This is a genomic window from Acidovorax sp. Root219 (genome assembly GCF_001428665.1).
Lineage (GTDB): Bacteria > Pseudomonadota > Gammaproteobacteria > Burkholderiales > Burkholderiaceae_C > Acidovorax.
In genome coordinates this window covers 125098-170733 of sequence record NZ_LMIJ01000034.1, presented here as the reverse complement: position 1 = coordinate 170733, position 45636 = coordinate 125098, and the positions used below count along the sequence as shown (strand labels likewise).

Here is a 45636-nt window from a genome sequence, read left to right as displayed (position 1 = left end):
AGCGTCTTGGGCGCATGGCCCACGATGCGCTCGTCCACCAGGTGCAGCTCGGCATTCGTGCCGTGCCGGGCGAAGGAGCCGGCGTACCACACGCGGTCGCCGGGCTTGAACAGCGTGACCTCGGGGCCCACGGCCTTCACGATGCCGCTGGCGTCCCAGCCCAGCACCTTCCAGCGCTGGCCTTCGGCGGGGGCCGCGCTCTTGCGGATCTTGGTGTCCACGGGGTTCACGGAGATGGCTTGCACCTCCACCAACAAATCGCGGCCGGTGGCCACGGGGTCGGGCAAGGTGATGTCGACCAGCGCATCGGCATGGGTGATGGGCTGGGGGGTGGTGTATCCGACGGCTTTCATGGGGATGGCTCTTTCAACAAGGGGGATCAGTAGCGAAGATGAATGGCGGTGCCTCTGGGCCCGCTCTTACTTGCGGCACAGCCGTTCGTAGTACGACTGGATTTCCATCGCAATCCAGTCCTTCAAATCCCAGTCGGGGTGCTGCGCTTCCAGGATGGGCGTGAGCTCCTTCTGGATGGTGGCCAGGTCATTGCCTGCGGCGCAGCGGCGCGCCACTTCCTCGCGGGCCACGTCCATGTGGCGTGCCGACGCATCGAGGTCGGCGGCCGTGCCGATGCGGCCGTGCCCGGGGATCACGATCTTGGGGTTGGTGGCGGCCACCTTGCGAAAGATCTCGCGCCAGTTGAGCGGGTCGACGTCGGTGTCCGCTAGGTCCGGGAACCACGGCATGATGGGGAACGATTTGGTCTCCAGCAGGTCGCCCAGAATCACCACGCCCTGCTCGGGCACCGAGATCACCTGGTCGCCCAGCGTGTGCGCCGGCTGGTAGTAGTTGAGCTTGACCACGCGCCCGCCCAGGTCGATCTCGGCCTCGGTGTCGTACACCACATCGGGCATCACGAAGCGCACGTCCTTCATGGCCTGCGCCACGTCCAGCTTGTCCGAGAAGAGTTCGCGGAACGCGGGCCCCTTCTTGAGCAGCTCGTCGCGCTGCGCGCGGTTGTAGATGATGGTGGCCTGGCCCTTGAAGGCCTGCGCGCCAAAGCCATGCTCCGGGTGGAAGTGCGTCATGGTGAGGTACAGCTTCTTGTTGCCCGCCAGCTTTCTGGCGGTCTGCAGCACCAGTTGCGCGCTCTTGGTGCCCAGGCCTGTGTCCACCACCAGCGCCGCGTCGCGGCCGACGATGATGGTCACGTTGGGCACCAGAAAGACCTGCTGGCGGTCTTCGATCACGTGCACGCCGGGGCTCACCTCGGTGATGTTGGCCAGGTTCACCACCTTCTGCGCCGACACATCCTTGCCGGCGGCGAAAGCAGGCACGCTGACCAGCGCACAGGCCATCACGGCGGCGGCGCACAGCGCGACGGACTGGCGCAACACGATCTTGCGGGCGACCGGTGCAGGCCTTGGTGCAGGGTCCGCAAAGGCAGCGTGCGGCTGGCGGGAGTGGGGGATTCGCAGGGCATTCATGGTGGTCTTCGGTTCAGGGGGTGAAGGGGTGTGTCGAGAAGCGGTAGGTGAATTCTCAAGACCCGGTCACAATCTGTCCAACAGATAACCGATATAAATGATTATTTGATTTATGGATTTTCATGGCATCGACCTGAACCTGCTGGCCGCTTTCGACGCGCTGGCGAGCGAGCGCAACGTGACCCGCGCCGCCGTGCGCGTGGGCGTCAGCCAACCCGCGATGAGCGCCGCCCTGTCGCGCCTGCGCACGCTGTTCAACGACCCGCTGTTCCTGCGCAGCGCGCAGGGCTTGGTGCCCACGCCCAAGGCGCGCGAACTGGCCGGGCCGGTATCGCAGGCGCTGCAGCAGATCAAGGCCGCACTGCTGCCCAAGGAGCAGTTCGAGCCCGCCACCAGCGCCATGACCTTCACCCTGGGCCTGTCGGAATACCCGGCCTTCGTGCTGCTGCCCCTGCTCTCGCGGGCGCTGGAGCAACTGGGCCCCGGGCTGTCGCTGTCGGTGCACGCCATCGGCAGCCGCGACAGCGCGGTGGACCTGCTCGATGCCGGCACCATCGACGCGGCCATCGGCGTGCCGCCCACCCAGGCCGAGAACCGCATCCTCACCCGCTCCGTCATGCGCGACGAGTTCATCACCATCGTGCGCCGCGGCCACCCGGCGGTGAAGGACGGGATGAACATGCAGGTATTTCTGGCGCTGCGCCATGTGCTGGTGTCGCCCGAGGGCGACCGCCACGGCCTGGTCGACCAGGCACTGGCCTACCTGGGCCAGCGCCGCACGCTGGGCCTGGCGCTGCCGCAGATGTTTGCCGCCCCCAGCATGGTGGCGCAGACCGACATGGTGGCCACGGTGATGGGCCGCGTGGCGCGCCATTCGCCGCACTGGCGCAAGCTGGCGTCGTTCACGCCTCCCGTCACGCTGCCGGTGATTGGCTACGACCTCATGTGGCACCGGCGCAATGACGCGCACCCGGCGCAGCAGTGGCTCAGGGACCAGGTGGCGGCGCTGGCAGCGGCGCTGTAGCATGCGCCCCTGCCCACCAAGGACCTCTGTCGCGATGACGAAGATGCTGATGAAGATTTTCCAACCTGCGGTGCTTGCCGCATGCGCGCTCCTGGTGGCTGGGACTGCTTGCGCCCAGGCCGGCCCCCTGGCGCTGCATGACCTGCCCGTCGGCAAACCCCTGCGCGCCGTGCCGGAGTGTGCAAGGACTCAGGCGCAGGGCACATGGACCTATGCGGGGCGCTACCGCAACGAATGCATCGAGTGGCTGGTGCCCGGCCGCCAGCCCCCGGCCGAGCGCAGCGAGATACACCGCATCTACCTGCCATCGCCCCCTGCCCTGTCCAAAGGCAGCTACGTCAACCTGGAGGTGGGCAACGACGGCACGCTGATGCAAACCGTCGTGATGACCCGAGGGCTAGCAACCCAAGCGCAGGACCTGGCATCCCTGATCACCCTCTACGGCCGCCCTGCGGTCAACCGGGTGGTGACCGTCAAGGACGATGACACCGGCAAGACCATCGCGCCCATCCACGCGGAGTGGACGTTGAAGGACGGCTCCATGGTCATCTTCTGGGGCAAGACGGCGGACATCGAGACCGGGGGCGTGGGCATCTACTCCCCTGCCAGCACCCGGGAGATCCTTGAGGAAAGAAAGCGCGACGCATTGAAGGAAGCGGCCAGCAAGTAGCGCCCATCGCCCGCGCGAGGCACGCTGCCGCTCATCCAGAAGCCTCCTTTTCCAATCTTGGGTGATGGGAAACATGGTTCACCTGGCTTGCCGTTTGGGATGATCGAAACGCAATCCAGAGTTACATCACCAGGGCAGCGCCTTGCCCATGTGCGTAAAACTCCCCGAAGGGCCAGAGTCGTCGAGCAAGGCCATTGCCACGCTGGTCTTTGCGCCGGCCTCGGCATCGATTTCACCGTTGCCACCGTTCATGTCGGTCATCACATAGCCCGGGTGCACAGCGTTCACCTTGAGCGGGGTTCCCCTCAGTTCGTGGGCCAGATGCACGGTCCACGCGTTGACAACGCTCTTGGAGGCGTTGTAGGCCGGCAGTTTGAAATCGTAGATGGGCGAAGCAGGGTCTGTGTGCAGGCCGAACGAAGCGAGCTGGCTGGAGAGATTGACGATGCGACCCGCGGCTGCGGCCTTGAGCAGCGGCAAGAAGGCCTGGGTCACCTCCACCAGGGCGAACACATTGGTGTCGAAGGTCTCGCGCCACACCTGCAGCGACTGCTCGGAAGGCTTGCGGTCCATTGCGTCGAGCAGCACGCCCGCGTTGTTGACCAGGATGTCCAGGCGGCCGTAGGTGCTTTGCACATGCGCGGCGGCGTAAGCGATGCTGGCCGGGACGGTGACATCCAGCGCCAGGGGCTCAACGCTCAGGCCTTCGGACTGAAGGGCCTGCGCAGCCTTGGTCGCAGTGGCAATGCTGCGGCCGGCAAGCAGCACATGCACACCGGCCTGGGCGAGCTGGCGGGTGGTGGCAAGTCCTATGCCGCGGGTGGCGCCGGTGACGAGGGCAATTTTGGGCTGGTTGGTCATGGTGATGTCCGGTCAAGGTGGGAGAACAAATCGAGAGCCCGGCTCATTTGCGGCGTGTGTAGCTGTAGCTGATGCCCCGCCACTTCACCGGCGCAGATCCAGCCAGCGTGAAGTACTGGTCCTTCACTTCGTGGTCCGCATCCTGGCGTGTGATCACCTGCTCCATGCGCCAAAACTGGCCAATGGCGATGTCCCCAATGATATTGGGCGAGGCAAAGGGCAGAAAGCTCATGAAAATGCGCTGTTCAGGATCGGGGTCGATGCTGTAGGCCACCATCATTCCGTCCGGCACGCGGCCGTCCATGGACATGTATTGCCAGCGTCCTTCCTGCTTGTTGAAGGTCAGGAAGTCGGCGCGGGTAAAGGCTGCACCGGGTGCGCCGGGCACCGTGCGCAACACCTCTTCCAGCATCGGCCCGATCATGCGGCGCTCGGCCACCAGGCCCGTCTGCACAGTGGGCGTGGCGCCGGGCTTTTCCCAATTGGTGATGGTCACGTCCCAGGTTCCCGCGCGCTGAACGAGGGCCTTGGCTTCGGGGCCGAATTCGTTGAGCTTGTCCATCACGGACTGTGCATCGGCGGCGTTGGCCGGCACTGCGAAAAGGGTGGACGACAGCGCCAGCACAGCGGCGATGGCGGGGAGTACGCGGTGGGGTTTCGATGGCATCTTTGTTCCTTGGGTCGGCGTCGACATCGACACCGATGGAACAAAGTGTATTGACCGATGGATGAATGATAATCACCAGACAGAGCATCGATCTCACAACCAGGAGTGGTGAATGGACCGCCTTGCCAGCATGGCTACCTTTGTCAAGGTCGTCGACCTGGGCTCCTTCGCAGCAGCGGCGATGGCGCTGAAAATGTCGCCGCAGATGGTCGCCAAACACGTTGCCTACCTCGAAGCGCGCCTGGCCACGCGCCTGCTCAACCGCACCACCCGACGCCAGAGCCTGACCGAGATCGGCAAGACCTACTACGAGCGCTGCAAGGTGGTGCTGGCAGAGGTGGACTGGGCAGACGCCGCAGGCGACAACGCGACCGGCAGGCCGCGCGGGCGCTTGCGTGTCAACGCCCCGCTTTCGTTCGGTACCCACACCCTGGTGCCGCTGGTCGCGCGCTACCTGCGCCAGCATCCGGAGGTCGAAATCGAATTGGTGCTCAGCGACCGCTATGTCGACCTGATCGAGGAAGGCTTCGAGGCCGTCTTTCGCATCGGGCGGCTGGCCGATTCGTCGCTGACTGCGCGTGCGCTGCGCCCCTTTCGCTCGCTGGCATGCGCATCGCCTGCGTACCTGCAACAACGCGGAACCCCGCGCGACCCGGCAGACCTGCTTGCGCACGTATGCCTGGGCTATGTCGGCACGCGGCCCGGGTCGACCGACTGGCGGTTCATGCGAGACGGGCGCACATTCGACGTACCGGTGCGCGGCCCCCTGCAGGTGAACAACGCCGCCGCCTTGCTCTCAGGTGCGCTGGAGGGGTTTGGCATCGCCTTCATCGCAGAAGATCTGGCACGGGCTTCCATTGCCTCGGGCGCGCTCGTGCGCGTCTTGCCCGACTTCGAGACCCCGTCACGCCCGATGCACCTGCTGTTCCATGCCGACAGGCGGCTGACCAGCAAACTTCGCAGCTTCGTAGATGCGGTCACGCGGGAAATCGGACTCGATGATCCCCCGAATTCAAAATGAGCGCGGTGCGGTGACCCGTCCCCGCAGCCTCATGCCCGGTGCGCGATGCCAGCGCCCGCAGCGCGCTCGATCTGCGCTTGCAGCGGGGCCAGAAAGCCATCCATGGTCTGGGCCTGCAGATCGACGGCCTTGGCACCGCCGCCCGCCACCACGGTCACGTCCTCGATGCCGATGACGCCGAGGATGAGCCGCAGATACTGCGTGGCGATGTCGCGATCGCGAATGGGCGATCCCTCGGTGTAGACGCCGCCCGAGGCCATTAGCAGGGTTGCCTTCTTGCCTTTGACCAGGCCCTGGCCGTCCAGGCCGAGCGTCGCGCCCTTGCGCACGATATGGTCCACCCAGGCCTTGAGCGACGCGGGGACGTTGTAGTTGTAGACCGGGGTCGAGATGACCAGGTGCCCGGCCGCGAGCACCTCGGCGACCATCTCGTCCGACAGCCGCAGTTCGTCCCGCATCGCCTGCGTTTGGTTCGCGGGCGGCGTGAAGTAGGCATGCAGCCAGGGCGCCGTGACGAACGGGGGCGCGCCATCGGCATCGGCCAAGTCGCGGTGCACGACATGGCCACCCGGATGGGCGGTGCGCCAGGCCGCAAGAAAGCGCTGGGTCATCTGGCGCGAGACGGATTGGGCGCCGCGCGGGCTGGTCTCTACAACGAGGAGTCGGGTCATGCGAGTTTCTTTCCTTCTTTCGGGGTGGCTGGTGGGCCCGGTGGGTGCGCCGGACGAGGCCGCCAGTGGCGTCGTGAAGAGACTTTAGGCGCCACCTTGCTTCTGCGGAAGCGATGAAAATGTGATACTTTCCATCTGCTTTATAGATGGATATGGGAGATGGACGGATGATTGGTAGCCTCACCCTTGACCAGCTGCGCGTGCTGGTGGCCATTGCCGACACGGGCAGTTTTTCGGCCGCCGGGCGCAGGCTCAGGCGTGTGCAGTCGGCGGTGAGCCAGGCGGTCGCCAACCTGGAGCAGGTGCAGGGCGTGGTGCTGTTCGACCGCCAAGGCCATCGCCCCCAACTGACCGAGGTGGGCCGTGTGCTGGTAGACCAGGCCCGGCTCGTGCTGGCCAGTGCCTCACGCTTCGAGGCGGTGGCGGCCAGCACGCGGGCGGGGGTGGAGCCGCAGTTGGCCATCGCCATCGACCCGCTGGTGCCCACCGCCCCGCTGATCGACAGCCTGCGCGCGCTGAGCCAGGCCTTCCCCGACCTGCCGGTGCACTTTTCGACCGAAGGGCTGGGCGGGTCGCTGCGGCGGCTGCGCAGCGACTCGGCGGCCATGGCGCTGTGCCTGCTGCTGCCGGGCGTGCCCGAGGACATTGCCGCCTACCCGTTGCTGCGCACCCCCATGCGCGCGGTGGCCGCGCCGGGCCATCCGCTGGCCGCGCTGGGCCGCCCGGCCACGCAGGGCGACCTGGCGCCGCACGTCCAACTGGTGCTGTCGGACCCGGCCGATCCGGGCGGCCCCAACTACGGCGTGGCGGGCACCCGGCTGTGGCGTTTTGCCGATCTGGGCCGCCGCATGGACTTCCTCTTGGCGGGATTCGGCTGGTGCCGCATGCCCGAGCACCTGGTGGCAACGGCCATCGCGTCAGGGGCACTCATCGCCATCGAGATCCGCGACGACCCCACTCCACCCGAAGGGCTGACCATCTACGCCGCCCACCGGCGTGACCGCGCGCTCGGCGTGGCAGGGCGATGGCTGCTCGACGACCTGCGTCGCAGACTGGTCCACTGAAACCAACGCCACCACCACCATCGGCGCGCCTGGCACCGCGCAGCATCTCCTATACTGCCGGCCGCCTGCAGGGCGGCGCCTCGCCCCGAAGCATTCCGCAACATCCCGCACCGTGCAACGCAGCCCGCACACGCTGCCCCGCGCCGCATTGCCATGAATACACCCGACGACCACTATTTTGAAATGAACCGCATCGGCTGGGACCGCCGCGCCCGCGTTCACTTCGGATCCAGGTTCTACGACGTGGAGGGCTTCATGGCGGGCGCCACCTCGCTGCACGACATCGAGCTGGGCCAGTTGCAGGAGGTGGCTGGCAAGCGGCTGCTGCATCTGCAATGCCACTTCGGGCTGGACACCTTGTCGTGGGCCCGCAAGGGCGCCGTGTGCACCGGGGTGGACATCTCGCCGGTGGCCATCGACAAGGCCCGGGAGCTGGCAGCCCGCACCGGCCTGGGCGCTGATTTCGTGTGCTCGGACGTCTACGGCTTTGGCGCTGGCGGCGCGCAGGCGTTCGACATCGTGTTCACCTCGTACGGGGCCCTGTGCTGGCTCCCCGACCTGGCCCGCTGGGCGCAGGTGGTGGCTTCGCACCTGGCGGTGGGGGGCCTGTTCTACATGGTTGAGTTCCACCCCCTGCGCGACCTGCTGGCGGGGCAGCCGTACTTTGGCAGTGCGGCGCCAGACATCGAAGAAGAAGCCACCTACACCGACAACGGGGCAGGCGCCGTAGCCCAACTGGCCACGTGGTCGCACCCGCTTTCAAGCGTCATCAACGCCTTGGTGGGCGCGGGCATTCGGATAGAGCGCGTGGACGAGTTTGCCTACAGCCCGTACGACTGTTTTGAAGGCATGGTGGAGCGAGAGCCGGGCAGGTTCTACATGGACCACCAGGGCCATGATGTCCCCATGGTGTACAGCATCACCGGCCGCAGGCTCGCCTGATACGGCAGTGGCCGAGCCGTACCCGCAGACGTGGCGGGCAGGGCCACCGCGCGCGCCCTACCTCGGTAGGGTTACGCCAGGCGGCAGGCGCATCCCTTGTGCCGGGGACCAATGGCCCGTTCACCTTCGCCGCGCCGATTGCCAAGGCAGGGATGCGGCTGAAACAAATGGCTTCCCCTGGCTGATTTCGTAACGCTTTGTTTGGCTGACAGGGTGTGGTGACGCGAATCACCGCTTTTCGCAAGGCGCCGCAATACCATGGCGCTTGAGAGGCACCCCTGCTGATCGTAAAAAAACATTCGCCAGATTTCAGGGAGGGGAGGCTGTCACCGTGGCGTGTCCATCGATCGATCATTCGTTCGTTGCGCACGGACCTACTGAAGAGGCCAATGTAGGCTTCGGCAGGTCTCACCAATACTTCCAAAGATAGGTTTCTGATGAGATTACTTTCGATTTTTGCCAGGCATCGCTTGCGATCCATCGCCTCCCGCCACCTGGCGCCTGTGGCCTTCAAAATCTGGCTGATGTTCGCCCTGGTGGCAGGCATGGGCAGCGTGCACGCCGCCACGGTGGTGCACATGGCCACGGGCCCAGATAACTCCGCAGCGGTGCTCAGCGACGGGACGCTATGGACCTGGGGCGACAACCAGAGCGGGCAGTTGGGCAATGGCTCCATGGTGAGTGCGGACAAGCCCGTGCAGATCGGCAGCGGTTTCGCCCAGGTGGCCGTGGGCGCCATTGGCAAGTACATGGTGGCCCTCAAGACCGATGGCACCTTGTGGATGTGGGGCTCGGTGCAGCTGAGAAGCCAGACCCTGAACGAAACCCGGCCAGTGCAGGTCGGCAGCGGCTTTGCGCAGTTGATGACCTCGGACACCGCCAGCAAAACAGACGGCTCCGTCTGGTACTGGGGCCATGTGAAAAGCCTCTTCAAAGCGAGTGCCGGTGGCGACATGCTGGACCGGCTGCCACCCGCCTACCTGCAGATGGTCAATAACCGCAACAACGTGTTGTTCGTGCTGGGCGGCGGCGCCATACAGTTTGATTTTGTGCCCTTGGGAGAATGGGACTTGAACAACTGGGTCATCTGGAAGTACGGCTACGGCAGCGCCGGTCCGGTGGACCGTGGTTTTGTGCAGGTGGCCTTGGGCAACTACTCAGCCGCGGGCCTGAAGGATGACGGAACCCTCTGGCAATGGCGCTCTAGCGATGCCCCCGTGCTGGTGGGCGGCGGCTATCGCCAAGTCACCAAAGGTTTCTTCCACACGCTGGCGCTGAAGGCCGATGGCACGGCCTGGGCCTGGGGCACCAGCAACTACCGGGGCGAGTTGGGCAATGCCACTCTCACGGAGAGCGCAAGCCCGCAGCCCCTTGGAGGCGGGTATGCACAGGTAGCGGCATCCGCCCAGCACTCCCTGGCACTCACCACCGACGGCACGCTCCTGGCCTGGGGCAACAACAACGCAGGACAACTGGGTGTGGGGCCGGTGGGACAATCGCAACTGTCGCCGCTGCCCGTGGTGTTCGAAGGCGCGGGTGCACCAGGGCTGGGCACCATGGTGGCCACAGGGGCCCTGACCCGCCTGACGATCTCCGCGCACGTACAGATAAAACCCGAGCACCTCGCCAGTGGTGCCAAGGGGCATCCCTACCTCATAGCGATCACGCCCGACGGCACCATGTACACCTACTCGGTGCCCAATTTCGACCGCCTCAATCCTGTCAACCCACTGGCCTGGGCCGACCGCCTGCAAAACACGTCCTCCGTCTTGTTCGTGAACCAGGACCTGACCCACTTGTCTGGCACCGCCTTTTTCATCGGCTATGGACTGGGTGCGACCACCGCCGAGAGCCTGGGTGAAATGCTGAACAGCTATCGCTACAAGCGGGTCTACGACATTCAGTAGCCGGTACATTCCAAGGCAACGCCCGCCCGTACAGGTGGGCGATGGATGTCATCGGGGCATTCTCGAATTGCCCCGTGCGCGATCCTCACCCGCGCGCACGGGCCATCACACGCGCGTGGTGGTCTGCGTGTGTGCGAGCCGCTGCCGCGGCAGGCCCACAATGAGGGCATCGAACTGGGCCTGTGTGAGTGCGGTTGCTGCAGCGGCGCCCCATCGCTGGGCCAGGCAAAGCGTCGCTGGTTCAGGCGGTGCGTTGCGCACCACACGCCAAAGCCATCGTGCACCACCAGCTTCATCCGCGTGCCGCGCATTGGCAAAAAGGTAGGCGTGGTGGGCTTGCGCGGCGCCGAAGACTTGCACCACGCTGGCGATCAGGCGGTCGGCGCCGGCACGCATGTCCACGGGATCTACTGCGAGCCACAAACTGCCCCTGGGCGAAGCGCCGCTCCAGTTGCTCCAGCGGCATCTGCTGGTACAGCGCAACCAGTGAAAGCCGTTTCTTTTCGCTGAGGTCATTCACCATCGTGGCGGCCAAACGATAGGGTGGGTGGGCTGTGCTGGTGCCATGCGCCACCGCGAAGGCCTGTTCAGCCCGGGCCCAGCAGTTCCAGCGTGCGGGCGTCCTTCACGCCATCGAAATACCGCTGCAGCACGGCCTGGAACACGCTGTCGGTTGCAGACACCTCGCCAAACAGCGTCATGCTGGAGCACAGCTTCAGGTCGTCGGGGGTGCCCAGCACGTCGCGGGCAGATGCCGTTGGCAGCGCGAGCAGCAACTGGCAGCACTCGCGCAGACGGCTGCCCAGCACGGGGTGGTCGAGATACGCCCTGGCCTCGGCGCGGGACTGTATGGCGTAGCGCACCGCCATGTCACTGTGCCCCAGGCCCTTGAGCTGGGGAAACACGAACCACATCCAGTGTGTGCGCTTCTTGCCCGCCTTGAGCTCGGCGAGCACGCGCGCCCACACGGGCTCCTGTGCGCCCAGGAATCGGTCCAGAACGGGTGGTAAAGGCATGCCGCCATTGTATGGGCGCTATCGCGGCAAGCCCACTGCCGCCCGCGCCCTTGCACTGACCGCTTGCCGACACGCTCTTGACCCAGCCTCCTACAGAACGCAGCTGCATCGCCGCCGATGCTATGCGCACACCTACCAACCTGGAGAACACTGATGCGCAAGATGATCCTGATGGCCATTGCCGGATTCCTGTGGAAGAAATACAAGGCCCACAACGCCACCAACGCGCCCAACGCAACCGGCAGGGGGCCGGCAACGGCCGCCACCACCACGCCCTCGGCACGGCCCTGAGCACCGCGCGATAAGCAGGCGGCCGCGCCGGCCTGCGCACCCAGCACACCATTGAGGCGGTGCTGGGTGATTGCGAGCCAGGCAAGCCCACGGGGGGCCTGGCGGCATGGCGCAGGCACTGCCGACACCAGGCGCCGTGGCAGGCATTGATGCCGACCACGCGCACCTTGTCAGTTTGGAGTTTGGGCGAGACACCCTTCAGGTGACGCCCGTCACGCCCTGCCGCTTTTGGGGGGTTACCTGGCGTGGTGGCGGCAACCATAATTTGCCATTTTTGCCATGACCAACTCCACACCATCGACCCCTTCGCCGGCAGCGCCAACGCGCTGCATCGCCCTCGCCTGCCTGGCCCTGGCCGCATCGCTGGCGGCCTGCGGTGGGGGTGGCGGCGATGAAGCCGCAGGCCCATCACCGGCAGACCGCTTCACCATCGGCGGCACGGTCAGCGGGCTGGTCGCACCCAGCGCAGGCAGCAATACCCATGCCCCCAGGCTCGTGCTGCAGAACAACGAGGGCGACGACCTCACGGTCACAGCCAGTGGCCGCTTCGCCTTTGCCACGCCGCTCGCGGCAGGCAGCGCCTACGCGGTGCGGGTGCAGTCGCAGCCCGCCGGCCAGACCTGCAGCGTGGCCCAGGGCAGCGGTGCCGTGCCCGGCGCCGCAGTGCAGTCGGTGCAGGTGGCCTGCGCCCCCGCCGTGTGGGGCCTGCCCGAGGGCCTGTGGGTGCGCGAAGCCTGCGGCCCCACCGGCGCAACTGCCGGCCAAAGCGGGCGCAGCCTGTTTCGCCTGACGCGCCAGGACGAGACCCACGTCACCGTCACGCAGGGAACCATGGTCTACGACAACGCCCAATGCACGGGCACCGGCAAGGTGTTGACCGAAAGGGACTACGCGCGCTTCGAGGTGGACCGCAAGGAGACCCGCGGCGCGATCACGGCCTGGTGGGGCAGTTGGGACTACACCGTGAGCAGCGACCGCCCCACCCGCGCCGTGTTTTCGCGCTCAGGCCCCACCATGTGCTGGGACGTGGACCATTTCTGGGCCCAGTTCCCAACGATGGACCAAGTAGAAAGCGCAGTGGCCAGCGCGATCCCGTCACGCCAGTGCTACCTGCAGGCGGAGTGATCGGACTGCTTGCAGGCCTGCCCCCATGCGCGACGCAGCCATCGAACAAGCCATCCTGGCCCTGCTGGCTGAGCGCGCGCCGGGCAAGACCATCTGCCCTTCCGAAGTGGCGCGGGCGCTGGCCGGGGATGCCCAAGCGCAATGGCGCCCCATGATGCCCGCCGTGCGCAACGCTGCGGACCGGTTGGCCGGCGAAGGCCGCCTGCAAGTTCTGCAGCGCGGCCACGCGGTGGCCTCGGCTGTGCAGGCGGTGGGGCCGATCCGCCTGGCCAGGCCCGCCCCGCCCTGCACCACGTGACCCGCCAGACTGGGGCCTGAGCGACAATCTGCGGCCTTGCACCCGGGTCAGGGCATTCGGGAGCCCGGCGGGGCTGTCAGCGCCTGGATGAACGCAGCCAGACCCATGCACTCGGGGCTGCGGCTTTCATCCCAAAGGCACTGCACTCGCACACCCGCTTGCGAGAAGTGGACGTTGAATGCGTTGCCGGTGATCTCCAGATCACCGTGGTGCCCGGCCATGACGCTGCTGGCAAAACCCAGGTACCGGTCGCGGTCGTGCGCGGTGGGCATGTCGCTGTCGATCAGGTCGTACAGCCATGAAGGCATTGGTGCGTATCTCCCATCGGTGAACAGGTCCAATGGCGCAGCGGCCCCCTCCCCCTTGATCGTAAGCGCGACCCATTGCGCACGCTACCATTACCGGCACACAACATAGGGGGGGTCAAGCACCGCCACGCTCAAGGTGCAGACCTGGGTGGGCCGCAACCACATCGTCCTGGATGCCTGGGAGAACTATGTGCGTGGAGAACCCAAAGAGGTGTGCCCGGGCAAGTGACCGCCCCCGCCCGGCACCGCCCCTCGCGCGGTGAAGCCAGTCGGGACGTCGGTGCAAGCAGGTGGTTCAGCGCTTTGGCGGCAGCGGCAGATCCTTCAGCAGCCCGGCAATCAGCACATCCGCCCGGGCCTGCGCCTCGCGGTTCATCCACACCGAGAACGTCGCCATGGCCGCCTTGTTGGCGGCTCTTTCTTGCCAGTACCTGCCCAAGGGGAAGGACCTGAGCATCTACAGCCAGCAGCAGCTCGATGCGATAGCCGATGAGATCAACGAGCGCCCAAGAAAATGGCTGGGGGTACGATCACCCTTGGCGGTGTACCGAGAGTTGCTGATCAACAACCCGCAGCACTTCACCCTTGTTCATTGAAATCCAGGGTGTTGCGCATCGCTTTTGATCCGCATCACATGAAATGGGACTGCAAGTGCATTATTTTCTCAGCCAGGCACAACTGCCTGAGACAGCAGCCTGTCGCAAGCAGGTATTTGCAAACCTTGAAACCCGGTAACCACCACGTGATGGCCTCCACCGCATCCCTGTCAACCAAGCTGGTACGCATCGGCGCGGGGTTGCTGCTCGTCGCGCTCGCTTCCATCGGTCTCACGCTATGGGTGACCTGGCAGCTCGAAGGTGGAGCCGCAGCGGTGAACGAGGCCGGACGAATGCGCATGCAAACCTGGCGGATCACTAGCGTTGCGCAATCCGATCGTGCGCCGACCGAGGTGGCTGCGCTGGTGCAGCAGTTCGACCAGAGCTTGGAGTTGCTGCGCCGGGGCGACGCTGGCCGGCCGCTCTTCGTGCCCTGGGACGAAACGGTTGCCACCAAATTTGCCACAGTGGAGGCGCTATGGCAGAGCCAGCGCCCGCTGTGGTCACAAGGGTCGCCGCCCGATCCGACACAAGCCCTGGCCGCGGCCGACGCCTTCGTCGATGCCATCGACGCACTGGTGCTCGCCATCGAGCACCAGCTATCGGGTTTGACTGCCATCCTTAACCTGTTCCAGTTCCTCATGATGGCGCTGGCACTCCTCGGCGCGGTGGTGATGCTCTACACAGGCTACATGTACGTCATCAACCCGCTGGCCCACCTGCGCGAGAGCTTGCGCCGGCTGGAATCGGGCGACTTCAAGGCGCGCGTAGAGGTCGACACACTCGACGAGTTCGGCCAGGTGGCAGGGGGTTTCAACCGCATGGCCTCCACGCTGCAGACGATGTACGCTGGCCTAGAGAGCCAGGTAGAGGCCAAGACGCGCCACATCGAAGCGCAGCGCGCGCGGCTGGAGACGCTGTATGAGGTCAGCGCCTTCATGGCCCAGGCTGGCAGCATCGAAGAACTTTCTCGCGGCTTTTCCCAGCGCGTTCGCGCAGTGGTGAAGGCGGACGCAGTGGCGGTGCGCTGGAGCGACGAAGCCAGCCAGCGCTATCTGATGCTGGCCACCGACTGCTTTCCGCAGGACATGGTGGAAGCCGAGCGCAGTCTGCTGGCGGGGGCGTGTGCTTGCGGCAACCTGCAGCCCGATGCCCGCACCCGGGTGATCCCCATCCGCAGCCACGACGAGTTGGAGGTACGGCACTGCGTGCGCGCCGGTTTCGAGACGCTGGTGAGCGTGCCGGTGCGCCTGCAGCAGCGCCTCATCGGCGAGATCAACCTGTTCTACCGGTCGCAGACCAACCTGAGCGCAGGCGAGTCCGAGCTGTTGGATGCCCTGGCAAGCCACCTTGCCAATGCGCTGGAGAGCCTGCGCGCGGCCGCGCTGGAACGCGAGGCCGCGGTGGGCGAGGAGCGGGCATTGATTGCTCGCGAGCTGCATGACTCCATCGCGCAGTCGCTGGCCTTTCTCAAGATCCAGGTGCAGCTGCTGCGCACTGCGGCAACCAAAGGCCAAGACGCGCGAGTGATGAGCACGCTGGACGAACTCGACGAAGGTCTGCGTGAGAGCATCAACGACGTGCGAGAACTGCTGGTGCACTTTCGCACCCGCACCAACACCGACGACATCGAACGCGCCCTGCAGGAGACGCTGCAGAAGTTTCAGCACCAGACGGGCTTGCCAGCCAAGTTGCACGTCGAAGGCCACGGCCTTCCTCTGCCTGCCGATGTGCAGGTGCAGGTGCTGCACGTGTTGCAGGAGTCGCTCTCCAACGTGCGCAAGCACGCGGGGGCGCGCCACATTCAGCTTGATGTGATCAAGGGCGCGCGCTGGCGCTTTCGTGTGCGCGACGACGGTGCGGGATTCGACGTGCTGGACACGCCCGGTGATTCCCACGTGGGCCTGAAGATCATGCGCGAGCGCGCCGCGCTCATTGGCGCGCGGGTCGACGTAAGCTCCGAGCCCGGCAATGGCACCACCGTGACCCTGACGCTGCCACCCCACCCTGTGGCGGCCAGCCCTGTTGCAGCAATCACCAACGAACACCCCCTTCCATGAACGTCACACCCACCCACCCGATACAGTTACTCGTGGTGGACGACCACTCCCTGTTCCGTCGCGGGCTCATGGCCCTGCTTTCGCAGGACACACGCTTCGAGGTGACTTGCGAAGCGGGTGACGTAGGCGAGGCACTGCGCTGCGTTGCGCGCCAGCGACCTGACGTGATCCTGCTCGACAACCACCTCCCTGGCGTGTTGGGCGTGGACGCCATCCCCGCGCTGCGCGAGGCCGCGCCTGGCAGCCGCGTGCTCATGCTCACTGTGAGCGAAAACGAGGCCGACCTGGTGGCCGCGCTCAAAGCCGGCGCCGACGGGTATTTGCTGAAGACGGTGGAGTCGCACCACCTGTGTGAGGCCATTGTCAAGGTGATGGACGGTGAATCGGTGGTGAGCCCGGAGATGACGACCAAGCTGGTATCGGCCTTGCGCTCCCAGCCCGCCGCCGACGGCCCTGGCACTTCTATCGTTGCACCCGTGACTAGCTCGGATGCCGAGCTCGCCTCGCTGTCGGTGCGAGAACTCGAGATCCTGCACCTGATCGCGCGCGGCGACAGCAACAAACACATCGCCCGTCAGCTCGACATTGCCGAGACCACGGTAAAGATACACGTGCAGCACATCCTGCGAAAACTCCACCTCACCTCGCGTGTGCAGGCGGCGGTATTCGCCGCCCGACACGCTTCATAGCAGGCCCGCCAATTGCCCTTCTCGAGTGCTGGAGTGCCGCCCAGCTCGCTCGCGGTGGATGTCGGCAGCGCGTAGGGCAACAACGCTCTCGCGCATTGATCCAGGTCAACCGGCGGCCACAAACCGGTTGAGGTAGTTCTTCTGGACGCCCTGAGTCCTCCCACCATCGTTCTTCAGAGCCGCCCTGACCACCCGGGTGACGGATAGCCACCAGCGTGCCCATCGCCGACAGTCTTGCCATGCCCCGCATGGAGAAAGACAACATGGCCTCTGAATTGAACAACGACAAAAAAGCTTGGTCGGTGCTGATCGTCAGCACCGTGGCGTTCACCGTGTGCTTCATGGTCTGGATGATGTTCGGCGTCATAGGCATCCCGATCAAGAAGGCGCTCGACCTCAATTCCACCCAGTTCGGCCTGCTCATGGCCACACCGGTGCTCACTGGCTCGCTGGTGCGAGTGCCCCTGGGCATCTGGACCGACCGCTTTGGTGGCCGCATCGTGATGGCCCTGCTCATGGCCATCACCGTGCCGGCGATCTGGCTCATGAGCTACGCCACCGCCTACTGGCACTTCCTCACCATCGGCCTGTTCGTGGGTCTCGCGGGCGGCGCGTTCTCGGTCGGCACGCCCTATGTGGCGCGCTGGTTCCCCAAGCACCGCCAGGGCATGGCCATGGGCGTGTACGGCGCGGGCAACTCGGGCGCCGCGGTCAACAAGTTCGTAGCCCCGGTGCTGCTGGTCGCCTTCGGCTGGACCATGGTGCCGCAGGTGTACGCGGCCATCATGCTGGGCACGGTGGTGCTGTTCTGGCTGTTCACCCACAGCAACCCCGACCACCTGGTGCCAAGCAACGTGTCCTTCATGGATCAGCTCAAGGCGCTGAAAGACCCCAAGGTGCTCAAGTACTGCCAGTATTACAGCATCGTCTTCGGCGGCTACGTGGCGCTCTCGCTGTGGATGGTGCAGTACTACGTGGGCGAGTTCGGTCTGGACATCCGAGTGGCCGCGCTGCTGGCGGCCTGCTTCTCGCTGCCCGGTGGCGTGTTGCGCGCGGTGGGCGGCGTGATGTCGGACAAGTTCGGCGCGCACAAGGTCACCTGGTGGGTGCTGTGGATGAGCTGGGTCTGCCTGTTCCTGCTGTCGTACCCGCAGACCGATTTCACCGTGGCAACGGTGGATGGCCCCAAGACCTTCCACATCGGCCTCAACGTGTACCTCTTTACCGCACTGATGTTCATCCTGGGCATCGCCTGGGCCTTTGGCAAGGCCAGCGTCTTCAAGTACATCAGCGACGACTACCCGAAGAACATCGGCGCCATCAGCGGCATCGTGGGACTGGCCGGTGGCCTGGGAGGCTTCGTGCTGCCCATCCTTTTCGGCGTGTTGATGGACCTCACCGGCATCCGATCAAGCGCATTCATGTTGATGTACGGCGTAGTGTGGGTCTCGCTCATCTGGATGTACTGGACCGAGGTGCGCAAGACCGAAGTCATGGGCGCCAACGCCAAACCCTATTCCCTCCAGAACTGACGCTCCGCGTTGCTTGCCACTCTCATGAACAACACATCCAAAGTCGAACCTGACATCGTCGATTGGCGCCCGGAAGACCAGACCTTCTGGAACGCCACCGGCAAGCGCATCGCCTACCGCAACCTCTGGATTTCCGTGCCGGCCCTGCTGTGCGGCTTCGCCGTCTGGGGCATGTGGGGAATCATCACGGTACAGATGCTAAACCTGGGCTTTCCCTTCACCCAGGCCGAGCTGTTCACGCTTACCGCCATCTCCGGCATCTCGGGCGCCACCATGCGCATCCCGGCGTCCTTCCTGGTGCGGCTGGCCGGTGGGCGCAACACCATCTTCCTCACCACGGCGATGCTGCTGGCACCGGCCATCGGCACCGGCTTTGCGCTGCAGCACCCCGAGTGGCCGCTGTGGTCGTTCCAACTGCTGGCGCTGTGGTCCGGCGTGGGTGGCGGCAACTTCGCCTCCAGCATGTCCAACATCAGCACCTTCTTTCCCAAGCGGCTGCAGGGTACGGCCCTGGGCCTGAACGCCGGCCTGGGCAACTTCGGCGTGACCACGATGCAGATCGTCATCCCGCTGGTGATGACGCTGCCCTTGCTGGGCGCCTTCGGTGGTGAGTCGATGACGCTGGTGAAGGACAGCGGCTGGATCTTCGGCAAGATCGCCGCCGGCACGCCCACCTGGATCCAGAACGCTGGCTTCGCCTGGGTGATCTCGCTCGTGCCACTGTCGATCCTGGCGTGGTTCGGCATGGACAACCTGAAGTCCGTGTCGCCCGACGCCGGTCACCCCATCGCCGCGTTCGCCAAAGTCACCTACCTCTACACCCTGGCCTTCATCCCGGCCATCTTCATGCTCTGGCTGTATCTGCCGGCCCCCACCGGGCTGGGCATCCTGAACATGTGGATCGCCATCCCGCTGGACATCATCCTCGCGCTGCTCATGATGCGCGTGGCCGCCTTCGGTGCCATGAAGGAGAACGTGGCAAAGCAGTTCGCCATCTTCCGCAACAAGCACACCTGGTCGCTCACCGCGCTCTACATCGTCACTTTCGGCTCCTTCATCGGTTTCTCGATGGTGCTGCCGTTGGCCATCACGGTGATCTTCGGCTTCCAGCACGTGGCGGACGCCGCCGGTGTGATGACGCACACGCTGAAAAATCCGAACGCACCCTCGGCCTTGACCTATGCCTGGATCGGTCCTTTCGTCGGTGCCGCGGTGCGGCCCATCGGTGGCTGGATCTCCGACAAGGTCGGCGGCTCCATCGTCACGCAGGTCATCTCGGCGGTGATGGTGCTCGCTTCCGCCGCGGTGGGCTACGTGATGATGCAGGCCTACACCTCGGCCACACCCGAGCAGTACTTCCCCGCCTTCATCGGCCTGTTCATCGTGCTGTTCTTTGCCAGCGGCATCGGCAACGGCTCGACCTTCCGCACCATCGGCGTCATTTTCGACCGCCAGCAGGCCGGCCCCGTGCTGGGCTGGACCTCGGCCGTGGCCGCCTACGGCGCCTTCATCGCCCCGGTGGTTATCGGCGCGCAGATCAAGGCCGGAACCCCGCAGTTCGCCATGTACGGCTTCGCCATTTTTTATGCCGTCTGCCTGGTCTTGAACTGGTGGTTCTACCTGCGCAAGGGCGCAGAGATCAAGAACCCCTGACCCCGCGCACCTCAGATGCCACGCCCCCATTTCCGGAGACATTCATGAGCCATTTTCTCGACCGCCTTTCCTACTTCTCGCTGCCGCGCGAAAACTTCTCGGGCAACCACGGCCATACCACCGGCGAAGACCGGACCTGGGAAGACGCCTACCGCAACCGCTGGGCGCACGACAAGATCGTGCGCAGCACCCACGGCGTGAACTGCACCGGCTCGTGCTCGTGGAAGATATACGTCAAGGGCGGCATCGTCACCTGGGAAACCCAGCAGACCGACTACCCGCGCACACGCTGGGACATGCCCAACCACGAGCCCCGCGGCTGCGCGCGCGGGGCGTCCTACAGCTGGTACCTCTACAGCGCCAACCGCGTGAAATACCCCATGGTGCGCGGGCGCCTGCTGGAGCGCTGGCGTGCCGCGCTCAGCGTTGCCAAGACCCCGGTGGACGCCTGGGCCACCATCGTCGAGAACCCCGAAGCCCGTCGCGACTACCAGCAGGTGCGTGGCATGGGCGGCTTCGTGCGCAGCACCTGGGACGAAGTCAACCAGCTGATCGCCGCAGCCAACGTCTACACCATCAAGCAGCACGGACCCGATCGCATCATTGGCTTCAGCCCCATCCCCGCCATGAGCATGGTGAGCTACGCCGCCGGCTCGCGTTACCTCTCGCTCATCGGCGGCGTGTGCATGAGCTTCTACGACTGGTACTGCGACCTGCCGCCGGCCAGCCCGCAGGTCTGGGGCGAGCAGACCGACGTGCCCGAATCGGCCGACTGGTACAACAGCTCGTTCATCATCGCCTGGGGGTCCAACGTACCGCAGACGCGCACACCCGATGCCCACTTCTTCACCGAGGTGCGCTACAAGGGCGCCAAGACGGTGGCAGTGACACCCGACTACTCCGAGGTGGCCAAGCTCTCCGACCTCTGGCTGCACCCCAAGCAGGGTACAGATGCAGCACTCGCCATGGCCATGGGCCACGTGGTGCTGAAGAACTTCTATTTTCCCGATGACGGCAAGCCACGCAGCAGCTACTTCGACGACTACGCGCGCCGCTACACCGACCTACCACTGCTCGTGATGCTCAAGGAACACGTGTTGGCAGACGGCACCAATACCCTTGTGCCCGACCGCTACCTGCGTGCCAGCGATTTCAACGGCCAGCTCGGCCAGCAGAACAACCCGGAGTGGAAAACCGTCGCCTTCGATACCGATGGCAAGGCCGTGTTGCCCAACGGCTCGATCGGTTTCCGCTGGGGCGAAGCCGGCCGCAGCGACGAGGGCAAGTGGAATCTGCAGGCCAAGGAAGCGCGCAGCGACACAGATGTGAAGCTCAAGCTCTCGGTGATCGAAGACGGCGAGCAGGGCACCCAGGTGGTGAACGTGGCCTTCCCCTACTTCGGTGGCGAGGCCTCCCCGCACTTCACCGCGAACGCGCAGAACGGCAGCATCAACCACGCACGCGTGCCGGCGGTGCGCCTGCGCCTGGGCAAGGCCGGCGAAGAGCGCCACGCCATGGTGGCCACCGTGTTCGACCTGCAAGTCGCGCAGTACGGCATCGACCGTGGTCTGGGCAGTGGCGCCAAGAACTTCGATGACAACGCCGCCTACACGCCGGCCTGGCAGGAAAGCATCACCGGCGTGCCGCGCGACCAGGTGATCACCGTCGCGCAGCAATTTGCGGACAACGCCGACAAGACGCACGGCAAGTCGATGGTGATCATCGGCGCGGCCATGAACCACTGGTACCACGCCGACATGAACTACCGCGGCGTGATCAACCTGCTGATGATGTGCGGCTGCATCGGCCAAAGCGGGGGCGGCTGGGCGCACTACGTGGGCCAGGAAAAGCTGCGCCCGCAGACCGGCTGGTTGCCCTTGGCCTTTGCCACCGACTGGGCACGCCCGCCGCGCCAGATGAACAGCACCAGCTTCTTCTATGCGCACACCGACCAGTGGCGCTACGAGAAGCTTGGCATGGAGGAGATCGTGAGCCCGCTGGCCGACAAGGCCGCGTTCAGTGGCAGCATGATCGACTTCAACGTCCGCGCCGAGCGCATGGGCTGGTTGCCCAGTGCCCCTCAGCTCAAGACCAACCCGCTGCAGGTGGTGAAAGACGCCACCGCCGCCGGGCTTGATGCCAAGGACTATGTGGTGCGAGCGCTGAAAGACGGCACACTGGCCATGAGCTGCGAAGATCCGGACGCGCCGCAGAACTGGCCGCGCAACATGTTCGTGTGGCGCAGCAATCTGTTGGGCTCCAGCGGCAAGGGCCACGAGTATTTCTGCAAGCACCTGCTGGGCACCGAGAACGGTGTGCAGGGAAAAGACCTGGGCAAGGACGAAGCGAAGCCCCAAGAGGTGGTGTGGCACGAACACGCACCGAAAGGCAAGCTGGACCTGCTGGTCACGCTCGACTTCCGCATGAGCACCACCTGCATGTACTCCGACGTGGTGCTGCCCACCGCCAGCTGGTATGAGAAGAACGACCTCAACACCAGCGACATGCACCCCTTCATCCACCCGCTCTCGGCGGCGGTTGACCCGGTGTGGCAAAGCCGCAGCGACTGGGAGATCTACAAGGGCTTTGCGAAAGCCTTCAGCGAAGTCTGCGTGGGCCACCTGGGTGTGGAAAAAGAAGTGGTGCTGACACCCATCATGCACGACACCCCCGGCGAACTCGCGCAGCCGTTTGAGGTGAAGGAATGGCGCAAGGGCCACTGTGAACTCATCCCCGGCAAGACCGCGCCGCAGATCACCGTGGTCGAGCGCGACTACCCCAACACCTTCAAACGCTTCACGGCGCTGGGCCCCTTGCTCGACAAGCTGGGCAATGGCGGCAAGGGCATCGGCTGGAAAACCGGCACCGAGGTGGAACAGCTCGGCCAGCTCAACGGCACCACAATGGACGAAGGCGTGACCAAGGGCATGCCGAAGATCGTGACCGACATCGACGCCTGCGAAGTCATCCTGCAGCTTGCCCCCGAGACCAACGGCCACGTGGCGGTGAAGGCCTGGGAAGCGCTTGGCAAACAGACCGGCATCGACCACACCCACCTGGCGATCCACCGCGAGGACGAGAAGATCCGCTTTCGCGACATCCAGGCGCAGCCGCGCAAGATCATCAGCAGCCCCACCTGGAGCGGCATCGAGAGCGAGACGGTGAGCTACAACGCCGGCTACACCAATGTGCACGAACTCATTCCATGGCGCACCCTCACCGGCCGCCAGCAGTTCTACCAGGACCACCCCTGGATGATTGCCTTTGGTGAAGGCCTGGGCAGCTACCGCCCGCCGGTGGACATGAAGGCGACCTCCGGCATTCACAACATCAAGTCCAACGGCAACGCGGAGATCGTGCTGAACTTCATCACGCCGCACCAGAAGTGGGGCATCCACTCGACCTACAGCGACAACCTGATGATGCTCACCCTCAACCGGGGCGGCACCGTGGTCTGGCTCAGCGAAGACGACGCCAAGAGTGCCGGCATCGAGGACAACGACTGGGTCGAGCTGTTCAACATCAACGGCGCGGTGGCCGCGCGTGCGGTGGTGAGCCAGCGTGTGAACCCGGGCATGGTGATGATGTACCACTCGCAGGAAAAAATCATCAACACCCCGGGCTCGGAGATCACCGGCGTGCGCGGCGGCATCCACAACTCCGTCACGCGCATCGTGCTCAAGCCGACCCACATGATCGGCGGCTACGCGCAGCTCAGCTACGGCTTCAACTACTACGGAACGATCGGCACCAACCGCGACGAGTTCGTCGTGGTTCGGAAGATGGACAAGGTGGACTGGCTCGACACACCGGCCGACGACCATCTCATCCGCGCGTATCAGTCAGAAGGAGAGAATCCATGAACCCCCACGCTCACGTTCGTTCGCTGCCCCCGATGGGGACGCATGCCTGCCTTGAGGCAGCTCTGCTGGAGGCATCATGAAGATCCGCGCCCAAATCGGCATGGTGCTCAACCTGGACAAGTGCATCGGTTGCCACACCTGTTCGGTCACTTGCAAGAACGTCTGGACCAACCGCCCCGGGGTGGAATACGCCTGGTTCAACAACGTCGAGACCAAGCCCGGCATCGGCTACCCGAAAGAGTGGGAGAACCAGGAGAAGTGGCAGGGCGGCTGGACGCGCCGCGCCGACGGCTCCATCGTGCCCAAGCAGGGGGGCAAATGGCAACTGCTGATGAAGATCTTCGCCAACCCCCACATGCCGGAGATCGACGACTACTACGAACCGTTCACTTTCGACTACGACCACCTGCAGTCGGCCCCCGAGATGAAGAACACGCCGACCGCCCGCCCGCGCAGCCTTATCACGGGCAAGCGGATGGAGAAGATCGAGTGGGGCCCGAACTGGGAAGAAATCCTGGGCGGCGAGTTTGCCAAACGCAGCAAGGATGCCAATTTCAACGGCTTCGAAGCCGCGCAGAAGGCCATGGTGGGTGAGTTCGAGAACACCTTCATGATGTACCTGCCGCGCCTGTGCGAGCACTGCCTGAACCCGGCCTGCGTGGCTTCGTGCCCGTCGGGATCGATCTACAAGCGCGAGGAAGACGGCATCGTGCTGATCGACCAGGACAAGTGCCGCGGCTGGCGCATGTGCGTGAGCGGCTGCCCCTACAAGAAGATCTACTACAACTGGAAGAGCGGCAAGGCCGAGAAGTGCATCTTCTGCTACCCGCGCATCGAGGCCGGCCAGCCCACCGTGTGCAGCGAGACCTGCGTGGGCCGCATCCGCTACCTGGGCGTGCTGCTGTACGACGCGGACCGCATCCAGGAGGCGGCGAGCGTGCCCAACGAGATGGACCTCTACAAGGCGCAGATCGACCTGTTCCTGGACCCGCACGACCCGGTGGTGATTGCGCAGGCGCGCGCCGATGGCATCCCCGAGAACTGGCTGGAGGCCGCGCGCCACAGCCCGGTCTACAAGATGGCCGTGGACTGGAAGGTGGCGCTGCCACTGCACCCCGAGTACCGCACGCTTCCCATGGTCTGGTACGTACCACCACTTTCGCCCATCACCGCCGCGGCCAACGCTGGTCACCTGGGCGGTAACGGCGAGATTCCGGACGTGAGCCAACTGCGCATCCCGGTGAAGTACCTCGCCAACCTGCTGACCGCCGGTGACACCGTGCCGGTGGTGCGCGCGCTTGAACGCATGCTGGCCATGCGCAGCTACCAGCGTGCCAAACACGTGGACGGCGTCATCAACCAGGACGTGCTCGATCAGGTGCAGCTCAGCGTGCGCGAGGTCGAGGACATGTACCAGACCATGGCGATTGCCAACTACGAGGACCGCTTCGTGATTCCCACCACCCACCGCGAATACGCCGAGAACACCTTCAACATCAAGGGCGGCTGCGGCTTCACGTTTGGCAACGGCTGCTCGGAAGGGCAGACCGAAACCAGCCTGTTTGGTAGCGAGAAAAAACGAACGATTCCAATCAAGGCAGGGGTCTGACATGGGCCTGTTCTCCACCACTCCCAAGCCCGCCGTGCACACACTGCGTGTTCTCGCCCATCTGCTGCGTTACCCCACCGCGGAGCTGCGCGAGCACGCCGGTGAACTGCGCGCCGCGTTGCGCGCCGAAGCCGCTTTGCCTGCCACACGCCTGGCCGAACTGGATGCGCTGCTGGTACACCTGAGTCAGCAACCTGCGCTCGACGTCGAGGCCGCTTACGTCGAGCTTTTCGACCGCGGTCGCAGCACTGCGCTGCACCTGTTCGAACACGTGCTCGGCGATTCACGCGACAGGGGCCCGGCGATGATCGACCTGATCCAGACCTACGAGAAGGCAGGCCTCTTCTTCGGCCCAGCCGAGCTGCCCGACCACCTGAGCGTGTTGCTCGAATTCGCCTCCACCCAGCCCGCTGCGGTGGCGCGCGAGTTCCTCGGCGAAAGCGCGCACATCGTGCGCGTGATCTTCAGCGCGCTGCTCAAGCGCCAGAGCCCGTACGCCAGCGTGCTGGCCGCAGTGCTTGAGATAGCTGGCGAGAAAGCCGAGGCCGTGCCAGTTGCGGCCGACCCCGGTATTGACGAGAGCTGGGCCGAACCTGCGGTGTTCGGAGGCTGCTCCACCGAAGGTCAGGCCCGACCCGGCCAGCCGCAACCCATCCGCATCGTGAAAGCGGCCACCAGCCGTCATACCCCCCCACCACCAGGAGCACAGGCATGACCTCACTGCACCACTTCCTCTTTGGCGTCTATCCCTACATCTGCCTGCCTGTGTTCTTCATGGGCAGCCTGGCCAGGTTTGACCGCGACCAGTACACCTGGAAAAGCGATTCTTCGCAGCTGCTGCGCAAGGGCCAGCTGCGCTGGGGCAGCAACCTGTTCCACGTCGGCATCCTGTTTCTGTTCTTCGGCCACGCCGTGGGCTTGCTCACGCCGCATTTTTTCTACGAAGGCTTCATGGATGCCGCGTTCAAGCAGCGCATGGCCATCTACGCGGGCGGTACCGCCGGTGCGATCTGCTTCGTGGGCTTGTCGATGCTGCTGCACCGGCGCATCTTCGACCCGCGCATCCGCCTGACCAGCCACCGCACCGACATCGCCATTCTGGTGATTCTTTGGGTGCAACTCACGCTGGGCCTGATCACACTGCCGTACTCCTATTCGCACGCCGATGGCAGCGCCATGCTGGTGCTGGCGGAGTGGGCGCAGCGCATCGTCACCTTCCGCCCCGACGCGTCCGCGCTGGTCAACATGGACTGGCCCTACAAGGTACACCTGGTGCTGGGCATGACGATCTTCCTGCTGTTCCCGTTTTCGCGCCTGGTGCATGTGTGGAGCGGCTTCGCGAGCGTTGCCTACCTGGTGCGGCCTTACCAGGTGGTGCGCAGCCGCCGCCTGGGCGTGCCGGTCAACCCGACCAACCCGGCCCATCCTTCCAAGCCCCGCTGATCCAACCTACCCCCGGGAGCACCCATGAGCCAAGACCTTTCCACATCTTCGGGCTGCGGCAGCAGCGCCTGCGCCTGCAAAGGCCCTGAGGTCGCTGCGGCCCCGGTCGAGATCGCCAGCATCAACGGCATCCACCTGCACCACGCCGGTGAGGTGCTGGGCGAGCAGACCCTGCGCGAACGCGCCTGCACCGAGCTGCTACGCCAGCAGGCGGTTAGCGCCGGCCTGCTGCCGCGATTCACGGGTTTGAACGCGCCCGAGCCGGATGACGACATGCGCCGCGCAATCGAGGCCCTGCTCGAAGCCGAGGTGCATTCGCCCGAGCCGGGCCTTGAGGAATGCCGGCGCCACTACGAGGCTCACAAGCCGCGTTTTGTGGTGGGCCAGGCACTGCATGTGCGGCATATCCTGTTTGCGGTCACGCCGGGTGTGCCGGTGAACGCGCTGGCCCAGCGCGCCGAAGCCGCGCTGCTGGAACTATCGCGCCAGGGGGTGTCGATCAATCGTTTTGCGCAGCTTGCGACCGAGCTCTCCAACTGCCCGTCGAGCGCCCAGGGCGGCGACCTCGGCTGGATCACTCCGCAGGAATGCGCGCCTGAACTGGCCAAGGCGCTGTTCCTGCAGAACGACGCCATCCAGGCCCTGGGCCTGCACCCGCGCCTGGTGCACAGCCGCTTCGGCCTGCACATCGTCGAGGTGCTCGAACGCGAGGCGGGGCGCCTGCCCGAGTTCGCCGAGCTGCAGGCGCAAATCGGAGCGCGGCTGGCCCTTCAGTCGCAGGCCACGGCGCTGCGCCAGTATATGCAGCTGCTGGTGGGTCAAGCAGACGTTGAAGGCGTGGAATTGGAAGGGGCGGACACCCCTCTTGTTCAATGAGCGAGGCCGCCGCAAGCGCATCAGCAGACGAGCTGCTGTTGCGCCTTCGGCATTTCCGCTCCGACTATTTTCCGCGCAATCAGCAGCGCTTTCAGGACCTGGTAGCCGAAGGCCAGCACCCCAAGACGCTGTTTATCGGCTGCTCGGACTCGCGACTTGTACCCTACTTGCTCACCGGGGCTGGCCCGGGTGAACTCTTCATAGTGCGCAACGTGGGCGCGCTGGTTCCACCCCACGACCAGTCGCACGGACTCCATGGAACGATGGCCGCGATCGAGTTCGCCGTGCTCAGCCTGCACGTGGAGCGTATCGTGATCTGCGGCCACAGCCACTGTGGCGCGATCCGCACCGCCTACGAGGGAGCGCCCGACGAGGCGGTGGCCCTCACCGCGTGGCTCAAGCTGGTCGACGAGGCACTGCTGCCAGTGCAGCCGTGCGCAGAATCGATGCGCCGCACCGAGCAACGCGCGGTGGTGCTGCAGCTCGAACGCCTCATGGGCTACCCCATGGTGCGGCGCGAGGTCGAGGCCGGCCGGCTCACCCTGCACGGCTGGCACTACGTGATCGAAGACGGCGAGGTGCATGTATTTGACGCGCAGGAAGGTGATTTCGTCGCAGCCTCGGTAGCAACCAACAGCGGCACCGGGCCCTACCAACCCTATGTGGAATACGATGGACAAGTCATCAGTTTTTGAGACCGCCGAAGCTCATGGGGCGTGCGAATGAACACGGCACTGCGCATTCGACCGTCGCTTGCTGTGTTCTCGGCGGATACGACGGAGCGCGAGTGCTCACGCGCCACCGCCGACCTGATTCACGCGCGCCAGACCCTACAAACCCTCACTGTCAGAACCTGGATACACGATGACCATTCAAAATTTTGACGACCTGTTGAGCGCGGCACGCATGCAACCTCTACCGCAGCGGCTGCTGTTCGTGTTCGCAGGTGTCGAGCTGCCTGACGACGCCACGCCGGCCCAGCGGCTCGAATTCGAGCGGGGTGAAGGCGGCGCGCTGGTGCCTCAGATATGCGTGGACAAGGGGCTGGACGAGCTCCAATCTTTCGACCAACTGGTGCACGAAGCCGAGGCCTTTGGCAAACCCTGGGGCATGGTGTTCGCTGCCGCGCTTGCAGGCAAGCAGGGCCGCGAGCCTGGCAGCGCCGAGGCCGAGCAGCCGCTGCACGACATGGTGGAGGCGATCCGCCAGGGTAGGTTGGGCGCGTTCATTCCCTTTGACCCCCAAGGCCATGCCGTGGTCTTGAACTGAGATGGGCCGCTCAATGCCGTCGTCCGTTATCAGCCTGCCAGCTAACCTGCGATGGGTTCTGGCGGCCGCAGCAATATGTGCAGGTGCGCGGTTGGAACGAGGGCGTAGCCAGCGCCGTGCGTGACGTGATGCAGCCCTTCGGTCAGGGCCATGCCGCTGCACCGCGAGGACGCGAAATACCATGTATTCCTGACGTCCCCTGTCAATTTGAAACCGAATTGGTAGTCCTTCAGGGACTGAAGTTGAAGCACGCAGAGGGCTCAGCGGATCTCGCAGCACTCCGGCCTCTTTCACTGAAATCTAGTAACCCACGTCAAACTTGAGCCCGCCCTGCTTGCGCAGCCGCCGCAGCCAATAGGCGGCAGCCAGCAAAAGTGCCAACCCAATGACCACGTTGCGCTGCGTTGAACCGGGCGGACCATCGTAGCGTGCAGTAATCGTGTGTTCGCCAGCAGCCAATCGAACCTGCATTCGGCCATCCGGCAACAACTGCTCTTCGATGGTCATTGCGGCCAACGCCAAACCATTCACATGCACTGACCAGCCTGGCAGGTAGATTTGCTGGATCACCACCACACCCGGACTCGCGCCTGCGAAGCGGTAGTTGAGCGTGTGCGGCGAATGCCCGGGCTCTGGGTGTCCCTGCCAATGCGGTGAGTCACTGGTCATCCAATTCAATGTGGACCGGTTTGAAAATAGGTCGATTCCTAAACGTTCAGTCAAGGCCGCCCGATGTCGCGCCAGTTGTGCTTCGCAAGTTTGACTGATAGGCGTATATCGAGCCGTTTCGGGCGGATTTTTGGCGAATCTTGCCGGCAACCATTCCCCAACATCCAGCGTCGCCAACAACTTGTTGGGTTGGGCCAGGCCGGGATAGGTCTTGATGCAGTCGAGTTGCTCACCGGCAACGGGCTCTCCGAACCAGTGCATTGCGCGAAAGTCATGGAATTTCCATGCCGACCAGGTCAGCGCCAGCAGTGCGAGCGTCAAGCCCAGGCGCCGCAGGACCCAGTGGCGATTGCTGCCTTGCCAATAGCCAAGCGTGCAGACCACCTGTAGCGCGGGCGCAAACACCGCCAGCCGCCAGGGAAACTGCATCAATGAAAAGGGGTAAAGATGCCAGAACCAGCGGCCGGTCGGCAGCATGGCCAGAAAAAGCACCAGGTAGACCAGGCCTGCGGCGCGGATGAAAGGGTGTTCACGACCTTGCCAGGCACCCAACAATGCCAACGCCACAAAGGGGGCGGCCAGAAATGCCTGGTCGTTATTGAACAGGAGGCCAGACAGAGAGGCGACGTTGCGCCAGGGCTCAAAACCGCCGATCGCAGCGACATGGGCATTGACCAGAGGCTTGAGTTGCGCCACCGTGAGCCAATATGGCGAGGCCAGTGCCAGTGCCAGCAACAGGGCACCTGCCAGTTCAAAGACGCTGCGCACTCTGACCGCCAGCGGTGCCTGGTGCTCGGTACCGGCCAGCGTCAGCATACCCAGCAGAGCGACGACCAATGGCAAAAACAGTACTGCCATCGGGTGGCTATAAAAGCTTGCCGCAAGGACCAGTGTCAGTCCGCTCCAGCACAGCGCCCGTCCCCTCATACCGATTGTTGAGCGCGGCTCTGGCGCCAGCAGGCACCAACTCCAGTGCAGCACCCACGGCAACAGTTGAATAACCATCCATTCACTCAAATCACCGCGCTCATACAGGTTGATGTGAACATAGGGCGCCGCCTGAAACAACAACACGAGGGCCAGAGCGGAGAGGCGGTCCACAAAAGTCCGTGCAAGTCGGTATGCACCGAGCCCGCCAATGAGGCACAGCGTGCCCAGTGTCAGCAATTGACGCCATAGCAAGTCGTCAGTCAGTACGGCCAGCCAGCTGTTGAGGAAGAAATAACCGGGTTGATAAAAGACGAACTCGGGATAGCCGTATCCGGCATTGAAATCGGGTAGCCAGCGCGGATACCAAATGCCGGCGGCCATCGCCTCCTGAAAGTGGCTCGACAACACGGCGTAGCGGAAGTGCTCGGTAACGCCTGGCAGGACCGGGTTCAACAGGTTTGACCAAAGCGGCAGCAAGGACAGTGCGGGCAGTGCCGCCCAAACGCCAAGCGTCAGCCAGGTCCAACGCCTTGCAGGGGTGACGCCAAACGCGCGGGCAACCGTTTGCATGGCGCCCGCGCCAAGCGTGTGGAACAAGAGCATGCCTGCCATCACCCGCTGCGTTGCGTGGTGAGATTTCATCGACTCCGCCCCACGTGGGAGCCCTGCATTGCGTTCAGCTTCATTCATCGGACTTGATCAAGTGGCTGAGAATTTTAGGGCTTGGCTGCAGTCGTTTGGCTTGCGAGAGCGGCGCAGCCGCGACGCACGCCCCGCTGTGAACAGCTGCGGGATCGCGCTTGTTGCAGGGAGCGTGGGCGCGGGGTCAGCGGGGCATGTAGCAGGTGCCCGCGGCAATGGCCGCCGTGACGGCATGGGCCGTGCTGGCCGCATTGGGGTAGGCCGAGGGGGTGGCCGTGTCCTCCAGCAGGCACAGGTGGTTGCCCCTGCGCACCAGCACCACCGGCATGGTGGGGAAGGTCATGCCGTCGCGCACGCCCCAGTAGGCTGAAATGTCGGTGGTGAACTCTTGGCGCGACTGGGTCACCGTGAACCCGCCCACCAGCGGGCCCGTCATGGTGGTGCCCACGCCGGTGCACTGCGCATTGCAGTAGCTCACCCCGCCCGCGCCCACATTCACAAAGACGGGCCTGCTCTGCGAGATGCGCCAGCCGTTCTTCAGGCCGATGCCACCCGGCACTGCGTTGCACTGGTCCTGCTCCCAGAAGCCAGTCACGGAGCCCGCAATGGCGCAGCTCACCCGCACCGTGTCCACCGCCGCGGCAGCGACCACGCCCGTGCCATTGCGCACCACGCAGCCCGTCCCATCGGGTTTGGACTTGACCGTGACGGCATAGGCCGCGCCAGCGGCCAGCGGCCAGCGGCGTAGCAAAGGTGAAGCCGCCGTCCGCGCTGAGGGGCAGATCCTCGCCGCCCGTGGTCAGCACCACGGTCACCCCGGCCGGAATGCCGCCGATGGTGCCGCCCAGTGTGTTGCGGTCGCCTGGCAGCTGCACGCATCCACCAGTACCCCGCGCTCTGGCAGGCCGACCTGGACCGCTAACTGGCGCAGGTGCTGCCGCCCGCGACACCCGTGCCCTTCACGCCCCGCTCGCAATGAGTCCATGCCACCCAAACTGCCAGTTGAGCCAGTTGAGCCAGATGGGCCATCACCGGGGTCCGGCAGCCTGGTCGTGGACGCAGCCCCTGCCCCGCCTCAAGCTCCAGTGCGTTGAGCCCCCGTCTCTTTGCTGAAGGGGAGCAGGAGCGCGGCCAGGCGGGCCGGTTGTTCTTGCTGGATCCAGTGACCGGCTGCGTCGATCAGTTCGATGCCGCTCATCCTGGTCGTCGCCTTGGCTTTCATCACTTCAAGGGCGCCCGGCGAAACGTAGTTCGCCCAATCGTTTTTTCCGCCGATGAAGAGCGAAGGGACATCGATGGTCCGGCCCGAGAAGAGGCGCAGTTCGGCATTCAAGGCTGGGTCGGTGAAGACGCGGTACAGCTGAAGTGCGCCTTGAAAGCCCGTGCGTGCGTACTCGGCGGTGTACACGGCCAATTCGGGCTCGGTGAGCCATTGGCAGGCCGCAATCTCGGCAGCTGTTGGATGGAATGGCGCCACGGTCTGGGACATGGACTTGTCCAAGTCCATGACGTAATAGGTTGGCAATTGCGCCAGTTCCGCAGGCGTTGGCGCCTTCAGGGGATGTGGCTTGTTGCCCGGCCAGTCGCCGCTCTTGAGGTAGAAAAATGCCCGCAAGAAGGCATGCAATCCCTGAGGCGGGTGCCACAGGTCGGCGTTCGCCTCCCGCCCGCTCAGGTACTGCTGATAGTGCTTGCGCGGCGGGTTCAGCGCCGCCAGTGCGGCTGCCAGCCTTTGGGGGGCCAGGTTCGGTGGGGCCGGCGCTGTCTCGCTGTCTGCCGTGTTGAACGGGAATGCGGGCGTACCGGGGAAGGGTGCGCTCATCAGCACCACCGAGGGGAAAACATCGGGGCGGGCCAAGGCGCAATAGGCGGCCACGGGCGAGCCGAAGTCGTGCCCGACGAGCATGGCCGTGCGCCGGTACCCCAAGGCCGAGACCAACGCGAGGGCGTCGCGCGTCAAGTTCAGGAAGCCGAAGGGCTCCAGCGGGCTGTCGTACGCAGCGAGCCACCCGGTGGTGCGGCCAAAACCCCGCTGGTCGGGCGCGACGACGTGGTAGCCCGCATCGGCCAGCAGCGGCATCAGGTGCCGCCAGCCGTAGGCAAGGTCCGGGAATCCGTGCAAGAGCAGCGCCAGCGGGCGCCCAGGGCTCTCGTGGCCGGCCTCCAGCACATGGACATCGAGGCCGTTGACCCCCTGGATCATGCGTGAGCGGACCCCTTGCGGGAGCGGTCCCTGGAACGTTGTGGATGCAGTCATGGCGGTTGCTCCTGAAGGGCTTGCGTGGGCAAAACGGAATGAAGACGCGGCCAGGCCGGCGGCGCCGATCGCCAGGACGGCGCGGCGCGATACCGAGGGTAACGAGGGCCTGGACTCAGATGGGTAGCTCATTGGGGACCTCTTCGCCACGGTGCCGGGACAGGGACGTCACCGAAATCGAACTATGGCGATCACCATACTATGGCAATCGCCATAGACACGTCAAGCCGATGCTGGTAACTTCCCGCCATGCCCCGCAAGACCGACGCCCGCCCCCTCGCCATTGCCACGGCCGCGCGCCTGTTCCGCATTCAGGGCTACACCGCGACCGGGCTGAGCCAGATCCTCCAAGAAAGCGGTGCCCCCAAAGGATCGTTCTACTTTCACTTCCCACGCGGCAAGGCACAGTTGGCGGAAGAAGCCATCGACCAATACGTCACAGCGCGCATGGCCGTGTTGCAGGGCATCTCGGCAAACACAGCGGGCGATGCCGAGCGTTTCGTGCGGCAGGTGCTCGGCGCATTCGCGGCTGAAATGGTGGCCACCGATTTCCAGTACGGATGCCTTATGCAGAACCTGGCGAACGAATTGCCCGCGCTCGACGCCGACCTGACCCAACGCGTGGCGCGCGGGTTCCAGGATTCGACGGAGCTGATTGCGGCTCACTTCAGGGGCTGCGGTTACAGCCCCGCGCGCGCGACCTCTGCCGCAGCGGCGCTGGTGGCCGCCGTCGAAGGCGCGCGCACTGTCGCGCGCCTGGAACGTTCGCCGGCTGTTTTTGAGGCGCTGGCGGATGTCAGTCTCCGAGGGTGGGCCGCCCCAGAGGGGTGATGCGGGTCCAGTGGTGCCGATCGGGCATCGAACGCCAAAATGCGCAGCCGCCGGAGCCCCAGCACAACGACAAGAAAAGGACAGGACCCCGATGCCCACCAGCCCGCCCGCGCAAGTGACCTTCCGGCCCTTTGCGGGCCCTTCCGACTACGCGGCCATGGTCGCGTGCGCCAACGCGAGTTTCGCGGCCGACGAAACCGGCTTCTTTCGCACGGAGCACGAGGTGGCGCGCGACTACGCCGCCTTCACCAGTTGCGTGCCCGAGCGCGATGTGTGGATCGCCCAGGGCGGCAGCGAGATCGCGGGCTACGTGCGCTCATGGGCGTGGGCGCAGGCCGACGGACTGCAGCTGTATTCGCAGTTCGCCGTGGTCGCGCCCCAGTGGCGCCGCCAGGGCATTGGCACGGCACTGCACGCCTGGCTGGAGCAACGCCAGCGCACCCAGGCTGCCACCGAACACCCCGGTGCACCGCGCCACGCCCACCACGCCTACATCACCCACGGCGAGACTTCGCGTGCGGCACTGCTCGAAAAGTCCGGCTACACGCCCGAGCGCTATTTCTTCGCCATGGTGCGCCCCACGCTCGACAACGTAGCGGTCTTCCCCCTGCCCCAGGGACTGGAGCTGCGGCCCGTGCAGCCCGAGCACTACCGCGCCATCTGGGACGCGCATTCGCGGGCTTTTCAGAGCCACTGGGGCTATTGCCCGCCCGATGAGGCCGACTACCTGCGGTGGCTGACGAGCCCGGTATTCCAGCCCCACCTGTGGCAGGTGGCGTGGGACGTGCAGACCCACCAGGTCGCGGGGCAGGTACGCAGCTACGTCGACGCTGCATGGAACCGCAACAACGGCCGCCAGCGCGGCTGGACCGAGTTCATCAGCGTGGGCGAGCCCTGGCGCCGCCGTGGCCTGGCGCGTGCACTCATCGCCCACAGCCTGCGCGCCCAGGCCGCCGCCGGCATGGCCGAATCGGGCCTGGCCGTGGACAGCCAGAACCAGAGCGGCGCGACGCGCGTGTACGAAGACTGCGGCTTTGCGGTGGATCGGCGCAACTGCGTGTACCGCAAGCCGCTGGTGCTGGTACCGGACAGGGCTGCGGCCGGCTGACCCTGGAGCAACAGCTACGATGGCAGCCATCGACAACACAATTCGGGGGGGTTGGCTTGGAAATAGTGTTCGAGTTGCTGGTCATGATGACCGGGCGCTTCGTCATCTGCATTGCGACCCTTGGCTGCTGCAAATGCGAGTCCCCTTTCAGCGTCGACCACCGCATCCACAGCGCAGCCGGCGCCCTGTGGTACAGCCATGCAGGCCGCTGCGTCGTCACACAGACAGGCCAGTCGCTGGCCGGGTTTCTGTTCTACGTTGCGCTCGTGCTCGCGCTGGTGTTGGTGGCGCAGTCCGTGGGGTGGGGTACCGCACGGAGCAGCTCCACCGCGGCACAGCCGTCCTGGCCAACAGCCCCGCGACCCCTTCCACCCCGCTGGCTACTTCTGCGGTATCGCAATCGGCCCGCCCCCGCCGGGCTTCTTGCCGCCACCCACGGGGCTTTCGCCAAACGCCACCTTCTCGCTGCTCGATGAGTTCATCACGGCGATGGTGAAGGGCTTGAGCGGCATGAAGTCGAAATCCTTCTCCATCACCAGGTAGCGCGGGATGTTCTGGCCGCCCAGCAGGCTGCTGCTGCCCATCTGCACCTGGCGAAAGCGCCGGCTGGCCGGGTTGGCGGCCTGCAGGCGCCTGAGCTCGCGCGCGGGCAGACCCGTGCGCGGCTGCACGAAATCGCGCTTGGCCGTGAAGCGCACCCAGACGGAGCCGCCGGTGGGGATGGCGGTGGAGTTGATGCTGACCGACTCCAGCACGCTGCCCAGCGGGCTGCGGGGCGTAGGCGGGCCGATGATGTTCAGCCGCAGCTCCAGCTGGAACGAGGTCTCGCTGCCCTGGTTCTTCACCAGCACCTCGATATCGCGTTTGGAGCCCGCAACCCCCCGGAAATCCATGAACTTCAGGTTCGAGAAGGGGCTGGCGTCGCCCTCCTGCCACTGCGGCGCCATGGTGGGTGCCTGGGCACTTTCCCAGACGAAGCTGTTGTCGTCTTCGTTGGACTCGGGCACGGCGAAGTACGGATCGGCCTTGAACCGAAAGCCCCGCTTCACCCCGAAATCCGCCTTGCTGATGTCCTTGGGCAGCTGCATCGAGAAGCCCTTGGCGCAAGCAACCAGGCCCGGATAGGCGCCCAGGCCATCGACCTCATAGGCGGTGAACGGCGTCGAACCCGATGCCGATGCTGCCGTGGGCCCCGGAAACACCTGGAACGACACCTTGAACGGCCCCGCCGCTGCCGTCGGGTTTTGCGGATCGAAGGCGCGCAGCGCGGGGTCATGCTTGGTGTCGACGTTGGCATTCACCACCGTGACATGGGCAAACCAGGGCTGCTCGGGGTCGTAGCACGGCATGCCGGGCGTGGCCTCTTCCAGGCCATCAAAAAAGATCCGCAGGTTGGATAGCGCCATGGGACTCCCTCGTCATCGGTGGTGGTTGGAGGGACGCATGTTTGCACACGCAGCCGCCTGCGGCAAGCCTGGCGCGGCGCGTAGATTGCGAGGGCCATGCGCGCTCGGCGTCCAGAGCGACCGAAAAAAAAAACTCTTCTGGGTTTGCTGCTGTGCCCTCTCGTGTGAGGCCCACCCCTTGTCGCTGAGCGGGCGGCGCCTGTGTCAGAAAACATGCCAGGGCCGACGCGGTGGCCTGTGCCCCGCCGTAAGAAGCCTGCCCGAGCCTCGCGGCGGCCAGCGTGCGCGCGTGCCTGCCCTCAGACCTGAAGCCTGCTCACCAGTGCCTATGCATTCAGAGGCGATAGCGCCGGGGATGCTACCTTGTAGCAGTCCTTGCCGGCGCGCTTGGCCTCGTACAGGGCTTCATCGGCCAGGCGCATGAGCAGTTGGGGCTCGGTGCCATGGTCTGGCGCATAGGCCACGCCGATGCTGGCGCGTATGCGGGCTTCGCCCCCGGCCAGCACAATGGGCTGCCTGAGCCGCTCCAGCACCCGGTTCAGCACGGTCTCCACCTGGCCCCGGTCTTGCACGTTGGTGAGCGCAATGGCGAATTCATCGCCCCCCAGGCGCGTCACGGTGTCCTGGCTGCGCACACAGGCCAGCAGGCGCCTGGCGGTCTCCACCAGCACCTGGTCGCCCGCGGCGTGCCCCAGAGCGTCGTTCACGGCCTTGAAGCCATCGAGGTCGATGTAGCACACGGCCACCAGGCTCGATGCCACTCCCAGTTGCTCGAGCGCCGTGCGCAGGCGCTCGGCAAATTGCGTGCGATTGGCCAGGCCGGTGAGTGCGTCGTGCAGGGCCAGTTGCGCCAACTGGTCCTCCCGCCCCTTCATGGCGGTGATGTCGACAAACATCCACAGCGATTCGTCGCCCGAGACGGGCGTGCCGCTCAGATCGATCCAGACGGGGCTGCCGTCCTTGCGCCGCATCTTGAGCTGGGTGCGGAACCGGCGGTTGTCGCGAAGGTGCTCGTAGCCTTGCGCCCCGACCCGTTCGTAAGACTCGTCGTCCAGATAGAGCAGGCGCGAAGGCTCCCCATCCAGTTCATCGGGGCCGTACCCAAAGATCGCCTTGAACGCCTTGTTCGACCAGACCGTGGTGCGGCTCTTGGTGCGCACCATGCCAATCAGCTCGTTGTCCAGCATCAGCTGCTGTTGCTGGAGCAGGCCGGCAATGCGCCGTTCGGCCAGCACGTGGCGCTGGCGCTGGACATACAGGCCGAAAGATGCCCCCACCATGGACACGCCGGCCAGCAGCAGCAGCGCTGCAACGATCTGCACATCGCGCCGCCAGGGCGCCAGGAAGTCACTGGGGGCCAAGCCCGCCAGAACCGTCAGCTCGAACCCGGGAACCCGGTGGTAGGCGGTCACCCGCTCGATGCCGTCGAGCGCCGTGGGCGAGCGGTACCAGCCTTGTGCCGGGTTGCGCGCCAGGGCGTCCCTGAGTTCGCTGGACACGCTGGCGGAGCCGAGGTTCCTGTCCCCGATGGGCTCGTCGGGCACGAAGCGCGCAATCAGCCGCAGGTCCTTCGAGCGCAGCGAAATGGCGCCCGACTTGCCCAGCTTCAACCGGCTGAAGCTGCGCGCGAAATGCGCGCTGGACAGGCCGGCATACGCCACGCCGCCAAAGCTTCCATCCCGGTTCTCGATGCGCCTTGCAAGAACGATCCCCCACTTCTTGGTGATCCGGCCCAGAAGGGGCTCGGAAACGCTCAGACCATCGGTGAGGCGTGCGGCTTCGAAGTAGCCACGGTCGGCAATGCCCACCGGCGCAGCGCCCTGGGCAAGCCCCGCGCGCACCATGCCGTCAGGTCCGGCAATGCGAATGGCGTCCACCTCGGGCAGAAGCTTTTCCTGGTGGCGCAGCACCTTCTCGATGGCCAGGGGCCCGGCTTCATCGGCCAACCCGGCCCGGTAAGCGGACGTGGCGCTGGACAGCGCGTTGTCGACCAGCCTGAGTTCACCGGCGATCTCCGCAGCCAGGCCTGCGGCCATGTTTTGCGCAACCTCGGCGGCCCGGGCCTCATCGGCATGCAGGCTGGTCTTGAGCCCGAGCCACCCCGCCACGAACAGCAGCCCGATGATGGCAAGGTTGCCACACACCAGGTGAATCGCAAAACGCCGGAGCCTGGCGTCAGAAAGGTCGATGGAATGCGGCAAGGAAATTCAGCAAGGGGGAAGGTGCGGCCATCCCATTATCGACGCAGCGCCACGCAGCAGCCCCCCTGGAAAACACCCTCCTCCTTGCAAACGTGCACGGCTACCCCCCCGCCTTGCCAATGGCGGCATGCAGCATCTGCGGCGTGCAGGGCTTGGGCAGCACGTCAAAGCCCAGTTGCGAGATGCGGGCCAGTTGCTCGGCATAGCCGGTCATCAGCAGCACCCGCTGCGCAGGCCACTTCTCGCGGATGTGCCTGGCCAGGCCTTCGCCGTTGAGTTCGCCGGGCATCATCACATCGGTCAGCACCAAGTCGGGCCGCTGGCCTTCATCCAGCAGGTAGATGGCCTTGTCGGCTCGGTCCACCCGGGTGACGGTGCAGCCCAGCGACTGCAGCAGGGGCACCAGCGACTCGGCCACCTCGTCGTTGTCTTCCACCACCAGCAGGCGCATGCCCAGGGGCTTGAACGTGGTGTCTGCGGCGGGCTCGTCCCCGGGTGCCCTGGGGGCCGTGCTGGGCAGGTACAGGCTGACCGTGGTGCCCTTGCCCAGCTCGCTGGCGATTTGCGCATAGCCGCCCACCCCCTGGCAAAAGCCATACACCTGGCTCAGGCCCAGGCCCGTGCCCTCGCCCACCGGCTTGGTGGTGAAGAAGGGTTCAAACACCTTGTCCAGATCGTCCTGCGCAATGCCACTGCCCGTGTCGGACACTTCGATGACGACCATCTCGGTGTCGTTGTCCTGCGCCCCGCCCCGCTGGCGCCCGGCATTGCGCACGTGGATGGACAGGGCACCGCCCGTGGGCATCGCGTCGCGCGCATTGATGCCCAGGTTGAGCAGCGCCAGCTCCAGCTCGCTCATGTCCAGAAACACGGGCGCGGTCGAAGGGTCCACCTGCACATCCAGCTGCACGCGGCTGCCCATGACCGGGACCAGCAGATCCTGGATGGCCGGGAGCTTGTGCTGCAGCTGCACGTACTCGGCCACCAGGGGCTGGCGCCGTGAGAAGGCCAGCAACTGGCGGGTGAGGTTGGTGGCCGACTTCACGGCCCGGGCAATGGATTCGATCTGCCGCAGGCCCGACTCTGGCGCCGTGCGCTTGAGCAGGTGCAGGTTGTTGCTGATCACCATCAGCGCGTTGTTGAAGTCGTGCGCCACGCCACCGGTCAGCCGGCCCAGTGCCTCGAGCTTTTGCGCCTGGCGCAGCGCCTCTTCGGCACGCTGGCGGCTTTCGGTTTCGCGCTCCAGGTCCTGCAGTGTGTTGTGCGCAGCAAGGGCGCTTTGCAGCGCCGTCCTCGCCGTGACGACCAGCGCGGCCACCGGCAGCGCCCCCATGGCGAACAGCAGCGCAAGCTGTTGGAACAGCTCGCGCAGCGGCACATTCAGGCGCATCGCCGTGGCCACGTACAAGGGGTATGCGCCGACCTTGCGAAAGGCAATGACCCGCTCCTTGCGATCGACCGTCGAGATGCCTTGCAAGCGCCCCACCTCATCGCCGGCAGTCAGCCGCTGCATCACCGGCGAATCGGGCTGCAGCGTGACGGGCGTTGTGGCGCTGTGGGGCCAGCGCGTATAGACGGCGCCGTCGTCGCGGAAAAGGGTGACCGCCAGGTTGGGCTCGTCCGCCACCAGGTCGCCATAGAAATCGTAGAAGTAGGACGTGAGCAGCGCCACGTTGATGACCCCGCCAAACTTGCCCGCGTCGTCCTCGAAGGGGACACTGACATTCAGCACCCGCTCGTTGGACGTGCGGGTCACGATGGGCCTGGACAGATGGGGCCCCGTGCGGCCCTGCAGGTGGTGCTGAAAATACTCGCCGTCGGACAGATCGACCCGAGGGAACGGAAACAGCCGGCTGCTGGCGATGGCCCGGCCTTTCGCATCCAGGATGAGGATGGACTGGATCTGGGGCTGGTCCACGCTGCGCTTGCGCAGCTCTTCATGCAGGAAGGCCTCGATGCTGTGCAAATCCTGCGGGTTCTTGCCGTTGACCAGGGAGAAGGCCTTTTCAGCGACCGCCTCGGACGTGGCCATGACCTTGGAGGCATGCTCGTGCGCAACCCGAAGCGACCGGGACACCCGGGCGTCGGTTTCGTCCGTGGCCCGCAGAAACCCGACGACCCCGAAGATGGCATAGATCACCAGGGGCACCGCCACGCTCAGCACCGCCATCCGGCGAAGCCAGCGCACCGATTCAGCTGCCTCTTTCGAGCCCTTGTCGCTGGCTCTTCTCATTGTCCACATAAGTTGTTCCTGGGGATCGGGTCCATGAAATTCACCACCGGTGGATGCGCCCGGCGCCAACGCAACCCGCAATGGGCCGCAGCAAAAGAAGCATTGGTCGAGCAGATCCCTGTTGCTTGGTGCCCTTGTTCTGCGCCGATCTGCGACCAATCGGTATGAATAATAACTTCAAGGTCACAATACCGCTGCCCGCATGGCGCAAGGCTATGGGCCGCCAGAAGGTCTTTCTGTGCCCTCAACGCTGCGCCACAGCCTGGCGAGTTCTGCAGCCGTCTGCGGCTTACCGTACAGGTAGCCCTGCAGCTCGTTCACGCCCAGGCCCTGCAGCAGGTCGGCCTGCATGGGCGTCTCGACCCCCTCGGCCACCACGCGCTTGTCCAGCGCCTTGGCCAGGGCCACGATGGCGGTGGCAATGGCCAGTGCGGGGCGCTCGACGCCAAAGGCAAACACAAAGCTCTTGTCGATCTTGAGCGTATCGAACGGCAGGCGGTTGAGGTAGCGCATGGCCGAGTAGCCCACCCCGAAGTCGTCCAGCGCAATCGCCACGCCGTGGGCGCGCAGCGCCGCCAGGCGCGTGACGGCGGCATCCACGTCCTGGATCAGCGCGCCTTCGGTGATCTCCAGCTCCAGCTCGCCGGGGCGGATGCCGAACTCCTGCAGCAGCGCGTGCAGCGCTGCGGGAAACGCCGGGTCGGCCAGTTGCACGGGCGAGAGGTTGACCGACAGATGCCGCACGGGCACCAGCGGGTCGGCACGCCACAGCGCAAACTGCTGTAGCGCCTGGCGCAGCACCCACAGGCCCAGCTCGATGATGAAGCCGGACTCTTCGGCCAGCGCAATGAAGGTGTCGGGCGAGACCAGCCCCTTGTCGGGGTGGCGCCAGCGCAGCAGTGCCTCGACCGAGGCGACCTGGCGGCCCTGTGCGCGCACGCGCGGCTGGAACACCACGAACATCTGCTGCCCGGCCAGCGCGTGGCGCAGGTCGTGGCGCAGCGCCAGCCGCCCGGCCTGCTCTGCGGCCAGCGCGGGCTCGAACTCCACCAGCACATTGCGGCCCGCGCCCTTGGCGGTGTACATGGCCAGGTCGGCGTGCTTGAGCAGTTCGTCCTGCGAGGCGCCATGCGCGGGGTAGTGCGCCATGCCCAGGCTGGCCGCCAGGGGCAGCAGGCGCGGGGGCACGCTGTACGGCACGCGCACGGCCTGCATGACCGATTCGATGTCGGCGCGCAACGCCGCCTGTGCGTCTGCGGGCAGCACGAAGACGAACTCGTCGCCCCCCGGGCGGGCCATGGCCAGTGCGCGAGGGCCTATGCAGTTGCGCACGCGGGCCGCCACCTCGCGCAGCACGCAGTCCCCCACGTCGTGCCCATAGGCATCGTTGATTTCCTTGAAGCCGTCGAGGTCCATGTACACCACAGCAAAGGGCGTTGCGGCTTGCGCCTGCACCAGTTGGTCAACGGCCTCGACCAGCCCGAAGCGGTTGAGCAGGCCCGTCAGGCTGTCGCGCGTGGCGCGTTCACGCAGTTGCTGCTCGTGCTGCTCGGCGTGCAGGGCCACGGCCAGCCGCTGGCCCAGTGCGGCCAGCTCGCGCCCGGCGCGCCCCTCGGGTGCCGGCAGGCGCTCCAGGCGCAGCCACACCCGCTGGGTGCCGGTGTGCGCAACGGGCAGGTCGTGCCAGGGCCCTTCGCCCCCCGCAGGGTCGGCCCCCTCCCCTGCCTGCGGCAGGCCCGCGTCGCGCGGCGCACCTGTCTCGCGCTGCGCCAGCGTTCCATCGGCCGCCAGGGACAGCACCAGCGGCCGGGGCGCACCGGCTGGCCACTGCACCACGCCCACCGGCGCGCCACCCGCCTGGGCGTTCAGGTGCGCGAGCATCAGGCGCACCACCTCGGCAAACGGGCGCTGCCCGATGATGGCCTGGTCCATCTGCGCGAGTACGCGCACCAGCGCAAGGTCGCGCCCCACCTCTTCGGTCATGGCGTTGAAGGAGTCGGCCAGGTCGGTGAATTCGTTGCGTCTGCCGGCGATCTGCACCCTGCGCGTGAAATCGCCCTCCAGCACGGCGCGCGTGCCCGAGGTGAGCGCATCCAGCGGGCGGGTCAGCCTGCGCAGCACCACCGAGCTGCTCACCAGCGCAAGCAGAAATGCGATGGCGGCCACGTTGCCCACCAAGGCCGCCACGCCAATGGGCAGGTAGCGCCGCACGTCCGGCTGCAGGGTGGTGGTGATGGTCCAGGCCGGCGCATCGAAATAGGGCGTGAAGAAGATCTCGCGCTGCGTGCGCACCTCGTTGGCGGCCTGCCCCTCTACCCCCTGGCAGAAGGGTGCAGACAACTGCGGGCCCGAAAAGCAGATGCGATGCGTGCCCGACTGCGCGTTCTCCCACAGGTAGTCTGCAGTGAACCGGCCGCGCACCACGGCGCCTGCAAAGGGCACGATCAATTCCACGGTGGGCGCCACCCCGGGCTGTGGGGCGCCCACCACGCGCAAGGTGCTGCGGCCCTGCGGCATCGGTGCAAGCTCCGAAGGGAAAAGCCGGTCCACACTGGCAAAGACGCTCTCGAGCCGCTGGTCCAGCGGCACGGGCCCGGGGCCCTGGCCGGAGGGCAGCCCGTGCACATGCAGCAGGCTTTCTGCGGCGCGCAGCCGGTCGATGAGGTTGATGCCCACGGCCTTGGCCAGCTCGCCACTGAGCTGCGCTGCAGACTGCTGCACGACGTACTCCGTGAGCTGGTAGGCCAGCAGCGACAGGGCCCCCACCGGCACCGCCACCAGCACGAAGAACGTGGCCAGCAGCTGGCGCCCGACACGGCTGTGCAGGATGGCATGGGCCGGACTCAGGCGCATTCAATAATCCTCGGCGACGCCGATGAAGCTCCCGTTGTTGGCGCGGATGATGTCATCGCGGCTGGCCTTGGCGGTCAACGGCGTCTGGCTCGCGCCATCAGGCCCCATGCTGTACAGGTCATAGTCGCTGTTGAGCGGGTGCAGCGACTTGTCCTTGCGCTTTTGGCCGACAGTGGCGCCGTCCATCGACAGGTAGCGATAGGGGTTGCCCCAGGGGTCCAGCCGGGTAAAGGGCAGATCGGCCAGGCTTGCCGGGAACACGTGCTTGAAGTTGACGTACCGGTCCAGCATGGCGCTGATTTCCAGAATGTCTTTTTTGGCAGCGGCGACCTTGGCGCGTTCGATGTACGCCTTGTAGCTGGGCATGGCCACTGCCGAAAGCAGCCCGATCAGCGTGACCGTGATCAGCAGCTCCAGCAGCGTCACCCCCAGCGCATGCAGGGCCCTTCGATGGGTGCTGACCAGCCTCATGACCCGGCACCTGCGCAAAATGCCGTGCCCGGCACGGGAAACAGGGCCGCAACGCAGCCAGTGCGCGGCACGCCCGGGCGCGCCAGGACGCAAGCTTCGCTAACATTTTGTTTCATGGCGCATGATATTCCACACCATGTTATCGACTACGTAGGACGTATTCGACGAACGCCTACCCAGGCACGAACAGCAGTTGCCCACCCTGTGCCGGTCGGTAGGCAAACCGCCCCGTCTGCACCACCTTGCCGCCCACCCGGGCGGCCCAGGTGTAGTCACCTACACGCGTGCCGGCATTGCCGAAGTCGCTGGGGTAGTGCACGGTGCCGGCCCGCTCGCCGCCGCCCTGGGGCTGGGCCGTGGCGGTGGTCGTCTGGCCGCCGGGCATGGTGACGGTGAACTCCACCGGCGCCTGCCGCGCCGCCATCTTGTCGCTCACGCTAAGGCCGATGGCGGGGCGCGCGCTGTACAGCACGGTGGTCTGGGCCAGGGCCGGGGTACCGGCGGCGAGCAGCAGCGCTGCAGTGAGCACGCCAGAGCGAAGGTGGGGGTGAATGGTCTTCATGGAATGCTCCTTCGTTGAGGGTTGCGTGCGGGCCGGCAGGCTGCGCGATCAATCGCCACACGCCACCGTGCGCAGATGGGGCACCGTGGCCGGCTCCCAAGGCGCGCGGCCTATCACCGTGCCACCACCCCAGCCGTACTCGAAGCGCTCGCCACCGGCCACCGCGCCAAAGGCGCTGATGCGCCCCTTGCCCACGTCGAAGCCCCAGGCCTGCTGCAGGCGGTCAATGCCCAGCCGCGTGCCCGGCGCCAGCGTGCGCACCAGCCGTGTGCCGTGAAAATCGTCGTTGGCGGCATTGCGCGGGTGCGGCGACAGCACCAGCGTCTTGCCCTTGGCATCGCCGCCCACCGCATACAGCCCGGCCTCCTGCACCAGCACCACCTGCGCCGGCACGCGCAGCGGCAGGCAGCCGCTGGCGGCCAGGTCCGTATGGCCCTGGCAGGCGGTCAGCAGCGCCAGGCATGGCAGCACCGCCATGAGTTGGGCAACCGCCCGCCTTGCGGGCACCACAGGGGCTAGGAGCGTGCGCGGCAG

The 45636-nt window shown here is 65.5% G+C and carries 38 protein-coding genes and 3 pseudogenes; 23 read left to right on the top strand and 18 right to left on the bottom strand.

The window, feature by feature from the left end; translation table 11 throughout:
• Together ASE28_RS27620 and ASE28_RS27615 are read right to left on the bottom strand one after the other, a co-directional pair.
• On the bottom strand, window positions 1–353 hold a 353-nt coding region (locus ASE28_RS27620; RefSeq protein ID WP_157422157.1), incomplete at its 3' end, for an alcohol dehydrogenase catalytic domain-containing protein.
• A 66-nt stretch (window positions 354–419) separates the two neighbouring features.
• Window positions 420–1484, bottom strand: coding sequence for an MBL fold metallo-hydrolase (locus tag ASE28_RS27615; RefSeq protein ID WP_057269334.1), 1065 nt, complete (start codon window positions 1482–1484; stop codon window positions 420–422).
• Between the two features lie 112 nt (window positions 1485–1596).
• On the opposite strand from ASE28_RS27615, the gene ASE28_RS27610 reads away from it, so the two are divergent.
• Together ASE28_RS27610 and ASE28_RS27605 are read left to right on the top strand one after the other, a co-directional pair.
• Window positions 1597–2508, top strand: a complete 912-nt coding sequence (locus ASE28_RS27610; protein WP_057269333.1) for a LysR family transcriptional regulator — start codon at window positions 1597–1599, stop codon at window positions 2506–2508.
• A 49-nt stretch (window positions 2509–2557) separates the two neighbouring features.
• Window positions 2558–3178, top strand: a complete 621-nt coding sequence (locus ASE28_RS27605) for a hypothetical protein (protein WP_157422156.1) — start codon at window positions 2558–2560, stop codon at window positions 3176–3178.
• Window positions 3179–3304: 126 nt separating this feature from the next.
• Here ASE28_RS27605 and ASE28_RS27600 read toward each other — a convergent pair whose 3' ends face one another.
• Window positions 3305–4039 carry an SDR family oxidoreductase gene (locus ASE28_RS27600; protein ID WP_057269331.1) on the bottom strand — a complete coding sequence of 245 codons (735 nt, stop codon included), beginning with the start codon at window positions 4037–4039 and terminating at the stop codon, window positions 3305–3307.
• Window positions 4040–4082: 43 nt separating this feature from the next.
• Window positions 4083–4706 (bottom strand): DUF1579 domain-containing protein, encoded by a 624-nt coding sequence (locus ASE28_RS27595; protein WP_057269330.1) that lies wholly within the window; start codon window positions 4704–4706, stop codon window positions 4083–4085.
• Between the two features lie 112 nt (window positions 4707–4818).
• Here ASE28_RS27595 and ASE28_RS27590 point away from each other — a divergent pair, with 112 nt between their 5' ends.
• Window positions 4819–5727, top strand: a complete 909-nt coding sequence (locus ASE28_RS27590; RefSeq protein WP_057269329.1) for a LysR family transcriptional regulator — start codon at window positions 4819–4821, stop codon at window positions 5725–5727.
• Between the two features lie 29 nt (window positions 5728–5756).
• On the opposite strand, the gene ASE28_RS27585 is transcribed toward ASE28_RS27590, so the two are convergent.
• On the bottom strand, window positions 5757–6398 hold the full coding sequence (locus ASE28_RS27585) for an FMN-dependent NADH-azoreductase (RefSeq protein WP_057269328.1): 642 nt from the start codon (window positions 6396–6398) through the stop codon (window positions 5757–5759).
• A 167-nt stretch (window positions 6399–6565) separates the two neighbouring features.
• On the opposite strand from ASE28_RS27585, the gene ASE28_RS27580 reads away from it, so the two are divergent.
• The 3 genes from ASE28_RS27580 to ASE28_RS27570 all read left to right on the top strand — a co-directional run bounded on the left by ASE28_RS27580 (window position 6566) and on the right by ASE28_RS27570 (window position 10311).
• Window positions 6566–7462, top strand: a complete 897-nt coding sequence (locus ASE28_RS27580) for a LysR family transcriptional regulator (protein ID WP_057269327.1) — start codon at window positions 6566–6568, stop codon at window positions 7460–7462.
• Window positions 7463–7615: 153 nt separating this feature from the next.
• A complete protein-coding gene (locus ASE28_RS27575; protein WP_057269326.1) occupies window positions 7616–8404 on the top strand; it encodes a bifunctional 2-polyprenyl-6-hydroxyphenol methylase/3-demethylubiquinol 3-O-methyltransferase UbiG in 789 nt (262 codons plus the stop codon).
• Between the two features lie 470 nt (window positions 8405–8874).
• Complete coding sequence (locus ASE28_RS27570; protein ID WP_057269325.1) at window positions 8875–10311, top strand: hypothetical protein; 1437 nt, start codon at window positions 8875–8877, stop codon at window positions 10309–10311.
• Here the strand turns inward: ASE28_RS27570 and tnpB are convergent.
• Together tnpB and ASE28_RS27560 are read right to left on the bottom strand one after the other, a co-directional pair.
• A pseudogene (gene tnpB, locus ASE28_RS27565) lies at window positions 10305–10707 on the bottom strand (IS66 family insertion sequence element accessory protein TnpB). The gene ASE28_RS27570 and the pseudogene tnpB overlap by 7 nt on opposite strands.
• Window positions 10708–10898: 191 nt before the next feature.
• Window positions 10899–11327 (bottom strand): DUF1810 domain-containing protein, encoded by a 429-nt coding sequence (locus tag ASE28_RS27560; protein ID WP_057202799.1) that lies wholly within the window; start codon window positions 11325–11327, stop codon window positions 10899–10901.
• A 153-nt stretch (window positions 11328–11480) separates the two neighbouring features.
• Between ASE28_RS27560 and ASE28_RS32380 the strand changes: the two genes are divergently transcribed.
• The 3 genes from ASE28_RS32380 to ASE28_RS27550 all read left to right on the top strand — a co-directional run bounded on the left by ASE28_RS32380 (window position 11481) and on the right by ASE28_RS27550 (window position 13041).
• The gene (locus tag ASE28_RS32380) at window positions 11481–11618 is read left to right on the top strand and encodes a hypothetical protein (RefSeq protein WP_157422153.1); all 138 of its coding nucleotides are present in this window, start codon (window positions 11481–11483) and stop codon (window positions 11616–11618) included.
• A 279-nt stretch (window positions 11619–11897) separates the two neighbouring features.
• Complete coding sequence (locus ASE28_RS27555) at window positions 11898–12743, top strand: hypothetical protein (protein ID WP_057269324.1); 846 nt, start codon at window positions 11898–11900, stop codon at window positions 12741–12743.
• A 25-nt stretch (window positions 12744–12768) separates the two neighbouring features.
• Window positions 12769–13041 (top strand): DUF3253 domain-containing protein, encoded by a 273-nt coding sequence (locus ASE28_RS27550; RefSeq protein WP_057269323.1) that lies wholly within the window; start codon window positions 12769–12771, stop codon window positions 13039–13041.
• A 47-nt stretch (window positions 13042–13088) separates the two neighbouring features.
• On the opposite strand, the gene ASE28_RS27545 is transcribed toward ASE28_RS27550, so the two are convergent.
• Entirely contained in the window at window positions 13089–13349 is a 261-nt protein-coding gene (locus ASE28_RS27545; RefSeq protein WP_057269322.1) for a hypothetical protein, read from the bottom strand.
• Between the two features lie 425 nt (window positions 13350–13774).
• On the opposite strand from ASE28_RS27545, the pseudogene ASE28_RS27540 reads away from it, so the two are divergent.
• The 11 genes and pseudogenes from ASE28_RS27540 to ASE28_RS27485 form a co-directional block, all read left to right on the top strand.
• A pseudogene (locus tag ASE28_RS27540) lies at window positions 13775–13945 on the top strand (IS30 family transposase); the annotation flags it as partial.
• Window positions 13946–13956: 11 nt separating this feature from the next.
• The gene (locus ASE28_RS27535) at window positions 13957–16005 is read left to right on the top strand and encodes a type IV pili methyl-accepting chemotaxis transducer N-terminal domain-containing protein (protein WP_369818306.1); all 2049 of its coding nucleotides are present in this window, start codon (window positions 13957–13959) and stop codon (window positions 16003–16005) included.
• A complete protein-coding gene (locus tag ASE28_RS27530) occupies window positions 16002–16694 on the top strand; it encodes a response regulator (RefSeq protein WP_057202792.1) in 693 nt (230 codons plus the stop codon). The genes ASE28_RS27535 and ASE28_RS27530 overlap by 4 nt, the downstream gene beginning before the upstream one ends.
• 239 nt (window positions 16695–16933) lie before the next feature.
• A pseudogene (locus ASE28_RS27520) lies at window positions 16934–19879 on the top strand (nitrate/nitrite transporter).
• A 44-nt stretch (window positions 19880–19923) separates the two neighbouring features.
• Window positions 19924–23742, top strand: a complete 3819-nt coding sequence (locus tag ASE28_RS27515; RefSeq protein ID WP_057202790.1) for a nitrate reductase subunit alpha — start codon at window positions 19924–19926, stop codon at window positions 23740–23742.
• A gap of 76 nt (window positions 23743–23818) precedes the next feature.
• Window positions 23819–25351 carry a nitrate reductase subunit beta gene (gene narH, locus ASE28_RS27510; protein WP_057202789.1) on the top strand — a complete coding sequence of 511 codons (1533 nt, stop codon included), beginning with the start codon at window positions 23819–23821 and terminating at the stop codon, window positions 25349–25351.
• A 1-nt stretch (window position 25352) separates the two neighbouring features.
• On the top strand, window positions 25353–26066 hold the full coding sequence (gene narJ, locus ASE28_RS27505; RefSeq protein ID WP_157412512.1) for a nitrate reductase molybdenum cofactor assembly chaperone: 714 nt from the start codon (window positions 25353–25355) through the stop codon (window positions 26064–26066).
• Window positions 26063–26794, top strand: coding sequence for a respiratory nitrate reductase subunit gamma (gene narI, locus ASE28_RS27500; protein ID WP_057269320.1), 732 nt, complete (start codon window positions 26063–26065; stop codon window positions 26792–26794). The genes narJ and narI overlap by 4 nt, the downstream gene beginning before the upstream one ends.
• A gap of 24 nt (window positions 26795–26818) precedes the next feature.
• Window positions 26819–27670 carry a peptidylprolyl isomerase gene (locus ASE28_RS27495; RefSeq protein WP_057202787.1) on the top strand — a complete coding sequence of 284 codons (852 nt, stop codon included), beginning with the start codon at window positions 26819–26821 and terminating at the stop codon, window positions 27668–27670.
• Complete coding sequence (locus ASE28_RS27490; protein ID WP_057202786.1) at window positions 27667–28365, top strand: carbonic anhydrase; 699 nt, start codon at window positions 27667–27669, stop codon at window positions 28363–28365. The genes ASE28_RS27495 and ASE28_RS27490 overlap by 4 nt, the downstream gene beginning before the upstream one ends.
• A gap of 169 nt (window positions 28366–28534) precedes the next feature.
• The gene (locus ASE28_RS27485; protein WP_057202785.1) at window positions 28535–28939 is read left to right on the top strand and encodes a hypothetical protein; all 405 of its coding nucleotides are present in this window, start codon (window positions 28535–28537) and stop codon (window positions 28937–28939) included.
• 300 nt (window positions 28940–29239) lie between these two features.
• Here ASE28_RS27485 and ASE28_RS27480 read toward each other — a convergent pair whose 3' ends face one another.
• From ASE28_RS27480 to ASE28_RS27470, 3 genes are all read right to left on the bottom strand, one after another.
• A complete protein-coding gene (locus ASE28_RS27480) occupies window positions 29240–31228 on the bottom strand; it encodes a hypothetical protein (RefSeq protein ID WP_157422152.1) in 1989 nt (662 codons plus the stop codon).
• 136 nt (window positions 31229–31364) lie between these two features.
• Entirely contained in the window at window positions 31365–31931 is a 567-nt protein-coding gene (locus ASE28_RS27475; RefSeq protein WP_057269318.1) for a hypothetical protein, read from the bottom strand.
• 324 nt (window positions 31932–32255) lie between these two features.
• Window positions 32256–33383, bottom strand: coding sequence for an alpha/beta fold hydrolase (locus ASE28_RS27470; protein ID WP_057269317.1), 1128 nt, complete (start codon window positions 33381–33383; stop codon window positions 32256–32258).
• 303 nt (window positions 33384–33686) lie between these two features.
• Here ASE28_RS27470 and ASE28_RS27465 point away from each other — a divergent pair, with 303 nt between their 5' ends.
• On the top strand, window positions 33687–34268 hold the full coding sequence (locus ASE28_RS27465; RefSeq protein WP_057269316.1) for a TetR/AcrR family transcriptional regulator: 582 nt from the start codon (window positions 33687–33689) through the stop codon (window positions 34266–34268).
• 91 nt (window positions 34269–34359) lie between these two features.
• The gene (locus tag ASE28_RS27460; protein ID WP_057269315.1) at window positions 34360–35376 is read left to right on the top strand and encodes a GNAT family N-acetyltransferase; all 1017 of its coding nucleotides are present in this window, start codon (window positions 34360–34362) and stop codon (window positions 35374–35376) included.
• Between the two features lie 380 nt (window positions 35377–35756).
• On the opposite strand, the gene ASE28_RS27455 is transcribed toward ASE28_RS27460, so the two are convergent.
• From ASE28_RS27455 to ASE28_RS27445, 3 genes are all read right to left on the bottom strand, one after another.
• A complete protein-coding gene (locus tag ASE28_RS27455) occupies window positions 35757–36782 on the bottom strand; it encodes a hypothetical protein (RefSeq protein WP_057269314.1) in 1026 nt (341 codons plus the stop codon).
• A gap of 326 nt (window positions 36783–37108) precedes the next feature.
• On the bottom strand, window positions 37109–38926 hold the full coding sequence (locus ASE28_RS27450) for a diguanylate cyclase domain-containing protein (protein ID WP_057269313.1): 1818 nt from the start codon (window positions 38924–38926) through the stop codon (window positions 37109–37111).
• Window positions 38927–39083: 157 nt separating this feature from the next.
• Window positions 39084–41153, bottom strand: a complete 2070-nt coding sequence (locus ASE28_RS27445) for a hybrid sensor histidine kinase/response regulator (protein ID WP_057269312.1) — start codon at window positions 41151–41153, stop codon at window positions 39084–39086.
• 96 nt (window positions 41154–41249) lie between these two features.
• Between ASE28_RS27445 and ASE28_RS33390 the strand changes: the two genes are divergently transcribed.
• The gene (locus ASE28_RS33390; RefSeq protein WP_255361103.1) at window positions 41250–41384 is read left to right on the top strand and encodes a hypothetical protein; all 135 of its coding nucleotides are present in this window, start codon (window positions 41250–41252) and stop codon (window positions 41382–41384) included.
• A 45-nt stretch (window positions 41385–41429) separates the two neighbouring features.
• Here the strand turns inward: ASE28_RS33390 and ASE28_RS27440 are convergent, their stop codons facing one another.
• The 4 genes from ASE28_RS27440 to ASE28_RS27425 form a co-directional block, all read right to left on the bottom strand.
• Window positions 41430–44069: a bifunctional diguanylate cyclase/phosphodiesterase gene (locus tag ASE28_RS27440; protein WP_057269311.1), complete on the bottom strand. Its 2640-nt coding sequence runs from the start codon at window positions 44067–44069 to the stop codon at window positions 41430–41432.
• A complete protein-coding gene (locus ASE28_RS27435) occupies window positions 44070–44540 on the bottom strand; it encodes a hypothetical protein (protein ID WP_057269310.1) in 471 nt (156 codons plus the stop codon). It lies immediately after the preceding gene.
• Between the two features lie 172 nt (window positions 44541–44712).
• A complete protein-coding gene (locus ASE28_RS27430; RefSeq protein WP_057269309.1) occupies window positions 44713–45102 on the bottom strand; it encodes a hypothetical protein in 390 nt (129 codons plus the stop codon).
• A 48-nt stretch (window positions 45103–45150) separates the two neighbouring features.
• A partial coding sequence (locus ASE28_RS27425; RefSeq protein ID WP_235516232.1) for a hypothetical protein occupies window positions 45151–45636 on the bottom strand: 486 nt, incomplete at its 5' end.

Bases quoted from the DNA above. Each gene is read 5' to 3' on its own strand.
- ASE28_RS27470 (WP_057269317.1), bottom strand. From the start codon at position 33,383: ATGATCCAGGGGGTCAACGGCCTCGATGTCCATGTGCTGGAGGCCGGC.
- ASE28_RS27515 (WP_057202790.1), top strand. From the start codon at position 19,924: ATGAGCCATTTTCTCGACCGCCTTTCCTACTTCTCGCTGCCGCGCGAA.
- ASE28_RS27460 (WP_057269315.1), top strand. From the start codon at position 34,360: ATGCCCACCAGCCCGCCCGCGCAAGTGACCTTCCGGCCCTTTGCGGGC.
- ASE28_RS27555 (WP_057269324.1), top strand. From the start codon at position 11,898: ATGACCAACTCCACACCATCGACCCCTTCGCCGGCAGCGCCAACGCGC.
- ASE28_RS27585 (WP_057269328.1), bottom strand. From the start codon at position 6,398: ATGACCCGACTCCTCGTTGTAGAGACCAGCCCGCGCGGCGCCCAATCC.
- ASE28_RS27440 (WP_057269311.1), bottom strand. From the start codon at position 44,069: ATGCGCCTGAGTCCGGCCCATGCCATCCTGCACAGCCGTGTCGGGCGC.
- ASE28_RS27560 (WP_057202799.1), bottom strand. From the start codon at position 11,327: ATGCCTTTACCACCCGTTCTGGACCGATTCCTGGGCGCACAGGAGCCC.
- ASE28_RS27530 (WP_057202792.1), top strand. From the start codon at position 16,002: ATGAACGTCACACCCACCCACCCGATACAGTTACTCGTGGTGGACGAC.
- ASE28_RS32380 (WP_157422153.1), top strand. From the start codon at position 11,481: ATGCGCAAGATGATCCTGATGGCCATTGCCGGATTCCTGTGGAAGAAA.
- ASE28_RS27495 (WP_057202787.1), top strand. From the start codon at position 26,819: ATGAGCCAAGACCTTTCCACATCTTCGGGCTGCGGCAGCAGCGCCTGC.
- ASE28_RS27490 (WP_057202786.1), top strand. From the start codon at position 27,667: ATGAGCGAGGCCGCCGCAAGCGCATCAGCAGACGAGCTGCTGTTGCGC.
- ASE28_RS27430 (WP_057269309.1), bottom strand. From the start codon at position 45,102: ATGAAGACCATTCACCCCCACCTTCGCTCTGGCGTGCTCACTGCAGCG.
- ASE28_RS27480 (WP_157422152.1), bottom strand. From the start codon at position 31,228: ATGAATGAAGCTGAACGCAATGCAGGGCTCCCACGTGGGGCGGAGTCG.
- ASE28_RS27580 (WP_057269327.1), top strand. From the start codon at position 6,566: ATGATTGGTAGCCTCACCCTTGACCAGCTGCGCGTGCTGGTGGCCATT.
- ASE28_RS27455 (WP_057269314.1), bottom strand. From the start codon at position 36,782: ATGGCGCTATCCAACCTGCGGATCTTTTTTGATGGCCTGGAAGAGGCC.
- ASE28_RS27600 (WP_057269331.1), bottom strand. From the start codon at position 4,039: ATGACCAACCAGCCCAAAATTGCCCTCGTCACCGGCGCCACCCGCGGC.
- ASE28_RS27485 (WP_057202785.1), top strand. From the start codon at position 28,535: ATGACCATTCAAAATTTTGACGACCTGTTGAGCGCGGCACGCATGCAA.
- ASE28_RS27610 (WP_057269333.1), top strand. From the start codon at position 1,597: ATGGATTTTCATGGCATCGACCTGAACCTGCTGGCCGCTTTCGACGCG.
- ASE28_RS27545 (WP_057269322.1), bottom strand. From the start codon at position 13,349: ATGCCTTCATGGCTGTACGACCTGATCGACAGCGACATGCCCACCGCG.
- narH (WP_057202789.1), top strand. From the start codon at position 23,819: ATGAAGATCCGCGCCCAAATCGGCATGGTGCTCAACCTGGACAAGTGC.
- ASE28_RS27575 (WP_057269326.1), top strand. From the start codon at position 7,616: ATGAATACACCCGACGACCACTATTTTGAAATGAACCGCATCGGCTGG.
- ASE28_RS27550 (WP_057269323.1), top strand. From the start codon at position 12,769: ATGCGCGACGCAGCCATCGAACAAGCCATCCTGGCCCTGCTGGCTGAG.
- ASE28_RS27615 (WP_057269334.1), bottom strand. From the start codon at position 1,484: ATGAATGCCCTGCGAATCCCCCACTCCCGCCAGCCGCACGCTGCCTTT.
- narJ (WP_157412512.1), top strand. From the start codon at position 25,353: ATGGGCCTGTTCTCCACCACTCCCAAGCCCGCCGTGCACACACTGCGT.
- ASE28_RS27465 (WP_057269316.1), top strand. From the start codon at position 33,687: ATGCCCCGCAAGACCGACGCCCGCCCCCTCGCCATTGCCACGGCCGCG.
- narI (WP_057269320.1), top strand. From the start codon at position 26,063: ATGACCTCACTGCACCACTTCCTCTTTGGCGTCTATCCCTACATCTGC.
- ASE28_RS27605 (WP_157422156.1), top strand. From the start codon at position 2,558: ATGAAGATTTTCCAACCTGCGGTGCTTGCCGCATGCGCGCTCCTGGTG.
- ASE28_RS27445 (WP_057269312.1), bottom strand. From the start codon at position 41,153: ATGGCGGTGCTGAGCGTGGCGGTGCCCCTGGTGATCTATGCCATCTTC.
- ASE28_RS27595 (WP_057269330.1), bottom strand. From the start codon at position 4,706: ATGCCATCGAAACCCCACCGCGTACTCCCCGCCATCGCCGCTGTGCTG.
- ASE28_RS27435 (WP_057269310.1), bottom strand. From the start codon at position 44,540: ATGAGGCTGGTCAGCACCCATCGAAGGGCCCTGCATGCGCTGGGGGTG.
- ASE28_RS27590 (WP_057269329.1), top strand. From the start codon at position 4,819: ATGGACCGCCTTGCCAGCATGGCTACCTTTGTCAAGGTCGTCGACCTG.
- ASE28_RS33390 (WP_255361103.1), top strand. From the start codon at position 41,250: ATGAAATTCACCACCGGTGGATGCGCCCGGCGCCAACGCAACCCGCAA.